Consider the following 47,244-nt stretch of genomic DNA (forward strand, 5'->3'; position numbering starts at 1 on the left):
CTCGATGTTCCCGACGAAGTTGATGTGCGAGGCCGCCAGCAGCTTGCGGGCCGAGAACACCAGGTCGTTCCCCTTACTCCGCTCCTCGCCGATCGAGATGAGGCCGACACGCGGGGCCTCAAGGTTGAACATGATGCTCGAGTAGATGCTGCCCATGACCGCGAACTGCGACAGGTGGGTCGGCTTGCAGTCGACATTCGCGCCGCAGTCGAGCAGCACGAGCGGCCGGCCGGTGGAGGTCGGAAACATGGTCGTGATGGCGGGGCGCATCACGCCCTCGATGCGGCCCAGCGTTAACAGTGCGGTCGCCATCACCGCCCCGGTGTTGCCCGGCGACACGAACGCATCGGCCCGTCGCTCGCGGACTTCCCGGAGGCCGACCGCCACCGAGCTGTCGCGCATGCGGGCGCCATCGGTGGCCGCGATGGTCATGGGAACTTCGGTCTCGGCGTGGAGAACCCCGACCGCGGGGGGGACGTTGACCGTGCCGGCGAGGACGCGATCGATGGTCGGGCGGTGGCCGACGAGCACGACGCGCGCGGCCGGACCGATCAGGCGGGCGGCCTCGATCCCGCCGGCAATGATCCCCTCGGGGCCATGGTCTGCTCCCATGACGTCCAGCAGAATCGTGTGTGCGCTATCGGTCGCCATCGACTCGACTCGTTGCCGGCGCGGCCGCGCGCCGGCGACATCCGCAGCGTATTACGCTTCTTTCGGCTGAATGATCGGGCGGCCGTTGTAGTATCCGCAGTGCGTGCACACGTGGTGCGGAAGCCGCGGCTGGTGGCAGTGCGGGCACTCGCTCACGTTCGGCGCGCTCAACTTCCAGTGCGTGCGGCGCTTGCGGCCGCGCGTGCGGGAGTGTCGTCTCTTGGGAAGTGGCATCTCGTTTCCTCTGTCAATCGCTCTCGCCGCGCAGGTCTCTGAGCTTGTTCCAGCGCGGGTCGACGTCATCGAACGCACAGTCGCAGGTCTGTTCGTTCCGGTTTATTTTGCACTTCGGGCAGAGCCCCTTGCAGTCCTCGCGGCACAGCGGCGTCATGGGCAAAGCCACAATGACCGCCTGCCGGACCGGCTCGCCGAGGTCCACCTCGAGCGACCGCCCTTCGTAGAACACATACTCCTCGTCGTCCTCGGCCTCGGCGTGGGCCTCGACCCAGGTATCGTACGAGCACACGATGAAATCGGTCTCTCCATGCAGTTGCTCCTCAAACCGGACCAGACAGCGGGAGCACTCGACCCCAACCTCGGCCGCGACCTGCCCCTGGCAGAAGAACTCCTCGCCGGACTTCTGAATATCCAGGTCAACCGTGACGCGGCCGACCTCAACAACACCCGGGTAGTCTACGGGCAAGGTCCCCGGCTCGGCCTCTAAACAGACATGGGCGGGAAAAGTTTCGAAATCCCGCAGTACCAATTTCATAGCCTTGTAGTGTACAGGACCGGAGCCCCCAAGTCAAGGGAGAAAACGTCGGCCTAACCGACCGCTGTACTTGGCCTTACCGCGTCGGTCGGGCCCCGCCCCCTGGCCTCCCGCCGCCGGCCGCTCAGCGCCGCGCCTCGTAGACGCGGATTCGGTTGCGCGCCCGCTCGATCGCGTCCGGCAGGCCGCCGAGGTCGGTCCCCGGCTTCGCCTGCGCCGCCGCCAGCGCCTGCTGGTTCCGCTCAAGAGCCGCCCGCGCCCGGGCGATGTCGATCTCCTCCGCCCATTCCACCGCGTCCGCCAGCAGCGTCGCCGTGTTGTGCGACACCTCGAGGAACCCCCCCGACACCGCCATCACCCGCACCTTGTCGGCGGCGTCCCGGAACTCGATCTTCCCCGGCTTGAGGGCGGTGATCAGCGGGGCGTGGTCGGAGAGGATGCCGAGGTACCCCTCGCTCCCCGGCACCACCAGCGACCGGATTTCGGCCTCGAAAAAGACTTTCTCGGGCGTGACTATCGAGAGTGTGAACATCGTCCCCGCCGCTTCACTTCCTGGACTTCTCGTACCGGTCGAGCACTTCGTCGATGCCGCCGGCCATGTAGAACTGCTGTTCGCCGACGTGATCCAGCTCGCCGTCGATGATCATCCTGAAGCCCCGGATGGTGTCCTCGATCTTCACGTACACCCCCTTGCGGCCGGTGAAGGCTTCCGCGACAAAGAACGGCTGGGACAGAAAGCGCTGGATTTTCCGCGCCCGGGACACCGTGATCTTGTCCTCTTCCGAGAGTTCGTCGATGCCCAGGATGGCGATGATGTCCTGGAGGTCTTTGTAGCGCTGGAGGATTTTCTGCACCGCCCGCGCGACGGCGTAGTGCTCCTCCCCCACGATCTGGGGGTCGAGGATGCGCGAGGTCGAATCGAGCGGATCCACCGCCGGGTAGAGGCCCAGTTCGGCGATCTGGCGCGAGAGCACGGTGGTCGCGTCGAGGTGGGCGAAGGTGGTCGCCGGCGCCGGGTCGGTCAGGTCGTCGGCCGGCACGTAAATGGCCTGGACCGACGTAATCGAACCGGCTTTGGTCGAGGTGATCCGCTCCTGCAGACCGCCCATTTCCGTGCCCAGGGTCGGCTGGTAGCCCACCGCCGAGGGCATGCGCCCGAGGAGCGCCGAGACCTCGCTGCCCGCCTGGACGAAGCGGAAGATGTTGTCGATGAAGATGAGCACATCCTGGCCCTCTTCGTCGCGGAAGTACTCGGCCATCGTCAGTCCCGACAGGCCGATCCGCAGGCGGGCGCCCGGCGGCTCGTTCATCTGTCCGAACACCATGGCCGTCCGGTTGATCACCCCCGACTCGGTCATTTCCAGCCAGAGGTCGTTCCCCTCGCGGGTCCGCTCGCCGACCCCGCAGAACACCGAGTAGCCGCCGTGCTCGGTGGCGATGTTGTGGATCAGTTCCTGGATGATGACGGTTTTGCCGACGCCCGCGCCGCCGAACATGCCCACCTTGCCCCCCTTCACGTACGGTTCGAGCAGGTCGATCACCTTGATCCCGGTCTCGAACATCTCCGCCTTGGTCGCCTGTTCCTCGAACGGCGGGGCGGGGCGGTGGATGGGCAGCCGTTTGCGCGGCTCTTTGACTTCTCCCTTGGAGTCGATCGGCCGTCCGAGCAGGTCGAACACGCGGCCGAGGACCTGGTCGCCGACCGGCACGGTGATCGGGCTGCCGCTGTCGATGGCCGGCATGCCGCGCACCAGGCCGTCGGTCGAGGCCAGCGCCACGCACCGGACGATTTTGTCGCCGACGTGCATGGAGGCTTCGACAGTCAGATCGATATTTCTCGCCTGATCGACAATTCGGATGGCGTTGAGGATGTTCGGGAGCGCGTCCGAGCGGAACTCGCAGTCCACCGTCGGCCCGATTACCTGCACCACCCTGCCAATGTTTTCAGCCATTGAGATAACTCCGCATCTATGTCACATCATTCTCTTCGCGTGAATCCGCCCCGGCCTCATCCTTTCAGCGCCTCCGCCCCCGAGACCACTTCGAGCAGTTCTTTGGTGATCTGGGCCTGCCGCGCCTTGTTGTAGTCGAGGGTGAGCCGGTCGATCATCTCCCCGGCGTTTTTCGTCGCCGCGTTCATGGCGATCATCCGGCTGCCCAGCTCGCTCGCGAACGACTCCACGAGGGCGGTGACGAACATCGTCGTCGCGTAGCTCGGCATGAGCGCCGCGTAGATGTGCTCGGCATCCGGCTCGAAGATGTAGTCGGCGCCGCCCGGCGCCGCCGCCCCGACCGCCGGCGGCCGGATGGGGAGATAGCTCTGCAGCGTGATCCGGTACTTGCTGAGCGAGAGAAACCGGGTGTAGAGCAGGTCAATGCGGTCGGTCTCGCCGCTCACAAAGCGGTGGGTGAGGAAGCCGACAATGTCGCGCGCCTTGCCGTAATCGAGCGTCGTGTTGAAACCGGGGTGCGCCCCGACCACCGCCTGCGGGCGGCGGCGGAAATAGTCGTACCCCTTCTTGCCGATGACGACCAGTTCGGTCGCGACCGCCGTGTGGTCGCGGAGCCAGGCGAGCGTGTCGCGGATGATGTTGGCGTTGTAGGAGCCGCAGAAGCCGCGGTCGCCCGTGAAAAGCACGAGCGTCCTCTTCCTGACCGGGCGCTCCTCGAAATACGGGTGGACAATCTCGTTACTCGATCCCGCCGCCAGGTGGGCCAGCATCTCTTCCAACTTGTCGGCGTACGGCCGGGTCTGTTCGACCTTCTGCTGGGCCCGCCGGAGCTTCGCCGCGGCCACCATCTCCATCGCCCCCGTGATGCGCCGGGTCGAGCGGACGGAGCGGATTCTCTTCTTGACGTCGCGCAGTGTGGGCATGCGTCGCTACACCTGTTTGTGCGGTCCCGGTCCGGCCGCCGCCGGGGCGGCGCCCGGCGCCGAGGCTGCAAACTGCGCCTTGAACTTCGCCACCGCCGCCTGCAGCTCTTTCTCCGTCGACTCCGAAATCTTCTTCTCTTTGCTCAGGTTGTGGGCGATGTCCGGGAATTCTTTCTCGCAGAAGGCGAGGAATTCGGCCTCGAACGTCTTGACCGCCTCGGCCGGCACGTCGTCGAGATACCCCTTGGTCCCCACCCAGATGATCATCACCTGGTGCTCGACCGACATCGGCACGTACTGCCCCTGTTTGAGGAGCTCGACCATTTTGCGCCCGCGGTTGAGCTGGCGGAGCGTCGCCTCGTCGAGGTCCGACCCGAACTGGGTGAAGGCCTCGAGCTCGCGGAACTGGGCGAGATCGAGCTTGAGCGACCCGGCCACCTGCTTCATCATCTTGGTCTGGGCGTTGCCGCCCACGCGGGACACCGAGATGCCCACGTTGATGGCGGGGCGGACGCCGGCAAAGAACAGCTCGCCCTCGAGGAAAATCTGGCCGTCGGTGATCGAAATCACGTTGGTCGGAATGTAGGCCGACACGTCGCCGGCCTGCGTCTCGATAATGGGCAGGGCCGTGAGCGACCCGCCGCCGTGTTTTTCGTTCAGCTTGGCGGCGCGCTCGAGCAGCCGCGAGTGGGTGTAGAAGATGTCGCCGGGGTAGGCTTCGCGGCCCGGCGGGCGGCGCAGCAAGAGCGACAGCTGGCGGTACGACTGGGCCTGCTTGGACAGGTCGTCGTACACCACCAGGGCGTGCTTGCCGTTGTACATGAACTCCTCGCCCATGGCGCAGCCGGCGTAGGGGGCGATGTACTGCAGCGGGGCCGGGTCGGTGGCGGTCGCCGCCACGACCGTCGTGTACTCCATCGCCCCGTACCTGCGCAGCGTCTCCACCACCTGCGCCACCGTCGAGGCCTTCTGGCCGATCGCGACGTAGATGCAGTAGACGTCGGAATGGCGCTGGTTGATGATCGTGTCGATCACGAGCGCCGTCTTGCCGGTCTGGCGGTCGCCGATCACGAGCTCGCGCTGGCCGCGCCCGATCGGGATCATCGAGTCGATCGCCTTCAACCCCGTCTGGAGCGGTTCTTTCACCGGCTGGCGGTCGACCACGCCCGGCGCGTGGCCCTCGATCACGCGGAACTTGTCGGTGACAATCGGCCCCTTGCCGTCGAGCGGCTGGCCGAGCGGGTTCACCACCCGCCCCAGCAGGGCCTCGCCGACCGGGACGCTGGCGACGCGGCCGGTCCGCCGCACCGTGTCCCCCTCGTGAATGTGCGTATCGGAGCCGAAGATGGCGGCGCCGACATTGTCTTCTTCGAGATTGAGCACGAGGCCCATGATGTCGCCGGGAAACTCGATCAGCTCGGACATCTGGACATCCTCGAGCCCCCAGATGCGCGCGATCCCGTCGCCCACCTGGAGTACGGTTCCGACGGATTCCATTTCGAGCCTGGTTTCGTACTTCTCCAGCTCTTTCTTGATGACCGATGTAACTTCTTCAGGGTTGAGACCCATCTTCGTACTCCTGTCTTAACCGCACCGCCATCGCCGCATCCGGGCGGGGCCGCGCCGCCGCCCCGCGCGCGTCGCATGGGGCGGCGCCTGCGGCGGTCAGTTCACTTTCACCTTCAAAAGCTGCTCCTCGATCAGCCCCAGCCCGTGCCGGATCGAGCCGTCGATAATCTCGTTGTGCAAAATGACGATCAGGCCGCCGAGGATGGCCGGATCGATCCGCACCTCCAGCCGGATCTGCAGGCCCGTCTTGGCCGACAGCCGGCCGACCAGGTTCTCCCGCTCCGGGCCGGACAGCGGCACGGCCGAGATCACCCGGGCCCGCCCGATCCCCTTGGCCTTCTCCACCCGCTCGACGAACTCGTCGATGATCTCGACCAGGTAGTTTATGCGGTGCTTGCCGACCAGCACGACGAGGAACTCGACAAACAGCCGTTGCAGCCGGCTGCCGAACACCGTCCTGAGCAGTTCGATCTTGTGCTCGTCGAGCACCTGCGGGGCGGTGAGGAAATTGAGCAGGGTCCGATCGGCGCGGACAACGGTCCGCAGGTCGGCCATCTGGCTGTACCCGGCGTCGAGCAGTCCCTTCTCGCGGGCCGCGTCAAAGAGCGCGTGGGCGTAGCGTTGAGCGACTTCCTGTGCCAGCATAGCCGCCTCAGGCCTTTTCGACGCTGTCGATGAAGCGGCCGATCAGCTGGCGGTGCCGGGCGTCATCGAGTTTTTCGCGGAGCAGTTTTTCGGCGGCGCCCATGGTGATGGCCACCATCTGCTCTTTGAGTTCGACCCGCGCCTTGGCCACCTCGCGCTCGAGATCGGTGCGGGCTTTCTGGGCAATCTCCCGGGCCTCGTCGCGGGCCTGGGCCTTGAGATCCTCGGCGATCCTCTTGCCCTCCGTCACCGCCTCGACCAGTTTCTGCCGCCGCTCCGATTCGATCTGCTTGAGCTTGGCCTCGTACTCGGCCGCCATCGCGGCCACCTTGCCCTTCTCCTTCTCGATCGTCTCGAATTCGCCGGCGATCCGGGACCGGCGCTCCTCCATGATGTTCATGAGCGGTCCCCAGGCGTACCGCTTGAGGATCCACACCGTGAGGAGGAACCCGAGCGCGTGTGTCAGTATTTGCTGCAGTTCGAAATTCATAGTATCACCAAGCTCCTAGGTTGAGACCGGAAGCCGGCGCCCCGACACACGTTTTCAACCGCCGATTTTGCCGCTGGCCAGGATGTAGACGATGAACACATAGATGGTGAGCGCCTCGATGAAGGCGGCACCGATGATCATCGCCGTCTGGATTTTGCCCGCCGCTTCCGGCTGCCGGCCGATCGCTTCCATCGCCGAACCCACGGCGCGCCCGATCCCCAGACCGGACCCGATCGCCGCCAGGCCCACCGCCAGGGGAGCCGCCAGACCCAACATCGCCTGATAATCCATCACATCCTCCTTTTACCGCTTGAAACCGTATGGTCCATCGTTCGTTCTGCCGCGTGTGCCTCAGTGCGCCGCCTCGTCGTGCGGCAGCATGAGGAGTATGTAAATCGTCGACAACAGCGTGAACACGAGCGCCTGGATCGTCGACAGCAAGAGCCCCAGGAAATAGAACGGGATCTGCAGCGGGACGCCCACCGGGGAGAAGCTGATCAGCATGATGCCCAGTGTCACGAAGACGGCGATGAGCGTGTCCTCGCCGGTGATGTTCCCGAACAGACGGAGCGACAGCGAGAACGGCTTGGCCAACTCGCCGATAATGTGCAGCGGGAACATGATGATCACCATCGACCACCCCACCGCCCCGACCGGGCTGCCCGCCAGGTGGTACAGGTAACCGCCGATCCCCAGCCTCCGTATCCCCGTCCACTGCGCATAGAGAAACACCAGCACCGCCATCGAGGCCGTGATGTTGATGCTCGTCGAAGGCGAGTGGCCCAGCGGAATCATCCCGATCCAGTTGAGCGCGAGAATATAGAAAAAGAGCGTCCCGAGAAACGGAAGGTACTTTCGGGTCTCATGGCCGAGGATCGAGTAGATGAAGTTGTACATCGACTCGACGCACCACTCCAGAAAATTCTGCAGCCGTCCGGGTATCATCTGCCGCCGGCGGTAGACGGACATGGCGACGATTGTGAAAAAGATCGCAACCACAAACGCGAAAAAGACATTGATCCAGTGTTCGAGGAACCGCACCCAGGCCACGTCCTCGATGCCGAAGGCCCAACCGATCAGCCAGATGAGGCTGGGCAGGTGCGGCGGTCCGGCATGCGCCCCGCCCGCGGCATGGCCGTCGGAGACGGCGGCGCCGTGGCCCCCCGCCTCCGCCGACACGCCCGCCGCCAGCGCGGGCGCGTACTTGGCCGCGGTCGTGGCGACGACTGTGAGATAGTAGGCGAGCATTTACACCGCCCTCTGCAGTTGCCCGCGTTTCCCGGCCGAGCGGTCGGCGCCCAAGAGCGCGCGGGCGGCCACCTTGAGCACCATCACCGCCAGGGGAACCGAGAACCCGGCCAGCAGCGCCAGGGGGCCGAAGAGCGGCGTCGTGGCGAGAAAGTAGCCGGACGCGTAGAGCAGCGGAAACTTCACCAGCGCCACGCCGGCCACCTCCATCTTGTTGGCCCCCCCGGGGCGAATCGCCGCGCGCACCAGGCGCGTCAACAGCATCAGGTTCACCATCCCCCACACGCCTCCTGACAGCACCGCCACCGTCGGGTAGATCCCGGCGTAGTAGATGCCGAAGGGGACGAAGATCAGGAGCACCAGCCCCGTCGTCTTCAGCGTCCGATTGATGAAACCGAGGTCGATCGTCTCATTCATGGCGTTTTTCCGAATCGTCCGCCGACGCCTTCCGCACCACCTGGACAATCTCCAGCGCTGCGGCGGCGACGCCCATCAGCACCCCCAGGGCGGCGAGGTACGGCTCCGTCCCCAGCTTCCGATCGGCCCAGTTGCCGATCAGATACCCGACAAGCACCCCGCCCAGCAAAAGGAACGGGACGGCTGTCAGCAGGCCTATCTGGCGGAGGTCCCGGCCAGGCTGATCGTCGGGACCCGACGACAACAATCCCATCTCAGCCTGCCTGCGAAAATTCAGGATGCCAATATATCCCGGTGCGCACTACTGTCAACTGATTTTTTTGGCGTTGTGCGGCCCGTTTCCGTATGAGAAAGGATCTTTCAGTCACAATTCCCCTCTGATAATCGGCTATTTCCAAACGACATACTATTGTTCAACCTGGGTCGCCTTACGCCACAATGAGACGACCGTGCGCCTGCCGGTATGTGACAAATGGCGCAAGCGGAGACCCGCGCGAAAGAACCGTCCTTGAGAATAATTTCACTAAATGCCATACAACATCAGGTAAATGGCCACCCCGCTCACCGAGACGAACAGCCAAACCGGCCACACCCACCGCGTGATCCGGACGTGCCGGTCGAACCGCCGCCGCCACGCGTGCCGGACCGCCAGCAGGATGAACGGGACCATCACGCCCGCCAGGATCACGTGCGGGATGAGGATGCCGAAATAGACCGGCCGCGTCCAGTCGTGCCGCGGATAGGGGACCGAGCCGACCCGGGCGTGGTAGACCAGGTAACTTGCGAGAAACAGCGCCGACGTCGCCAGCGCGGCGAGCATGAACCTCCTGTGGATGTCCGCCCGCCCCCGTTTGACCGCCGCGTACCCCGCCAGCAGCAGCAGCGTGCTCGTCCCGTTGAGGACGGCATTGAGGGAGGGGAGGTCGGCGGCGCTCATGGCAGGTCGTCCAGCAGTTCGCGGAGGTGCGTGCGCAGCACGTCCACGCTGGCCGCATCCGTCCCCGAGTAGTACGCCCGGATCCGGTGCCGGCCGTCGACCAGCGCGAACCGCGTGCTGTGATTGCCCGGAAGATCATCCGCCGCGAGCATGAAGTAGGTCTCCGAGATGCGCACGATCGAGTCGAGTGGACCGGTGAGAAACACCCAGCGCCGGTCGCTGACCCCGAACCGGGCGGCGTAGTCGGCCAGCCGGGCCGTCGAATCCGCCTCCGGGTCGACCGTGATCGACACGAACTGCACCCGGTCGGTCTCCGCAAAGGCCCGGTAGAGGTCGGCGAAGTGGCCGTTCATGATCGGGCAGGGTCCCCGGCAGCCGGTGAAGAAGAACTCGACCACGCTGAGCTTGTCGGTCAGGTCGGCATCGGTGAACGGCTCGCCGAACTGGTCGGTCAGCGTGAACGGTCCCACCGTGCCGAGAACGGGCAACTCGGACCGCGCTTTGTCGGCCTGGTAGAGGGTGACGAGGGCGACCCCGCCGAGCACCGCCGCCAGAATCACCCCGATCGTGATAATCTTGCTCATCCTCTCATCTCCCCGGCCGGCACCGGTCCGGGCTGCCGCGCGGCGGCCAGGGCCAGCAGGAGCGTGCCGATATAGAGCGAGGCGATCCACAGGTGGAAGACCTGGACGACCGGCGGGATGTCCCAGAAAATGAACGTCAGACCGCTGAGGATCTGCAATCCCACGAGCACCATGGCGGCGACCGCGGCCTGCCGCACCGCGGGCGCGCTCCCGCCGGGGGCGCGCAGCAACCCGCGCCCGGTCCACCAGGTCACGGCCGCGACCACGATTCCCAGCGCCATGTGGAGATGGCTCACCGCCCCGATCGCCATGATCGCTTTCGCCGCCGACCAGGCCGGATGGTCCTCGCGCATCGCCTCGAGCCCTTCCCGCACCCGCGTGCCGAGCATCACCTGAACGATGGCCAGCCCCCAGAGCAGAAGGAGCCGGCGCTGCGCCCAGGCGGCCAGGCCCTCCCCCGCCTCGCGCGGGTGGACTTGCCGATAGGCGCCCGCCGCCGCCCAGATGAGGAGGCTGACAATCACGAGCGCGAGGACCGTGTGCACCGTCACTACCAGCGGCGCGAGCTCCGAGGTGATGACCGCTCTCCCCTGCCACCCCTGGAGCGCCGTGAGCAGGCCGGCCGCGACCGCCGGCCACAGGATCCCGGGCGTCCGGCGCGCCCGCACAAGCGCCAGCACGGCGGTGGCCGCGATCAGCAGGCCGACTATCACGCCCGAAAGCCGGTTGGTGTACTCGATCCAGGCGAGCGTGAAATTGAACCGGCTCGGGTCGATGTCGGGGGGGAGCTGGCTGACGTCGGTCGGGGGCATCCAGCGGCCGAAACACTTCGGCCAGTCGGGGCAGCCCAGCCCGGCGCCGGACACGCGCACCAGGCCGCCGATGAAAATGAGCACGTAGGTTGCGATGGTGGATACCAGCGCCATGCGCCAGAGCGACTTCATAGACCCTTCCACTTCTAACGGCCGCCGGCTGCGCCGCGCCCCGGGCCGCAGCGCTTTCCCGATACTACCGCCGATTCAATCGGGGCGCAAGCTTTTCCTGCCCGGCCGGCGACTCAGCCCCCCGCGGCCGCCGTATCCGCCGATGGCGCCGCCTGCCGATAAATGACCGCCTCGGGGATGATCGGCGATTGCTTCTCGGGATCCACGTGCCCGCGGGTCATCGTGTCGGACATCGTCAGCACGATGAACACGGCCAGGAAGACCACGGCCGTGATGAACACCGCCGCGTACACTTTGCTGTCGTACTTCAGGTGCATGAAGAACAGCGCCACCAGGCCCGCTTTAACCGCCGCCACCGCCATCGCCACCACCAGGTTGAGGGCCCCGAAGTGGAACCGGGCGATGAAGACGGTGAGTGCGGTCAGCACCAGGAGCGCTGCGAAGACGCCGAAGTAGACGCGCAGCGGGAGAACGTGTTCCGTATGTACGTGTGTCGCGCTCGCCATAGCCGTTCACCCCACGAGATAGAACAAGGGAAAGAGGAAAATCCAGATCAAATCGACCAGGTGCCAGTACAGGCCGGTGAGCTCGACCGGCGTGTAGTACTCGGCCGAGAAATGGTTTCTCAGCGTGCGGGCGAGCACCCAGGTGATGACGCCCATGCCGACCAGAACGTGGATGCCGTGCAGCCCGGTCATGAGGAAGTACACGCTGAAGAACACGTGCGGGTTGGTCCCCTCCATGCCCTGGAACGTGTAGAACTTGCCCGGCAGCTGCCCCTCGTGAAACTTGTGCGCGTACTCGAAATACTTGATCACGAGGAAGGTCCCCGCCAGGGCGAGAGTCGCCGCGAGATTGGCCGCCGCCGCCCGCCGGTTGTCCATCTGGAGGAACCGGATCGCCAGCGCCACCGTGAGCGAACTCGTGATGAGCACGAGGGTGTTGACCGTGCCGCGCGTCGTGTTGAGGAAGGCGTGCCCGTTGTGGAATATCTCCGGGTTCCAGGCGCGGTAGACGGCGTAGGCGCAGAACAGCCCGCCGAAGAGGAGGACCTCGGTCAGCAGGAAGATCCACATTCCGAGCTTGGCCGAGTCTTTCTGCTGGGCCGGGTCGCTGAAGTGGTGGGCCAGGTGTTTCGGGTGCCCGTGGCCGGCCGCCCCCGGCGCTTCCATCCGTTCTTTCGCCATGCTCATGAGACGACCTCCGGCCGCACCGCCCGGCCGCCCGGTTCCACGTTCACCGGGATCACCCGGTCGTAGTCATACGGCCCGTGGGCGAGCGACGGCGTGAAGGGGAAATTCTCGGTCGGCGGCGGCGATGGCGTCTCCCACTCGAGCGTCAGGGCGCGCCACGGATTGCTTCCCGCCCGCCGGCCCCGCGCGAGCGAGTGGATGAGGTAGATTGCCATAATCACGAAACCCGCCCCGAGAATCCACGACCCGAAAGTCGAGAACGCGTGGAGCGGCTGGTACTGGTCGAGGTAGTTGTAGTAGCGCCGCGGCATTCCGTGGAGACCGAGGAGAAACTGGCTGCCGAAGGTGACGTTGAAACCGACAAAGATCAGCGCGCACGCGACTTTCGCCCATGGCTCGTTGTACATCCTCCCGAACATCTTCGGCCACCAGTGGTGCAGCCCGCCGAGGAACGCGATCACCGTCCCGCCCATCATCACGTAGTGGAAGTGGGCGACGATGAAGTAGGTGTCGTGGACGTGGACATCGACCGCCAGCGCCCCGAGCATGATCCCGGTGAACCCGCCGATGCTGAACAGGAACAAAAACGACAGCGCGTAGAGCATCGGCGTGGTCAGCTTGATCGACCCGCGGTAGAGCGTCGTCACCCAGTTGAAGACTTTGATCCCGGAGGGGATGCCGACGAAGAAGGTGAGGAACGAGAAGAGCATGGCCGCCAGCTCCGACTGCCCGCTCACGAACATGTGGTGGCCCCAGACGAGAAAACTCACGAACGCGATCCCGAGGCTCGAATAGGCCACTGCCTTGTAGCCGAAGATCTTCTTGTGCGCGTGGGCCGTGATCAGTTCGCTCACAATCCCCATGCCGGGGAGAATCATGATGTACACCGCCGGGTGCGAGTAGAACCAGAAGAAGTGCTGGTAGAGCACCGGGTCGCCCCCCATGGCCGGATCGAAAATCCCGATCCCCGCCACCCGCTCGATCACCAGCAGCAGAAGCGTGATCCCCAGCACCGGCGTCGCCAGCACCTGGATGATCGCGGTCGCATACATCGACCACACGAACAGCGGCATCCGGTACCACGTCATCCCCGGCAGACGGAGCTTGTGAATGGTGACGATGAAGTTCAGCCCCGTGAAGATCGAGGAGAAGCCGAGGATGAAGGCGCCCAGGGTCATCGAGATCACCGAGGTGTCGGTCTGCGTGCTGTAGGGCGTGTAGAACGTCCACCCGGTGTCGGCCGCGCCCGCGACGATCGAGTAGAGCGCGAAGAGCGACCCGAGCATGAAGATGTACCAGCTCGCGAGGTTCAACCGGGGAAACGCCACGTCCCGCGCGCCGAGCATGAGCGGCAGCAGGAAATTGCCGAGAATCGCCGGCACCCCGGGGATGATGAACAGGAAAATCATGATCGCGCCGTGCAGGGTGAACAGCTTGTTGTAGGTGTCGGCGCCCACCAGGTCCCGCCCGGGGTGGAGCAACTCGAGGCGTATGAGCATGGCCAGCACGCCGCCGACGAAGAAGAACACCGCGATCGCGGCCATGTAGAGGATCGCGATGCGCTTGTGGTCGAGCGTCAACAGCCACGATTTCCACCCCCGGGTGGCATTCAGATAATTAACCGCCGTCGCTTCCGCCATGTCGTTACTCACCGGCCGCCTCGCTGTTGGTGGTGTCCAGAGACTTTATGAAAGCAATGAGGGCGTCGATGTCCCGGTCCGTCAGGATTCCCTGGTAGGTGGGCATGACCGGCTGGAACCCGGCCGTGACTCTCGCCTGCGGCTCGAGTACCGACTCCCGGATATAGTTCTCGTCGACTGTGACAAAGTCGCCCGTCTGCAGCGCCTCCCGGCGGCCCCACAGCCCCTGCCAGGTCGGACCCACGCTCGGCTTGCCGTCCAGCGTGTGGCAGGTGTTGCAGGCGCGGCTCGTGTAGAGCCGGCGGCCGTAGTCGGCCGGTGACTCTCCGGCCCCGGGTCCCCCGGTCGAGGCGAGGAATTCCGCGAACTCCCGCTCCGACACCACCTTCACCTTCGCCAGCATCTCCGAATGCCCCGTGCCGCAGTACTCCGTGCAGAACAGGTTGAACGTCCCGGGCCGCGTCGCCTCAAACCACGTGACCGAGTAGCGGTTCGGCAGCACGTCCATTTTCATGCGGAAATCGGGCACGAAAAGGCTGTGGATGACGTCGCGCGAAGACATGAGCAGCTTGACCGGCCGGTCGACCGGGGCCACCAGTTCGTTGACGCTGTTGGCGCCGTTCGGGTAGTCGAACGTCCAGAACCACTTCTGCGCCGTCACCTTGACCTCCAGGGCGTCGCGCGGCACGATCGTCATGCGCATGTAGGCGCGGAAACCCCATACGAACACGATGAGGATGAGCACGGTCGGCACCGCCGTCCACGTGATCTCCAGCGCGAGATTGTGGTCCCGTCCGTAGGTTGTCCCCGTCGGCCGCCGCCGCCGGTAGCGGATGATGAAAAACACCGTCAGGCCGATGACGATGGCGAAGAGCACGGCCGACGCCCAGAAGATGAAGTAGAAAAGGGAATCGACTTCACCGGCCAAAGTCGAGCCGGCCGGCGGGAAAAACAATGTTCCGGTTGTATCCATCGCTCCTTCTCATCCCGCCGGCGCCGGCCGATGCCGCGTGCGGTACGACTCGCGCAGCCACAAAACCAAGAGGAATCCGCCCAGCCCGAGCACCGTCAGCAGGCCGCCGACCAGCATGACATTCTGCGCCAGGACGACATAGCCGCCGGCGCCCGGATCGTAGTGGTAGCAGTACAAAATGACGCGGTCGAGCGTGCTGCCGATCTTCCCGTCGGCGGCCTCCACAAGCGCCAGCTTCAGGTCGCGCGGGTTGTACTGGATGCCGTGGAGGTAGCGCGACACGACTCCCTCGGGGGAGAGCACGTGCACCACCGCCGGGTGGGCATACTCGTCGCGGCTCTCGTCGTAGTAGTAGCGGAACCCGACCGCGTCGGCAAGTTGCGCAATCGCGGCCGAATCGCCGGTGAGAAACGCCCAGCTCGCCGGCGGCGCCGCCGGCCCGAGCTGCGCGAGGTAGCTGGCCTTCTTGGCCGCCGCCAGGTCCGGGGTCTCGCCCGGGTCGATGCTCACCGTGACCACCCGGTACTGCCGCCCCAGGTCCAGCCCGACCCGCGGCAGCGCCTCGGTCAGGCCGTTGAACACGAGGTTGCACAGCATCGGGCACTCGTAGTACCCGAGCACGAGCAGGACCGGCCGGTCCCCGCCGAAATAATCGCCCAGCGCCACCTCCCGCCCCGCCTCGTCGACCAGCCCGAGCCCGCGGGGGATGGTGTCGCCGAGGCGCTCGTGGACATCGATGCCGCGCAGTTCGGGCGGGTCGGTGCGGACCGTCTGGCCGGCCGCCCCCCCGGCCGCCGCGAGGAGCGCGAGGAATCCTATATTTCGGAGGACACGTTGCATGGCCTGTCTTCGTAACCGCCGGCGGGCCGGAAAGGATCCGGAAAACTGTCTCCTTAAATGATCCATATAATCCATTTTACCGGCCGCCCGGAGCCGCCCCCCGGGGCCGTCCGGCATTACCGCGCTTTCGCGGTAAACGCCTCCTGCGCCTGAAGTTCCATGGCCCGTTCGATGGGAATCCGGTAGCTCCCCGCAGCCCCGTCCTGCACCCCGTACGATTCCAGTTGCTCGACCTCCCGCGCCCGCAGCTCCCGCAGCGCCTTCGACTCCGGCGCCCGCTGCTGCTCGTAGGAGATTTCCTCGGTCACGGCGATGAAGTACTCGTTGAGCACGACCGCGAACGCGATGACGAGCAGGGTGAGAAGCACCCCGACCACGAGCGCTTTGGTCACGTTGACGTCGCTCGTGTCGTACCCGGCCTTTTCCTCCCGGCCGGGCGCCGGTTTATTTTCGGTGTCCGTCATATTCCGTTCCTAATTCGTCAGCTGCATGGACCGCTGGAGCCCGGGGTCGCCCACCGGCACGAGCGGCCGCCTCAGGTGCCGCCGCCAGACGTACCAGATGAAGATGCCGCCGATCCCGGCCATGGTCGCCGCGTCGATCCACGAAAACACGGCTCCCGCGCCGGGGAAATTGGGCTGCACGATCCAATGCAGATCCACCCAGTGGATCGCCAGCAGCCACAGACTCACCGTCGTCAGCGCCGCCACGTTGCGCTTGGTGGCTCGGAACACGAGCGCCACAAACGGCAGGCCGAAGTGCCCGAACACGATCGCCAGGCTCACCGCTTTCCACGGCTCCTGCCAGCGCACGAGAAACCAGACTGTCTCCTCAGGGACGTTCGTGTACCAGATGAGGAAGTACTGCGAGAAGGCCATGTAGGCCCAGAATATCACGAACGCGAACATGAGCTTGCCGAGATCGTGGTAGTGCTCCACTGTGACCACCTCGCGGAGCAGACCGCGGCGGCGCTGGTACGACATCAGGACCACCAGCAGCCCGAGGGCGCCGAGGAACCCCCCGGAGTAGATGTACACGCCGAAAATGGTCGAGTACCAGTGCGGGTCGAGCGACATGAGCCAGTCGAAGGCCGCGAACGTCGAGGTCAGCGCAAACAGCAGCATCCCGGGCGCGCTCACCACCCGCAGGCGGCGCCGGACGTCCTCCGGTCCCCCCCGGTCCTGCAGATCCGAGATCCTGTTCAGGCGGTAGGCCAGGAGGCCCCACACGGCGAAGTAGAAGACCATCCGGACAATGAAGAACGGCACGTTGAGGTAGGCGGCCTTAGCCTGCAGGAGGGGATCCTCGGCCACCGCCTCGGCGTGGGTCCAGTGGTAGAGGTCGTGCATCCCGAACAAAAGCGGCACCGCGAACACGGCCAGGAGCGGTAGCCCGCTCATGATGTTCTCCGCCGCCCGGCGCAGCACGACGCTCCACTTCGCGTTGACGAGGTGGTGGAGCATGGTGAAGAAGAGCCCCCCCAGCCCGATCGTCACCCAGTACGTGAAAGCCGTGAGGTACGACGGGAAGAAGCGGTGAGGATCGACGGCGCAGGCGACGGCGCTGAGCGCGAGGCCGGCGACGCCGATCGCCAGCGGCGCCGCCGCCCGGCGCGAACCGCCGCTCACCCGGTAGGTCTGCGGATCGATCGTCATAACTGTCCCGCTAGGGCCGGAGCCCCCGGCGGATTTCCTCCGGTACATCGGCGGCCGAGGCGTTCTGGCTCCGCTGGAGGGCACGCAGGTAGGCTACGATCGCCCACCGGTCCTCGACCGAAATTTGGTGCTGGTAGGCCGGCATATTGCGCAGGCCGTGCGTGATCACGTCGAAAATGTGGCCGTCGGCCACGCTCCGCAGCCGCGCGTCGTGGAAGGTCGGCGGCGGCACGTACCCCCGCTGCACCATGATCCCCTTCCCGTCGCCGACCCGCCCGTGGCAGGGGGAGCAGTAGATGTCGAAGCGCTCGCGGCCGCGCTGCAAGAACGGCAACGTGACCGCTACCGGCAGCTGCCGGACGGTGTCCCCGGCCGGGGTCACACCCGTGAAGTACACCGCGTCGCCCCGCAATTGCCCGCGGGCCACCGTCCCGGCCGGCGGCGTCCGCATAATCGCCTCATTTCCAAAAAACTCCGTCCGCTCCATCGGCTGGTACTTGGGCTGGCTGTCCATGTCCCGGACCATGTGGATGGGCGTGCGCTGGGAGGGGCGGCCGCGGTAGCAGCCCGCCAAGAGCAGGCTCGCGGCCAGCAGAACGAGCATCGCCGCCCGGCCATATGTCAAACGCGCACGCATCATCGGCCTACCGTTCATCCTCCCCACCGTCGCCGACCACCTCGACTGCCGTCGCCCCGAGCGCCTCCAGCAGCCCGGTCCGCTCGATCTCGGCGAACTTCGGATCATCCGCCTCCACGCTGATGAAGAACCCGCCGCCGGTCACCTTCTCGAACTGCGGCGAACTGAACAGGGGATGGTGCAGCCGGGGCAGGCGGTTGAGGGCCAGCATGCCGAAGAGCGCCGCGAGCGCCGAGGACAGGATCGTGATCGCAAAGAGCGGCGGCACGAACGCCTGGTAGCTGAAATGGGGCTTGCCCGAGATCACCATCGGATAGTCGTACACGTTGATCCAGTAGAGGAAAGCCAGGAACACCAGCAGCCCGGTCGTACCGCACAGGCCGACGATGAATCCGACCGGCGAACGCCCCAGCCCCATCGCCCGGTCCATGCCGTGAATCGGAAACGGCGAGTGCACGTCCCACCGGCGGAAACCCGCGTCCCGCAGCTTCTCCGCCGCGCGGAGCAGGTCGCCCGTGCTCCGGAACTCGGCCAGCACGCCGTACGCTTTCCTGGCGCGCTCAGCCATGGCTGCGCTCCCCGTGGTAGTGCGGATCGGCCTGCGGCAGCACCGCCTTCACCTCCGCCATCGCCACCATCGGCAAAAACCGCAGGAACAACAGGAAGAGCGTGAAGAACAGGCCGAACGACCCGATCAACAGCCCCACGTCGTGCCAGGTCGGGCTGTAGTAGTCCCAGCTCGACGGCAGGAAGTCGCGCGAGAGCGACATGACGATCACGAAACGCTCGAACCACATGCCTATATTAATGAGGATCGACGCGACGAACATCACCGGGATCGCCGTCCGCAGCCTCTTGAACCAAAAGAGCTGCGGCGTAATGACGTTGCAGGTCACCATGATCCAGTAGGCCCAGGCGTAGGGGCCGAAGGCCCGGTTCACGAACGTGAATTTCTCGTAAATGTTGCCGCTGTACCAGGCGATGAAAAACTCCATGCCGTAGGCGTACCCCACCATCGACCCGGTCACCAGCATGATGATGTTCATGCGCTCGAGCACTTTCAGCGAGATGATGTGCTCGAGGCCGTAGACGCGCCGCGCGATCAGCGACAGCGTCATCACCATCGCAAACCCCGAGAAGATGGCGCCCGCCACGAAGTAGGGCGGGAATATCGTCGTGTGCCACCCCGGCACCAGCGAGGTCGCAAAATCGGTCGACACGATCGAGTGCACCGACAGCACCAGCGGCGTCGACACCCCCGCCAGCACCAGATAGGCCAGCTCATAGTGGCGCCACTGCCGGTTCCCCCCCCGCCAGCCGAGCGAGAAAACGCCGTACAGAATCTTCCGTATCTTCCCCTTCGCCCGGTCCCGGAGCGTCGCCAGATCGGGCACCAGCCCGACATACCAGAACATCAGCGAGCACAGGAAGTACGTGCCGACCGCGAAGGCGTCCCACACCAGGCCGCTGCGGAAGTTCGGCCACATCCCCATCTGGTTCGGAATCGGCATCGTCCAGTAGATGAACCAGACGCGCCCGACATGGATGGTCGGAAACATGAGGGCGCAGATCACGGCGAAAATGGTCATCGCCTCCGCGAACCGGTTGATCGAAGTCCGCCACCGCTGGCGCAGCAGGAACAGGATCGCCGAAATGAGCGTCCCCGCATGGCCGATACCCACCCAGAAGACGAAGTTGACGATCGCGAATCCCCATCCCACCGGGATATTGAGACCCCAGATCCCCGTCCCTTTCCAGAACAGGTAGCCGACGTGGGCGAAGAACATACCGGCCAGCGCGGCCGAGACCAGGAACAACACCCACCAGGCCTTCGGGGTCGCGCGCTGCTCGGGGATCCGGCTCACGGCCTCGGTGATTTCCTCGTAAGTAGGATTGCCGACGATGAAACGGTCCTCGTCGATCACCAGGGCGTTCCCTTTGGCGTCCTTCGTGCTCACGCCGGCATCTCCGGATTAAGGTTGCGGATGCGCGCGAGGTAGGTCGTGCGCGGCTGAGTGTTGTACTCGCCGAGCAGCGCGTAATCGCGGTTGCTCTTCTTGACCCGGACGACGTTCGACTCCGGGTTGTTGATGTCGCCGAACACGATGGCCTCGGCCGGACACGCCTGCTGGCAGGCGCTGACCACCTCGCCGTCGCGCAGCGTCCGGTTCTCCAGCCTGGCCTGCCGCTTGCCCCGGCTGATCCGCTGGATGCAGTACGTGCATTTTTCCATGACCCCGCGCGAGCGCACCGTCACCTCGGGGTTCTGCTGCATCCGGATCGTCTCCGGGTAGTTGGCCGTGTAGTGGTAGAAGTTGAAGCGGCGCACCTTGTAGGGGCAGTTGTTGGAGCAGTAGCGGGTGCCGATGCACCGGTTGTACACCATCTGGTTGAGTCCCTCGGCGCTGTGTACGGTGGCCGCCACCGGGCAGACCTGCTCGCAGGGGGCGTTCTCGCAGTGCTGGCAGGGCATCGGTTGGTGCACCACCCGGGGATCCTCGAGGTCCCCCTCGAAATACCGGTCGACCCGGATCCAGTGCATCTCCCGCCCGCGGCGGACCTGGTCTTTCCCGACCACCGGGATGTTGTTCTCCGCCTGGCAGGCGACCGTGCAGGCGTTGCAGCCGGTGCAGGCGCTGAGATCGATCGCCATCCCCCACTGGTGGCCGTCCTTGTACGACGGTTCCTGCCAGGACGAGGGGTACTCGCGCACCAGTTCCCGTTCCTGCGCCTTGGGGCTCTCGGCCATGAACGCCGGGACCACCGCCGCCCGGGCGGCGAAATCGGGATCCCGGCGGTACTCGTCGAGGGTCGCCTCGAGCACAATCGGCCGCCCTTCCATGGATCCGTGATCCTGTGTTGTGGCCAGCTCGTACGACCGGCCGGTGGGGGTGAGCGAGACGCCGGGGGCGGCGTGCATCGCGGCCGCGGTCCGCAGACGGTAGGTGTCGAACCCGACGCCGCTGGCGACCCGGCCGGCCGCCTCGCGGCCGTACCCGAGCGCCAGCCCGACGCAGTAGTCGGCCTGTCCGGGCACGATCCAAACCGGGAGCGTCAGCTCCCGCCCGTTCACCGCCACCCTGACCAAATCTTCGTTCTTGACCCCCAGTTCCTCGGCCGTCTTCGGGCTCAGGGTCGCGACGTTATCCCAGGCAAGTTTGGTGATCGGATCGGGGAGTTCCTGGAGCCAGCCGTTGTTGGCCTGGCGGCCGTCGCCGGTGGTGTAACAGGGATGAAAGATCCCTTCGAGGCCGCGGGCGTCGGCCGAAGCGACCTCCCACTGGTGCGCCTTGATCGCGGCCGCGATTTCACCCGGCCGCACCGTGGCCGCGACCGCCGCCGCCGTCTGCCCGGGCAGGATGCCGTCGTGGAGAGTCTGCCGCCAGCCGTTTTCAAAATCGCCGGCGATCAGCCCGCGCCAGGTCTCGCGCACGAGGTCGTACCCGCGGGCGTCATCTCCCCCGGCCAGAAGTGCGAGCACTTCGCTGTCGCTCTTTCCTCCGTACAGCGGCTCGATGAGCGGCTGGACGAGACTCAGCGTGCCGTCGACCGCCCGCGCGTCCCCCCAGGCCTCCAGGTAGTGCGCGCGCGGCAGATGCCACAGGGCCGCCTGCGAAGTTTCGTCGCGGTGCGTGCTCAGATGCACGGTGGTCGGCACCTTGGCGAGGGCTGCGCGGAATTCGAGGTCGGCCGGGGCGTTGTAGGCCGGGTTGCCGCCGAGCATCACGAGCGCCTGGATCTCGCCGGAAGCCATCCCCTTCACGAGCTCCGCCAGCCCGGGGCTGTCGGAGCGGGCAACGTCCGGATTGTCCACATACGTAATGGTGCGGCCCGTGTTGCCGAGGGCCTCGTTGAGCGCTGCCGCCAGCGCGTGCACCGCCGAAGGCTGCCTGCGCCCGACCACCACCAGGCTCTCCCCGCGCGCCCGCAAAAGATCACCGGCCAACGGGGCCAGCCACTGCGCCGCCGCACCGGAGAGCTGCGGGATTTTCGCCCCGCCGAGCATCTCGAGGGGCAGTCCCTGCCGGGCCAGTTCGGCCGCCAGGGCGAGCGCAAACGAGCCGACCTCGCGCGCACGCAGGCGCAGCCGGTGGTCGGCGTTGGCGCCCGTGACCGACAGCAACCCCTCCACCGCATACAGACGGTTCATCCGGTCTTTCTCGGAGGTCGTCCGCCGCCCGGCGGCAAACCCGTGCGTCGCCGCCACCATCTCATCTTCGGTCAGCAGGAAATCGCTGTCGAGGGAGAGGATCACCTTCGCCCGGTCGTAGTGGAAGACGGGCTGGAGGTCGCGCCCGAAGGCGATCCGGAGCGCCTCCTGCCGCCGCTCGTCGGCCACCGGCGCCCAGGCGATCCAGCGGGCGTTGGGGAACCGCTGCTGAAACGCCCGTCGCAACCGCGCGATCGTCGGCGATGACGACGGCTCCGCGAGCACCGCCAGCCCGCGCCCGCCGCCGGCCTGGAAAGCGAGGAACTGCTCGCGCCAGAACGTCACGAAAGCGCCCCAGTCGGTGTTGACCCCCTCGCGCACAAAGGCGGCGGAGCGATCGGGATCGTAGAAGTCGAGAATGGACGCCTGGATCGCGGCGTTGGCCGCCCCGCGCGTCGATGGATGCAGCGGGTTGCCCTCGATCTTGGTCGGCCGCCCCTCGTGCGACTCCACGAGGATCCCGTAGGCCGAGGTCCCCCACGGCATCGTGGTCGCGTAGGTGACCGGGATGCCGGGGACAAGGTCCTCGGGGGGCTGGACGTAGGGAACGATCTTCTCCTCGGGCCGGCGGCAGCCGGAGAGGCCGGCGAGCGCCAGCGAGGCTCCCATGAGGGTGAGGAAACTCCGCCGGCTCCAGGCATTGGCCCACTCGGAGGCTCCCTGGGGAAACTCGCGGTGCAGCCACTCCTCGAACTCCGGCGTCCCCGTCAACTGGTCGAGACTGCGCCAGTACTGCCTGCCCGTCAGGGACCGGTCGTCCTTCAGCGATGACATGTCCAGCAATCCTCCGACGGCCGAATGTGGTGTTCCTGCATGAAGCGCTCCGCCCAGTCGGCGTGGTCGGGCGCGGGCGCCCAGGTCATATTCGTAATCTGATCGAGCGGGCGAAGGTGCGGCGCCGGGTTCCGGTGGCAGCTCAGACACCAGCTCATGCTGAGCGGCTGGACCTGCTCGACAACTTCCATCTGCGCCACGTTGCCGTGGCAGCTGAAACACCCGACGCCGCTCTGCACGTGCCGGGCGTGGTCGAAATAGGCGTAGTCGGGCATCTTGTGGATCCGCACCCACTCGATCGGGCGGCCGGTCGCGAAACTCTCCCGCACCGGCAGCAGCTTCTGGCTCTCCGGCAGAATCAGCTTGTGGCAGTTCATGCACGTCTGCGTCGGCGGAACCGTCGCGTATCGCGACTGCTCCACCGCCGTGTGGCAGTAGCGGCAGTCGATTCCGAGATCCCCGGCGTGCAGCTTGTGGCTGTAGGCCACGGGCTGAACCGGCCGGTACCCGACGTCGGTGTAGCGGGGGGACCCGTAGTACCAGACGCCGAGGACCGCGGCCGCGCCGATCACGATCGCCGCCGCCGCCAGCAGCAGGGGCAAACGATTTGTCCAGACTGGAAAGATCTGAGCCAAAACCAATTATCTCTGCGCCGATCGAGGGATCCTCGCGCGCGCGGGCGCGGTTCGGGGCGCGCAACGAATCCGCCCGGTTCCATCCCAATCATGTACAGCCGACAGTCCGCAACGATACGCCTCCGTCGGCCCGCTGTCAACACAAAAAGACGCTATCGAAGAACAAAATAGTCCATTTATCGCAACCGCCGCCCCCGGCCGGCCGGAGTCTCTCCGGCGCGGCGGCCGCGCCGACTTTGTACCGACGAACCTCCCTGGCCCAACGAACCTTAGCCAACGCAAATGCGGACCGATCGGTCCGCATGCGGGAACCTCTGCCGCACCCGCGCCTACAGCCAGCGCTGCAGCACGCCGTCCGCCATCATCGCCCCGAAAAGGCTAAACAGGTACACGATCGAGTAGCCGAACAGCGACCGGTATCCGGCGACCGACTGCTCCCGGCGCACGCGGGCCGCCCGGCGGATGAACTGCCCGCCCAGAAGCGCGGCCACGGCGAAGTAGAACCACCCGGCCGTGAACGCGATCAGCACCAGGCTCGCCCCCACCACTGCCAGCGTGTACGCGAAAATCCGGTCGACCGTCGCCCGATCCCCCTTCACCAGGGGCAGCATCGGCAGATCGACCTTCTCGTAGTCGTCCTTGCAGTAGAGAGCCAGCGCCCAGAAGTGCGGCGGCGTCCAGAGGAAGACGATCGCGAACATGATCCACGGCGCAACCGCCATCGCTCCCGTCGCCGCCGTCCACGCCCCCACCGGCGCCATGGCCCCGGCGATTCCGCCGATCACGATGTTCTGCGGCGTCGTCGGCTTCAGGTACAGCGTGTAGAAGAGGCTGTAGAACAGGATGGTCGCCAGCGCCAGCGCGGCCGTGAGCAGGTTGAAGAAGAGTGCGAAGACGGCCACGCCGAGCACGCCGATCGCCACCGAGAAAACCAGCGCCCCGGCCGGGCTGATCTGCTTGCGCGGCAGCGGCCGCCGCCCGCTTGTCCGCTTCATCTGCGCATCGATGTTCCGCTCGAAATACTGGTTGAGGGCGTTGGCCGAGCCGCCCGCCAGGTACAGGCCGAGCAGCACGAGCAGGAACCGCCCCGGCCGGTCGAGCAGACTCCCCTCGATCACGAGCGAAGCCGTCCCCGTGAACACCACCAGCAGCATGATCGACGGTTTGGTCAATTGAAAGTAATGTGCGAGCGTCGCTTTCATCGGCCTGTTTCTCTCCGCCGGCGGGACCTTCCCCGCGGCTCGCGCTCTGCAACCGCGCACCCCCGCCGAAAGTTCCGCGCTTCGCGGCCGGGAACGCCGTTAAATCGAGCAAACTTGTCCACCTTATTACGGTATTCCGACTCCGTTGTCAATATCCGCGGCCGCGAAACTTGACTTTTTTCTCCCCGGTCGCTATTTTGGCCACCGTGTACGCGCCGCAACCGGTATATCGGGAGTGCACCACGCGCGCCGCCTGTCTTTTCCGGCGGGTCCGGTTCGCGCTGCTCCCCGCCGCGGTCGCGCTCGTCCTCGGCGCCCCTCGCACCGCCGCCGCGGCGATAATCGAGGGAACTATCTGCGACTCGGCCACCCACGAGCCTATCCCGCGGGTCACAATCCGCGTCGAGCATGAGGACCGGGTGATGTTCTCCAACGAGGACGGCTACTACCGTCTCCGGCTCGACCCCGGAACCCATCGCCTGCGCTTCACCCACATCGCCTATTTCCCGGCGGCCTGCGACGTCGCCCTGAGCGACTCGACCTCGTCCCGGGACATCCTCCTCGCCTCCTGCCTGATCGACGTCCCCGGCACGCGTGTCTACTCCCGGGCCTACGACCCCGCGCAGGAGATTATCGTCGAGGCGATCCGGCACAAAGAGGAGCTGCTCGCCCGGATCAGGGACTACCGATTCGAGGGCTACACGAAACTCGCGGTGCGCCGGCTCACTGACGACGGGCCTGCCGAGTATTTCGCGATCATCGAAAGCCAGCTCGAGGGTTGGTTCCGGCAACCCGACCGCTACAAGGAGATCATCACCGCCCGGCGCCAGTCCGCGAACATCCCCGCCGAAGTGAATATCATCACGATCGGCGAGATCTTCAACTTCAACGCCAACCGCATCGACCTCGGGCAGCCGGTCGTTTCCCCCACCGCCTCCGACGCTCTCGACTACTACAATTATTACCTGCTGGATACGGTGCTGGTCGACGGCGCGCCGGCGTTTCTCCTGGAGGTCGAACCCCGCACCGATGCCCACGCTCTCTTCGCCGGCCGGATTCTGATCGTCGATTCGGTCTACGCCGTCGCCGGCGTCGACCTCGGCCTGAACAAGGGCTTCGACTCGCCGTACCTGAAGGATCTTCGCTTCACCCAGCGCATGTCCCGCTTCGACAATGACATCTGGATGCCGGTTGAGATCCGGTTCGACGGCGATTTCCAGTCGCCGCTCCCGCTCATTCCCGACCTCCGCTTCGCCTACACCGGCCTGCTCAACCGCCTCGTGATCAACCAGGGCATCCCCGAGGAGCGCTTCGACCGCTACGTTCTCGAGGTGGCGCCGGAGGCCGACGACCTCGACTCGGCCGCCTGGGAGCAGGGCGCCCTCCTGCCCCTGACCGAGAGTGAGCAGACGGGCTACCGGTACCTCGACTCGCTGAAGCACCGTCCCCTCACGCCGCGGCGGGCCCTGGGGTACGGCGTCATGCTCGCGGCGGCGGGCACCATGGCGCAGTCCGCCCACAAGTTCTTCCACTTCAACCGGGTCGAGGGACCCTACCTCGGCGCGGGCGCCAATCTGACCAAACTCGTTCCCCGCTCCGAATTGTCCCTCAAAACCGGCCGCGCCTTCGACGCCGACTGCTGGCAGCACCATTACCGGCTGCAGGTGCTGCTCCACGAGCCGACGCAGTTGAAAGCGGCCATCGGCTACCGCGATGAAATCGTCGCCCGGCCCAACATCTACGGCGACCAGGCCCTCAACCCCACTTTCGCCAACCTGTTCTTCAAGTACGACCCCATCGACTATTACCTTGAGAAAGGTTTTGACCTCGGGCTGTCGCTGCGCATCCTCCCGCACACCTCCGCCACACTCGGCTACCGCGACTTCCGGCAGTCGACAGTCGGCAACACCACCGAATACAGCCTGACCGGCATCGACCGCGCTTACCGCTCCAACCCGGTGATCGCCGACGGCCGTCTGCGCGCCCTCTCCGCCGGCCTCGCTTACGACTCCCGGCCGCTGGTTCGTTTCAAGGGCCGGGAGCAACAGGTCATGGCGTACCCCTACACGTCGGTGCGGCTCGAGTTCGAAGCCGCCGATCCGGATCTGATCGCCACCGATTTTCACTTCCGCCGGTACGCGCTCTCGCTGGTGCGGGTGCAGTCGCTGGCCGGCTGGGGATTCACGTCGCTCCGCGCGTATGCCGGCGGCTCGGACTACGCCCTGCCGCCCCAGCGCTTTTTCACGGTCTCGCTGGAGAACCCGTACGAGCCGTTCCTCGAGTTCAAAACGCTCAGCGATTTCAACGTCACCGGCGACCGCGTCGCCGCATTCTACCTCGAGCATGATTTCGGAGGCACGCTCTTCCGGCGCCTCGGCCTGCCCCTGCTGGAGGAGTTGCCGTTCGGTCTGGCGGTTTACGGCGGATCGTTCTGGACCGATATCCGCGCCGCCACCCGCGCCAGCTTCCCCGCTGCCTTCGCCGGTGCGCCGGACCCGCCCAAAAGCGCGCCGGACTGGTATTCCGAAATCGGCTTCGGCATTTCCCGCCTGCCCCTCTTGGTGGAGCTGCTCTTCACCTGGCGGGTCTCGGCCCACGAGAGCGACCGCTTCAGCTTCAAATTCAACATGAGCTTCTGATTCGGGCCAAAAGAAACCGGGCGGCCCGCCCGGCCGCCCGGTCAAACTCCTGTCCCTGCCACTCTGTTAAAGGGTGAAAGCGATGAAGAAGTAACGGTCCTGGCGCTGGACGCGCAGCAGGACGTCGTCCCCCTTTCCAACCCCCGACAACAGGCTCCGGAGCTCATCGACCGATCGCACCTGCCGCCGATTGACCGCCCGAACCACGTCCCCTTCGCGCAGCCCCGCCTGGTACGCGGAGCTCTCGGAATCCACGGCGATCACGACGGCGCCGCCGGCCCCGCCTTCCACTCCGTACTCGCGCGCCAGATCTCGGGTCAACTCGGCCACCTGGAAACCGAGGGTCTCGTCCAGCGATGATCCGGGCCCCCCGGCCGCGGCCGCCTCGGCCGTCATCTCCACCAGCTTGACCCACACCTGGTTTTTCGCGCCCTCATGGAACACAGTCAGGCTGGCCCGGGTCCCCGGGCGAATTTCGGCGATCCGGTTGCGCAACTCCGTGGAATTCTGGACCGTCTGACCGTCGATCGCGAGGATCACATCCCCTTCCTTCAGACCCGCATCCTCGGCCGGACTTCCCTTCACCACCTCCTGCACGAGCGCCCCCTGGGTGCTCTCCAGGCCGAGGGTGCGGCTCATCGCCGGCGAGATGTCCGAGATCGACACCCCCAGCCAGCCGCGGACCACGTGCCCTTCCTGAATGAGCGACTCCATCACGTACTTCACCATGTTCACGGGCACCGCGAAACCGATCCCCTGGTACCCGCCGCTCTGAGAGGCGATCGCCGTGTTGATCCCAATCAACTCCCCGTCGAGATTCACCAGCGGCCCGCCCGAATTGCCCGGATTGATGGCTGCGTCGGTCTGGATGAAGTCCTCGTAGTCGGCCAGCCCGACGTTGGACCGCCCTTTGGCGCTGACAATCCCCTGCGTTACCGTCTGCGCCAGATTGGGCGAGAGCGGACTGCCGACCGCGACCACCCACTCGCCGACCCTGATATCGTCGCTGTTGCCGAGGCGGATGGCTCGAAGGCCGTTGGCGTCGATGCGCAGCACGGCAATGTCGGTGCGGGGATCGGTCCCGATCACTTTCGCCGTCTGCCGCTGCCCGTCCGATGTCTGCACATAGATGGTGTCGGCGTCCTGGACGACATGGTTATTAGTGACAATGTAGCCGTCCTCGCTGATGATCACTCCGGAGCCGAGCCCGGTCTGCCGGTACTCCTGTTCCGGCGCCTGCCGCCCCGGCGTGCCGAAGAACTGATCGAAAAAGCCTCCGAAGGGGCTGTTGTAGAAGGGGTTGCGCATCCGAAGGACGCGCTCAGAGAAGACGGTCACGACCGATGGCCGCACCTCGTCGGCGATCTCGACAAACGCGTTCCCGAGGTCGCGCAGCGATTGTATCGGCCGGTCGGCCGGGCCGGCCGCCTGCCGCTGGTTCTGCGCTTGGACGGAATTGGGGTAGTCGAAGTACTCCGTGATGATTCCGCCGGCAACAAGCAGCCCGATGACAACCAGCATCGGCGTCAAATACTTGCCCCGAATCATAACCTTGGCACTCCTTTACACTGGTGAGGCCGCCTTCCCGCCTCACGGTTCTTTCCAATATAGTACACCCTTCCGCCCGGCCGGTTTCCTGCCGATTCGCGCTCCCCGCCCGACCGCCCAGCGTCCGGTTTTTAGTTGCCAACGGCCCCCGGGGAATGTAGATACTCTGGTGCAATCTTTCATTCTACACAAGAGGCCGATATGAGAGCCATCCCCGCCCCCGCCCTTCGGGCCGCCTTCCTCATGGCGGCGGTCGCACTCGCCGTGGAATGCTCCGATGACTATAAAAGCACGGATAACCCGGAGCCCGGAAGCCCGGTCCTGGCCGCCATCGGCCCCCGGAGCACGACGACAGACGTCCCGCTCGCCTTCACCGTCACCGCCACCGACCCGGACGGCCAAATCCCCGCACTGTCGGCCGTCGACCTCCCTGAGGGCGCATCGTTCACCGACCACGCCACCGGCGCCGGCGACTTCGCCTGGACCCCCACGCTCGCGCAGGCCGGAACCCACCAGGTGACGTTCATCGCTTCCGACGGCGCCCTCACCGACCAGGAGATCGTGACGATCACGGTCAGCGAACCGGGCGAGCAGACAGCGATCATCGCCGACCACCGCGCGCCCGAGCGGGCGGCGCAGATTCCCGGCGCGATCCTCGACCGAATCCGCGACAGCCTCACCATTTACTTCGGCCACACCTCGCACGGCTCCCAGTTGCTCACCGGCATGGATCTGCTGGCAGGGATGAGTTCCGCCTACCTCCGGCCGGCCATCACCGAGTACGGCGATGACCTCGGGGTGGTCGGCGACACCACCTGGACCGCCGAAATCAGAAACTACCTCAACGGTCACCCGGAAACGAATGTGGTGATCTGGTCGTGGTGCGGCGGCGTGTCCGAAAATACGGAAGCCGGCATCAACGCCTACCTGACCGCCTGGTCCGACCTCGAAACCGATTACCCCGACGTGGACTTCATCTACATGACCGGCCATCTCGACGGCACCGGCCCCGCCGGGAACCTCTATGCGCGCAATAACCAGATCCGGGCCTACTGCGTCGAGCACGGAAAGACCCTCTTCGACTTTGCCGACATCGAAAGCTACGATCCCGATGGCGCTTACTACCCGGATGAAACCGACGCCTGCAACTGGTGCGCGGACTGGTGCGCCACGCATTCGTGCGAGAGCTGCAGTTGCGCCCACTCCCACTGCTTCAATTGTTACCGCAAGGGCCAGGCGTTTTGGTGGCTGTTGGCCCGCCTCGCCGGCTGGTCGGGATGAGCGCGGCCCCTGCCGGCTGCGCCTACCTGAACCGACGGCTGACATTCATGACGCGCAGGGCGCGGAGATCGGTCGCGCGGTAGGCGATCCGTACGGTGTCCCCCGGCGCCGGATCGGAGCCTTTCTCGGCCCCGGTCAGGTCGAGCGCCACCGTCCTCCCCGCCGCCCGTTCATCGGACAGGACCACGATCCCGGAAGAGGGATCATAGCTGACCACAGCCCCCTGCACGACGGACGGGGCGTCGCCGCACGATGGGGCGGCGGACGCGAGCAGCAGAGCCGCGGCTGCCCCCAGGATCAGGCGCCTCTTCATGGCGTCTTCCCCCCCGCCGCCCGCCGGGCCTCCGTCCGCTCCCGCAGCATCCCCTGCACGAGCAACGCCACGATCACGCCGCTGATCGCAATTCCCGCCGCGAGGATCAGAACCGACGACAGCAGTTGCAGGCGGACTTGTTTCAGGAGGACCGAGGCCCAGGCAATGAAGATGGTGACGGCGAACAACAGCCGGATCGAATAGCCCCGCACATACTTCACCGCCACCGCGCCGATCTGCGCGCCCACCGCCGCCCCCGCCAGCATCCACATCGCCGCCAGCAGATCGACCCGCCCCTTGAGACCGTACGTGAACCCGCCGTAGGCCCCGGTGACCATCACCTCAAACAGATCCGTCCCCACCGCCACCAGCGTCGGACAGCCGACCAGGTAGATGAGCGCGGGCATGCGGATGAATCCGCCGCCCACTCCCAGCACGCTGGCGACTGCGCCGGTGACGAGACCGACGAGGACCGGCAGCCAGAGCGAGCACCGGATGCGCGAGGTCGTGAAAGTGACCATCGGCGGAAGGTTGATCCGCTGGAGCCGCTGCGCCAGCGTCGCCCGCACCGGCGCCGCCCGATCACCCGGCGATGCCGCCTGCCGCCGAGCGTGTCTCCGGTAATCGTACAGCACGTAGCTCCCGATGAGGAATAGAAAGACGATGTAGATCGTCCGAATCATCGATTCCGCCAGGCCGTGCCGCTCCAGAGCCATCACCAGTTTCGCTCCCAGCTCGATGCCCGCCATCGTGCCCACCATCATCGCCACCGCCAGCCGCATGTCGACATTGCCGAATTTGCTGTGGCGGATCGTGGCGACGATCGATTTCCCCCCCATGTGCGCAAGGTCGGTGCCGATCGCGTAGGGCATGGGGAAACCGAAGATGTTCAGAGCGGGCGTGACAATCCACGCGCCGCCGATGCCGAAAAATCCCCCGCACACCCCCACCGTTGCCCCGATGAGCAGCAGGAGCAGAGCGTTCATTTCCGTCCCGGCGATCGGCAGGTAGATGGTCAGCATATCCATGCCCGTGTTCCCCCCCGCCGCTACTCGTGATGGTCGAGAGGACCGAGGTTGAGACGCAGCAGCCGGAGGAGGCGGTCGGTGCCGTAGCCCAGGAGGAGGCCCATGAGCGCCATGACCGCCACGACCAGGACGGCGTACTGCCAGGAGCTGGTGTTGTATACGTCGGCGATCCACTTGGACGGGCCCGCCTCCATTCCGCGCGAGTCGGCCACGTTGTAAACTCTCGCCGCCTCGGCGGTCCCCTCCGCCCAGAGCCGATCGGCTGCCAGGGACACCGTGGCCCACGCCGCGAGCGCGCCAGGCCAGGCTTTTCCGGCACCCGCCCGGTTCCGCCGTGAGCCGGCCGCACGGTTCATACGGCGCCTCGCGGTGCCGTGGTTCCGCGAAGCAGCGCATAGTCATGGGGCGCAATCCACCCGCGCCACCGCCCGTATGCATACGAGAGCGCCCACGAAGCGGGCAGCGCGAACGCTAACAGCAGCACGAATCCCTCGGCGCCGATCCGCCACCGCACCCCCAGCAACCCGGGCACGGAATGGGCGAAGACAAACTGCGTCACATAGGTGAACAGCGAGGTTCTCCCGAACACGGACAGCGCCCAGGCCGCCCGGCCATAACGCCCCCGGCCGTCGATCACGGTGACGTAGAAAGAGAATATCCACAGGAGCACGGCCAGGTAGATCGGCAGCAGGGAGGTGGTGCGCGACGGATAGACGGCGTCAAACACGCGCGGGTCCAGTGCGCCCCCGGCCAGCTGGAAAACCTTGTAAGCGCCGTTCAAGACCAGCCCGAGCGCCATCAGCCACAGCCCCGCCCGTCGCAGCCTCCCGGCCAACTCGTCGGCCGTCATCCCCCCCGTCCGCATTCGGGCAAGCATCTGCCCCACCAGCGACCCAAGGAGAAAGATCCCGACCCAGGGGGCCAGCGGCCAGGCAAACCCGATCCCCCCCGACCCCAGCTCCCCGCCAAACAGCACCGCCTTGAGCATATGGCCGAACGGTCCCGAGGGCTGGTACCAGATGAGCGCGACCGGCGCCGCCGCCAGCAGCCCGACCGCGATCGCCCCCCGCGCCGCCATCCCGGCCCAGCGGATCGCCGGCGGCGCCAACACCAGCGCGACCGCAATGGTGTCGGTGATCTGGAAATCGTATCGAAAATGGTGGAGGAAGGATGCGAAGTAGGGGGGGCCATAATAGAACAGCCGCGCCAGATGGATCGCCGGGTGTGCGGCCAGCACGAGCAGGAGCGCCCGGCGCGCGAACCGCTGCTGCACTCCCACCGGGTCCCCCTTCGTATTCAGGAAGAAGCTGATCATCATGCCGGAGACGGCCATGAACCCCACCGACGCCATCCGCGTCGGCAGATAGACCAGCGCATCCAGCACCGCCGACGCTTGGCGGGGATCCACGACCTGGTAGCAGTGCTGCACGATCACCAGCACCATGGCCGTCCCCCGCATCACATCCACCGAACGGATGCGGTTCTTGCCGACATGATGGCCGGAGGCTTGCCCTCGGCCGCTGTTGTCGCCCTCGGTCACGGCAGCACCCTCACTGCGCGACTTCGCATTATATGGGTCGGACTAATCCTCAATGTACAAGATGAGGGAGTTTCAGGGAAGCGCATTCCGCGGGCGCCGGGCCTCAGGGCCCGAAAATTACGCCGCCGGCCGGCCCCCCCGGCGGGCCAAGCGACCGGCCGCGAGGGCCCCTCCTAATCGCACACCGGCGGGGGCCCGCCGCGAAACAGGTAGTCCACCAGGACTGTCAGGTCGGCCACGTCAAGATTGCCGTCATTATCGACGTCGGCCGGCTCCGGCGCCGGGGCGGGACCGCCCCGAAACAGGTGCGCGATCAGGTACGTCAGATCCGGGGCCGCCGGCCCGGACCCGTCGCCGTTGACATCGCCGCAGAGGAATCCGCACCCGGACCCGAACGCCCCGATCAGAACCCCGCACGAGTTGTTCGCCGGCAAACAGGGCGACTGCAGGTTTACCGAGTAGGCTGTGTCCAGATCGCAGAACTGCGGGTCTTCGGAAATGTTGCCCAGCGTGTCGCCCGGCTGCGGCTGCGCGCCGTACACCGCGAAATCCTCCCCGCCGTTGCCGTACGCATTATTGCACCCAACCAGCACGCCGACAAGGCCCATGCCATCGGATTGGAGACCGTTGCCCGTGTTTGCGGCCAGCAGGTTCGCGGTTATCAGCGACGGGTTTATCTCCGCAAGCCCGGGTGCATCCAGCTTCGGCGGCTCGTAGTAGAAGCGAAACCCGGTGCCGTTGAGGACAATCGTGTTGTTCGCAATGGCGTAATTCCCCCAACGCCCGGTCTCCGTGAAAATCCCCTCCTGCCCGTTGCCGACAATCAGGCAGTTGGTGACGGTGATGGTGTCCATGGATACCAGGTGGATTCCAACGGAATCATTATAGAGAATCTGGCAATGCGAGATGGCGCCGTTGGCGATGCTCTCTATGCCGTGCCAATTGTTTTGAAGAGTGCAGCCCTCGACGAGCACGCGGTATCGGAAGTAGTTGGGCGACGTCGATGATGCCGCCACGCCGCGGCAGTCGTTGCCGATGATCAGGCAGTTCCGCACCGTTCCGCCCGCATTGTGGAAGGTTATCGCCCCCTCGAAATAGCCGGGTGTCGCGGCCCCGGTGATGATGAATCCTTCGATGATCGACGACGTGTCCTCATCACTCCCCAGGTACACCGCCCGGTGCGGCTCGCCCGGGCTGCCGCCGCAATCGATGGTCGCCTGCCCTATTCCGTCGGAACACAGCACGAGATTGACGCCGTGAAAATCAAGATCGCGGTTGCCCTCGCCCGCATAAATTCCGGGCGCCACCAGCACGGTGTCCCCTTCCTGCGCGGCATCGATCCCCGCCTGGATTGTCGGCTGGTCCCCCGGCACGTGGATTACCCCCGGTGCCCTGATCACAAAAGTCTCCATCGGCGACCATGGCGAATTCTCGAATCCGTCGAAGCACCGCGCCCGCCACCAGTACGGGGAACCGGTCGTCAGGCCCTCGAAGACTCCCGACGAGGTTAGCCCTGTCCCTTCGGCCACACCCGCGCGGCTGGCCACCGGCGTGATCTCCGGCGGATCAGCGAAGATCTCGAACTCATACACCCGCGCGTCGTTCTCCGCATCGGTCGCATTGACCACCGAGAGATAGACGCCCTCGCTGCTGACGGGTTCCATGTCGACCGGGAACTCCGGCGTCGGGGCCGCCGGCAACGAGTTCATCTGGAACGCCGCCTCTTTCCAGGCGCTCGACACTTCGCCGTTGTCGACCCGCAGACGCCAGAAATACAGCTCACCGTCGGCAAGCGGAGCGCCGCCATAGATGCACGATTGGTCTGCAGACACAACCGGTCCCGAATCCCACTGCTCTGCTGTCGTCCAGTCCATGTCCGTTCCCACCTGGACCTGGTACCCATTCTGCTCCGGGAGCGTCGTGTCGTAGTATCGCCAGGCAAAGATCGGGGCATCCACAAGCACGTGGGCCGCATCCGATCCGCTCAGGGCCATGCCGTTGGCCGTTGGACAGGTCTGGTCAAGAATAATCGCGCCGATGTCGTTCCGAGTTCCATCGGGATCGTTGTAGGCCTGAGCGCCGATACCCGCATCAACACACGGGGAACCGGGGAGAAGCGAGAAATCCGCGGCCGACGCCCCCGCGAAATGGGGATCGGCCGAGATGTCGGTAGGCAGCAGCGGGCCGTTGACGCCGTTGCCCCAGATATCGTTGTAGCCGCCGGCCGGCGCTCCGATCGAGACACCGATCTGGCAGGCCGTGATGATATTGTTCATCAGCACCGCACCGGGCCCATAGAGATACACGCCCAGCCGGCCCCCGGCAATGGTATTGTTGATGATCGTCGCGGGGTTGCCGTAACCCGCCCAGACGACGCAGTACGCGCTGTCGTTGCCGTGAAAGACATTCCGCTGTATGAGCGGCGCCGAGCCGTCCGTAGTATAGATCACCGAGTTGTTGCCCAGCCTTCCGCCTCCGTTATCGGTGAAGATATTGCCGCTGATGACCGGCGAGGTTGCGTCGACACGGATCGCCGCGTTCTGTGCCGCCTTGCGGATCGTGAATCCCGTCACCACCGTCTCCATGCTGTCGCCGGTGCTGATATCGATAATCGGCAACGCACCGCTGTCCGGCTCAAGAAAGCACAGCCGGGGTCCGCCGAAACCGGTCAGACAGACGTCGGCGTTGGCGATTCTGAGATTCACCGGATATCGGCCGGGCGCCACCAGCACGGTGTCCCCTTCCTGCGCGGCATCGATCCCCGCCTGGATGGTCGGCTGATCCCCCGGCACATGAATGGTCGCCGCCAAAAGCCCGGTGTTGCCCCACGGCAGCGTGAGCGAGGCGATTGTGAGAAACTGAAGATACCTGCACATGTTATTCCCTCGGTCAGGAGAGTCGGTCCGATCCGCCAACATATATGATACCTCCAAATCCGGATTTGTCAACGGCCTCGTTCGATCCCTGGGCGGGAGGGAGCCGCTTACACCACAAAAGAGTCTTCTCACGGTTGAGTCGTGCAGGGAAGGAATCGAAAACCTGCCGCCCGATCCGCGGAATGGGTCCGCAATTGAGCGTTGAATTCGCTCGGCCCCCGCCGTATCATGCGGCACGGTCCCGGCCCAACTCCGGGATCGAACCTAACCCTTGCCGGAGGAGTCGCCATGCTGAAGAAACTGGTTCTTACGGTCATCGTCCTCGTCGCCGTCGGGGCGGCCGTCGCATACTTTGTGCGCAATCTGCTGGTCGAGAAGGCGGTTGAAGCCGGTTCCGCATACGCCCTCGGCGTGGACACGGAGCTCGGCTCGGCTGCCCTCGAACTCGGCGGCGGCAGCCTGGAACTCAACGACTTCGCGGTCGACAATCCGGAGGGATTTGCCGAGGGACGCTTCCTGTCGCTGCGGCGTATGATGTTCGATGTCGATGCCGGGTCGGTTTTGGACAAGAACGTGGTCGTCGATTCTTTCATCATTGAAGGCGTGACCCTGAACCTCGAGCAAATCGACCGCTCGGGCAACTACCGGGTTCTCCTGGACAACATCAACCGGCTGGATCTTACGTCGTCCGAGGATTCGCGCACTTTCCGGATTGCCCTCATCGCCCTGCGCGACATCACCGTCAACGGCTCGCTCAGCCTGCTCGGTGCGCACTCGGAGAAATCTTTCACGCTTGATGACTTCTCCCTGCGCAACATCGGCGGCGACAATGGCGCCACTGTCGGCCGGCTGACGGCGACGATCGTGAAATCGCTCATCACCAAGGCGCTGGCCGCCGGAAGCGGCGTGCTCCCGGAGGGATTCGGGAAAAATCTCGAGGAGTTGAAAGACCAGGGAGTCGAGACGATCAAAACCGAGGCCGCCGACCGGCTGAAGGATCTGGGCAAGTCCCTCACTGGCGACCGCAAATGAGCGGGAGAGGGCGCACCGACGGGCGGCCGCGCCTCCCAAAGAAGAATGCGCCATCAGGGATTCGAACCCCGGACCCGCTGATGAAGAGTCAACTGCTCTACCAACTGAGCTAATAGCTGGGTGCACAATGCCTTACATTTCCCAGCCACGTTGGTTTCTCGTATGATCAGATGCCCTTTTTGCCACTCGCACGCTGCTTCTTCGATGCGATCAACTCCTCGGCACGGTCCAACGCAGCAAGCCGGACAAAGTCGGATGCCGTACGCCGATCAATCTTGGCGGCACGTTCGATGATCCGCTTGTCCTTGGGGTCGATCCGAATGAAGAACACTGTCGTCTTGGTCATAAGGGCCTCTGATTATTCTATCGACAATATAGCCTTTGCCTATACAGTGTCAACAGAAATCGCGCAAGAAAGTAGAATTGTGTCTATGCGCCCAACTTGTCGCATGTAGAGAGATCGTCGCCCTACGGGCCTCCCTGTGCGCCACAGGGGCATTCAGCGGGCTAACCGGACGGCATGCCAGGGCGACGGGGAGAAGAAACGAGGGTGGTTGTCGCTGCATATGGATTCCTTACACTCGTGAAAGCGCGCTGATCGTGTGCTTCCACGTCTTGAGAACACGGGTTCTATGTTCGGTGCAGTTCAAACAGTGACCGTCTCCCCGAGGGGAGGGCCCGTGGCTGAAACTGCAGCTTCCGGGGGGCGTCGTACGCAAGTCTTAACAGCCTCAGCAAGGCGCCGGTCGTCGGCCTGCACGGGAGGCGCAGCTAATCAAAGGTGTCAGTTCAGGAGCCCGCACCGGTCGATGGCCGCCGTATCTGTCGTGGACGAGACAACGACCCACGCCGGCATCTCTGGATCGCTCTTCTTCAGGGTCGCCCGACTGCTGCCGGTTCGGCCTTTTCTCTTTCCCGCTCCCGCCGGCTTTCGGCAAGCGCCTTGTGGGTCGCTACGTCCTCTTGGAGCGTCTGTTCGACCGCCTGATCTTCCGCGCGATCCGCCTCCTGCTGAGCCGCCGTCTCGCCGGGGTCGGCAGTGGTCATGCGGGCCAGGCGAACGTCCTCATAACCGCGGCGCTTGGCGACCACCCGATAGGTGAAGCTCGCATCGCCGGCCCCGTTCATCAGTTCCACCACATCAAACCCCGTGGTGCCGCAGATGACGGCCGTTCCCGCACAGCGAGGATCGTTCAGCTGCACGAAGACATTCATGGGATGATTCTCGTCGATGGTGACCGTCTGAAGGAACAGCGGATCTAGTTCAATATGCGTCCGGCCACCGCTCAGTTGACCCCGTCCAAAGTCCTCAAACCAGCACTCCGGTGACTCCTGGGAGTAGACCAGCCGATATTGCTCGGGAGCTACCTCCACCGCGGCGCTCTTGGTCCCGCTGACCGCGAAATTGCCGCTGACGTAGACGTTGCCGCTGAAATAACCGGCGTAGCCGCTCGTCGGAGCTGTGCTGTAGATTCCATATTTGGAGCCGGTACCGAAACTGCCGGCGCTGAAATAGCCTCCGTAAACGGCCCCGCTTGACTGGTTGGAGCCGACACCGGTTACGCCATAGGCGCTGGCGCTTCCCCGCGCGTTGGCGACACCCCGGCAGCCATACGAGGTCCCGGTACCGGTGGAATCGCTCTTGAAGTAACCGCCTGCGCTGGAGCCGGTCCCTGAAGGTTCGGTCAGACCGTCAACGCCAAAGCTGGAGGCGCTGCTGGCGAGATCATAGGCATACCCATAGAGGGCATAGGCATTGGTGCCGGAGGGCACATGGTTGTCGAAGTAACCGGCGTACGAGGATCCGCTGCGGGCCGCGTCGGCGTTGACCGTGCTTCGGATCCCGTAGGTCGGCTGTGAGCCGCTCTTGCAGTAACCACTGAAATCTCCGCCAACGACCGTTCCGCTCTCACCATAACCGCCACATCGCAGGCCGAATGTCATGCCGACCTTGCCTGATCCGAGGAAGCTGCCCCCCTCGGTCCATGTGCTGCCGGGACCACCGAAGGCACTTGCCGTTACTCCCGTATGGTCGCCATCACCCAGACTGTCGGCACAGAAGACGCCCGCATAAACGTATCCACCGCCGGGATTCGCCGCATATCCCTCGATTCCTCTCGCGCTGTACATCAAGGCATTGCTTCTTCCCTCGCCGTACACACCCCGAGCGGGCCCCTGACCGGCGCTCGTCGCCAGAAACGCTCCGCCGTAGGCCGTGCCGCTGCCCTGATTGATAATCGTGGCGCGAACTGACGAGACATCACCCGCAGATTGCGTCTCGAATCGCGTGAGTACACCTGTCCGAGCATGCAATCCGGTGCCGATAACGGACAGTCCGGTGTCCCTGGTGTCCTCCAATCGGATCGTTCCACCTGACGCCCCATCTACGGTATTCACGCGCAGGGCATAGCCGGCTGACGCGACGGGCATCCGGGGCGACAGAATGATGCCGTTGAAGATCACCTGCAAGTACAGGGAATCGTACCTGGCGAAAAGGCTGTCCGGAATCGGCGTGCTGCTGCCCAGAAGATAGGTGAACAATCCGCCGCTCGTACTGACCATGGGGTAGATTTCCGACCAGCGGGCGGTGCCTGCGGTCGGGTGGTCATAGAGGTGGAACTGCGCAGGGTAACTGCCGTCGGGTACCGGAGCGCCGGTCCCGTCGGTGGCCCTGCCCTGATAGCTGATTACTCGTGGCGTGCCCGCAGCGGTCATGGATGCGACCGCCGCCAGAGCAGCGAGAGTAAAACAAACGCCCCGGGCCAAGTTCATGTGACACACTCCTTCAGAAAGCCGGCATGACCGACTGGCGTACGAGCGTACGCAGGTAGTCCCTCTGCGGCCCTGCCGGAGTTGCTATCGTGCTCTTTGTTATGCGACTCCACCCCCTTCGGCTCACGGACAGGCCGCCGGCGGCGGGCCGCCGCGGAACAGGTAGTTGATCAGCAAGGTCAAGTCAGACACCTTGATCGACCCGTCCGCATTCGTGTCCCCGTGGTCAAGGCAGCCCGGTGAGGCCCCGCCCCGGAACAGGAAGTTGATCAGGGCCGTGAGATCGGAGACCTTCACGGAGCCGTCGTCGTTGAAGTCGCCACGAAGAGTGCAACAGCAAGCATCGCCGATGCCGTCGCCATTGCTGTCCGCCTGATCGGGATTCGCCACGGTCGGGCAGTTGTCCACGTCGGCGCAGAACCCGTCTGCATCGGCATCGTCGGCCGCATCATGAGGGCAGACATCGCAAGCGTCGCCAATGCCATCCGTGTCGGTATCCTCTTGGCTGGGATTCGCAATTGCCGGGCAATTATCCGGCGCGAGCAGGACATAATCCGTGGGTTGTTCGCATTGGATGAGTGAATCACTATGCACACCTCGGCCGTCACCATCGGCGTCGTAGTACCAAACGGTGAGTGGGTTAATGGCGGGGTCGGCATCGTTGCAGTCGTTGCCGCCGATAATCGCCGGATCCCCATCCCAGCCACCGGCGTCAACGGTGCAAGGGATGAAGTGGTCACCGTCGGCATCCTGTTCGCCAACTGGGAGGGTCGAAGTGCTGCAATCATTGATTTGTCCGTCACAAAGTTCGGTGGCGCCGGAGTAGACGGTGCTGTCATTGTCATTGCAGTCACAGGCGGCGCCATAGGCGTCACTGTCATTATTCGTTTGGTCAGCATTTGAAATAGAGGGGCAGTTGTCAGCGTAGTCGGGAACGCCGTCACCGTCAGTGTCCTGGCCCTTTGTCCACGCGGCGAGATACGCCGAAACCTTTCCGCCCGCGGTTGTGAACGAGCCGCCAGCGATCAGGCGACCATCGTAGACGGTCAGGGCATTGACCCAGCTACTCATCCCCGACCCCAGGGGGGACCAACTGCTCCCATCCCAGGAGGCTACTCTGTTCGCCGCCACGCCGCCGGCCGTGAAGAAATCGCCCCCCGCGATCAGCTTGCCGTCGTACACGGTCAGGGCCCAGACATAGTCATTCATGCCCGAACCGAAGGAGGACCACGCCGAACCGTCCCAGGAGGCAATGTAGTTGGCGGTGGTCCCGCCCGCCGTGGTGAAATATCCCCCCGCGATCAGCTTGCCGTCGTAGACGGTCAGGGCACAGACAGTGTTATTCATCCCCGACCCCAGGGGGGACCAACTGCTCCTATCCCAGGAGGCTATGTAGTTCGCCGCTACGCCACCGGCCGTGGTGAAATAGCCCCCCGCGATCAGCTTGCCGTCGTAGACGGTCAGGGCACGGACATCGCTACTCATCCCCGACCCCAGGGGGGACCAACTGCTCCCATCCCAGCAGGCTACTCTGTACGCCGCCACGCCGCTGGCCGTGGCGAAAGAGCCCCCCGCGATCAGCTTGCCGTCGTACACAGTCAGGGCACGGACATCGTCATTCATCCCCGACCCCAGGGACGACCAACTGCTCCCATCCCAGGAGGCAACGTAGTTCGCCGCCACGTCGCCGGCCGTGGTGAAAGCGCCCCCCGCGATCAGCTTGCCGTCGCAGACGGTCAGGGCCCAGACAAAGTCATTCATCCCCGACCCCAGGGGGGACCAACTGCTCCCATCCCAGGAGGCTATGTAGTTCGCCGCCACGCCGCCGGCCGTGGTGAACCAGCCCCCCGCTATCAGCTTGCCATCGTAGGCGGTCAGGGCATAGACATAGTTGTTCATCCCCGACCCCAGGGGGGACCAACCGCTCCCATCCCAGGAGGCTATGTTGTTCGCCGCCACGCCGCCAGCCGTGGTGAAAGAGCCCCCCGCTATCAGCTTGCCATCGTAGGCGGTCAGGGCATAGACATAGTTGTTCATCCCCGACCCCAGGGGGGACCAACTGCTCCCATCCCAGGAGGCTATGTTGTTCGCCGCCACGCCGCCAGCCGTGGTGAAATAGCCCCCCGCGATCAGCTTGCCATCGTACACGGTCAGGGCCCGGACTTCGGGATTCATCCCCGACCCCAGGGGGTACCAACTGCTCCCATCCCAGGAGGCTACTCTGTTCACCAGTACGCCGCCGGCCGTGGTGAATCGGCCCCCCGCGATCAGTTTGCCGTCGTAGACGGTCAGGGCATTGACATCGTCGTTCATCCCCGACCCCATGGGGGACCAACTGCTCCCATCCCAGGAGACTACTCTGCTCGCCGCCACGCCGCCGGCCGTGGTGAAATCGCCCCCCGCGATCAGCTTGCCGTCGTAAACGGTCAGGGCAAAGACCCAGTGATCCATCCCCGACCCCAGGGGGGACCAACTGCTCCCATCCCAGGAGGCTACTCTGTTCGCCGCCACGCCGCCGGCCGTCGTGAAAACGCCCCCCGCGATCAGCTTACCGTCGTAGACGGTCAGGGCATAGACAGAGCCATTCATCCCCGACCCCAGGGGGGACCAGTTGATCCCATCCCAGGAGGCTATGTAGTTCGCCGCCACGCCGCCGGCCGCGGAGAAATAGCCCCCCGCGATCAGCTTGCCGTCGTAGACGGTCAGGGCATTGACAATGTCATTCATCCCCGACCCCAGGGGGGACCAACTACTCCCGTCCCAGGAGGCTATGAAGTTGGCTATCTCACAACCAGCCGCCTGGAAACCACCCCCCGCGATCAGCTTGCCGTCGTAGACGGTGAGGGCACGGACACTCTCATCTACGCCGGGAACGCATGGTGATATGCTATTATCCCAGTAGATGTCATCGGGGTGGTCGGCGAAAGAAGCAGGAAAGGCAGCTTGGAAGTTCAGCTCACCGGTGGCGGGGTCGATCCGTGACTCAACGCCTTCGATGTCAAGCGGGCCTTCGTAGCCGGAGCGCCGAGCGGCGTCGAGGTCGAACCGGCCGTCGGGGGTGAGGAACTCGCCGATGCTGCGGGCGGAAGGAGCGGGTGTGGTTGGCGGTTGGCCGGCAAGAACATTGCCCGCAAGAAGCAGGCAGAGCATGAAGACGACGGAGAAGCACTTCATCACAGCCTCTTACCTTGGCGGCACTGTCGCCGCTGCTGTTGTGAAACCCTACGCTAACTGTCTTATGATAAACAACGTGAACGAATTAGTCAAGGCTAACGCTCACGGTTTGTGCGCCGAGCCGGCAGCACAGGCGGGGTGCTCACGCGTGACCGCCGCGGGGAGGAGCGGCGTGGGTGGTAGTTCGCAGGCTATGGATTCGTTGTTGTCGGGCGCTTGACGAGACGCACGAACCCTTGATCGTGACTAACGCACGGCACCGGTCCTGTGCAGCTTGCACCTCGGTTAGCGGCCGCGGTCCACAAAGAGAAGGCCCGTGACCGAGGCCACGAGCCTATATATCTGCATCTCACTGCCAACTCACGGGCATGCCGCCGGGACGGGGCCGCCGCGGAACACGTAGGCAATCAGAAACGTGACGTCAGCGACGTTCACGTACGTTGGGTCATCACCTGTGACGTCAGCATGAAGGCTGCAATTCGGAGGTGGGGGGAATCGAACCCCCAACCAACGTTGTGAGTCAAGGACTTACGGGTCATTGTGACCAAATTGTGACGTTTTTTTGCAGCATTCTTGTAGCCACAACAGACGGAAGTATCCACGGATGTAAGGGCTGTGATGCGTTGTCCGGTAATCACGTGCACTGCCAATAAGCGTGCTGACCGTCAACCGCAGCCGTGCTGGCATACATTCATTTCTTGGCAATACCCAGACTTGCATCAGCCGAACATATGGTGAGCAAGTTAAGGGCTTTCGCAGCGCGGTCATCGGCGAGCGGCTTTGAAACATACCGTACATCGTGATACTTCCAAACATGGCCGCACAGACGAGTACGGCCAGTTCGTCAGGCTTTACTCGCCTGTTCAGTTGCTCCACCGCCTGCGCCTCCTGGAATGCAGCCGTAAGTTTATCGGCGACGATACCAACCACTGTCTCGATCTGCCTATGGACTGCCCGCTGGTTTTTCGGCACTTCGTTCGAAAGCCTCATGGGAATCAAAGCTGTGTCCACCCACCGCCGAGAACTTGGCCCTTGCCATTTTGGAAAGACACGGCCGCAAGTTACGGTCGGATCATTGGGAGTGCCGCTAACGGAGGCTGAAGTAATCTTCGCTTCAATGGCGCCCAACACTCCGGCGACAAGATCGCTTTTCGACCTGAAGCAATAGAATAACCCCCTTTTGGTCACCCCCGCTTTCTGAGCAATCGCCACCAAGTTCGCGTGTTTGTATCCTACAGCCAGAATTTCTCCAAACGCTTCCTCCAGAATTCTCGTTTTCGTGTTCGTACGGTCCTCCAAAATCTGATCCGCTGGATCGCAAGTACGTACGGCAACGTGTCGGTCACTTCCTAGCAAGAGGGGCGCGAGGGTGGCTCAGGCCACCCTCGCTGGTTGAGAAGCGCCAGGCAGTGAATGAGGGGTTACCTTGTCTTACTTGGCGCCGATTGGGAAGTAGAATGTCAGTCCGCCCGTCACACTGATTGCGCTGGGATTGGAGAAGTCTTCGCCAAACTTCTCTTCGTCTTTGGCGAAAATCAGGTGGTATTTGCCTTCGGCAAACACGGAGATGTTCGGAGCAACGAAGAACTCTGAGCCAGCGCCGAACTGCAGGCCAAAGCTGGTCTTCTTGAACTCTTCGCCGTTGCCAAGTATGACTGCATCGCCCCCGGCGCCGTCATCGGTGACCTTCCAGAAATACACCCCGCCACCAGCCAACAAGTAGGGATTGACGATGTTCTTTTCCGACTTGATGAGCGCACCCAGGTTCCACTTACCGTCGAGGTACACGTACGGTGTCGTGAAATAGGGTTCACGGCCCGCGTTAGGACGAACCTCGTCCTTCATCTTCAAGGAAGCATAGTCAAAGCCTGCTTCCAGAGTGAAGTACCGGATCGGGACAAAGGACACGTGCGCCCCGAGGTCCGGGGCGACCTTAAAATAGTCGTTGAAGCTGCTGTCTCTTGTAACGTCACCGGACACAGGAAGCAGTATGCCTCCGTTTAATCCGACGCCGAAATTCCCAACCTTCGGTATCTGACCGAAGCTTATTCCCGGCAGGGCGATTGTCACGATTAGCCCCAGCAGTACCAATGTCCGTTTCATGTTTTTCTTCCTTTCCTGTTGTTGAATACACATCACTTGACTTGATAGCATGTCGTACAAACGGAATCTTGTGTCATGCCGCCTCCTTCACCTTGCCAGACCCGAGATAGGGATCTTGCTTTCTTATATACGTGTATGTACACGCATTTACCTAAAAACACGGGCAAGTGTCTATCCTTGCTCCGCAGCTCCGAACATTCTCACGAATTCGGCCCACTGGGCCAGCATGGCCTCACGCTCCGCACTTGACATGCGACCGAGCAGTACCAATGCCGGGACGAGCTCCGACCCAAGTGGGTCTCTGCCTACAGCGGCTCGGGCAGCCTCGGTAACCCGAGCCACGCTCTCGGGAGTCAGTACCTCTTTGAGGTCGCGCACCGTCTCGGTGCCACAGCCCGCTGCCATTCTTAAGATTCCTTCGATATCGTACTGAGAACAGGACAGGCCGCAGGCGGCAAGCACTTGCGGTAAGTTAACGGCCGTCAACGGCGCCGTGTCATTGATGGGTTCAAATGATCGCCGGCGCGCCATTTCTCCAGCCATGAGGTCAAAATACTCGTCAATCGTGCCGAGCATACGCCCGATCACCTGCAGCTGCCCCTGGGCCATGGGCGACGCCGCGTGATACTTGTATCCCAGCACGTGTTCGATTTCGGCCCAGAGGTCCTGCGTGAGCGTGCGCACCTGCAATTCGAACCACGGCGGTACCTCTCCCTTATTCGCGCGGTCCCGCAAGCGAAGGACGTAATGAATGGAATTGTACCCATTGGCTTTCGTTTGGCTCGCCATCTCCAGCCCCAGCGTAATCCGCGTGCGCTCGCTCATATAGGCGTGCGGAGGATGGTCTGGCGCAATATCAAACCAGCCGCACTCCCGGACTTCGCGATCGATGAGCGGCAGCGAGAACAGAAAGTACACGACGACTCGGGCGCCAACGGTATCGGTCATCGACCGAAAGCTGTCGCTGCAAAAACCGCTTGAGTAATACTTCGGTTTTGCCAGAACCTTTCTGACCACGGCGCTCGGCTGCTTTACCCGGACGCGTAGCCGTTGCACTGGCGTCGGCGCCGGTTGTCCTGTCTCTCCGGTCGCCTTGTGCCAGTATTCCGGTCTACTCCACTCGCCAAACAAACCGCCCAGCCGTCGTCGCAGTGGCACAAGTACCTTGGTCGAATAGTCCTGGTAGGCGGACACAAACGACCGCAGGTCTCGCAGATCCGGCTTGATCCGCCGGTCAGCCTCTTCATGGTCGAAGTCCGGTTCTGCCGGCTGTCTATCCGTGTCAGAGCTGTCCATAGGCACCCTCTTAGTGCTGCAACCTTCCCGTCGCTTGCAGATAGTGGGAGCGCTGCGTCAGATAGTGCGCCCTCGCTTCCACTGCCTGATCCTGTGCCTGTTGCAGCAGCGCTCGCGCCTCGAGTAAGTCGGATACCGGTGTCAGTCCGTTGTCGTAACTATCTTGGTTGACCTTCATGTTTTCTGCCGCCTGCCGCTGAGCTTCTTCGCCGAGCAGTACTTGCGTGTACGCATCCGTAAGGTCTTGCCAGGACTTCTCCATTTGGAGCAGGAGTTGCTCGGCATTATCGCGAAAGTTGTTCTCGGCGATGCGCTGCTGTTGCTTGCGCTTGCTGAGTTCGTGCGACCCTCTCCACCAGTCGGAAATCGGCACAGAGATCGTGCCGTAGACCATGCCGAACGATCGGCTGTCACCGTCATCAAACTTCAATCGCTGGTAGTTGGCGCCGACGGCCACTTGTGGCAGGTACTCGCCCCTGACTAGGTTCGTCTGCAACTTTTCTGCCTCAACCGATAACTCGATCAGCTTGTACTCGCTTCGTGCCGTCAGGGCTCGCGAATGATCTACTCTGAGCGGCTGTGGCGGGCCATCAATTGCGAGCGAATCACGCAGCACCAAATCTGAATTGAGCGGCAGGCCGAGATACTGGCAAAAGGCCATGCTGGCCAGCGTCAATCTATTACTGAGTTGCGACTTATTCAGCATTACTTCGCTGCGCTGCAGCCGCACCTTGAGAAGGTCATTCTGCAT

The 47,244-nt window shown here is 64.3% G+C and carries 45 protein-coding genes and 1 tRNA gene (1 of these 46 cut by a window edge); 3 read left to right on the plus strand and 43 right to left on the minus strand.

Going from position 1 to position 47,244, the window contains the following annotated elements:
• The 29 genes from plsX to KA261_14330 form a co-directional block, all read right to left on the minus strand.
• Nucleotides 1-651: the 5' portion of a phosphate acyltransferase PlsX gene (gene plsX / locus KA261_14190; GenBank protein MBP7698952.1), read on the minus strand. 447 nt of this gene lie to the left of the window's left edge; the window shows 651 of its 1,098 coding nt (coding positions 1-651); the start codon lies at nt 649-651; the stop codon falls past the left edge of the window.
• Between the two features lie 51 nt (nt 652-702).
• A complete protein-coding gene (gene rpmF, locus KA261_14195; protein MBP7698953.1) occupies nt 703-885 on the minus strand; it encodes a 50S ribosomal protein L32 in 183 nt (60 codons plus the stop codon).
• A gap of 13 nt (nt 886-898) precedes the next feature.
• Nucleotides 899-1,423, minus strand: a complete 525-nt coding sequence (locus tag KA261_14200) for a DUF177 domain-containing protein (GenBank protein MBP7698954.1) — start codon at nt 1,421-1,423, stop codon at nt 899-901.
• Nucleotides 1,424-1,547: 124 nt separating this feature from the next.
• On the minus strand, nt 1,548-1,955 hold the full coding sequence (gene atpC / locus KA261_14205) for an ATP synthase F1 subunit epsilon (protein MBP7698955.1): 408 nt from the start codon (nt 1,953-1,955) through the stop codon (nt 1,548-1,550).
• A 13-nt stretch (nt 1,956-1,968) separates the two neighbouring features.
• The gene (gene atpD / locus KA261_14210; protein MBP7698956.1) at nt 1,969-3,375 is read right to left on the minus strand and encodes a F0F1 ATP synthase subunit beta; all 1,407 of its coding nucleotides are present in this window, start codon (nt 3,373-3,375) and stop codon (nt 1,969-1,971) included.
• A 56-nt stretch (nt 3,376-3,431) separates the two neighbouring features.
• Nucleotides 3,432-4,298, minus strand: a complete 867-nt coding sequence (gene atpG, locus KA261_14215; GenBank protein ID MBP7698957.1) for an ATP synthase F1 subunit gamma — start codon at nt 4,296-4,298, stop codon at nt 3,432-3,434.
• Between the two features lie 6 nt (nt 4,299-4,304).
• Nucleotides 4,305-5,867, minus strand: a complete 1,563-nt coding sequence (atpA, locus tag KA261_14220) for a F0F1 ATP synthase subunit alpha (protein ID MBP7698958.1) — start codon at nt 5,865-5,867, stop codon at nt 4,305-4,307.
• Between the two features lie 96 nt (nt 5,868-5,963).
• Entirely contained in the window at nt 5,964-6,512 is a 549-nt protein-coding gene (locus KA261_14225; protein MBP7698959.1) for a F0F1 ATP synthase subunit delta, read from the minus strand.
• A gap of 7 nt (nt 6,513-6,519) precedes the next feature.
• Entirely contained in the window at nt 6,520-7,002 is a 483-nt protein-coding gene (atpF, locus tag KA261_14230; protein MBP7698960.1) for a F0F1 ATP synthase subunit B, read from the minus strand.
• A 54-nt stretch (nt 7,003-7,056) separates the two neighbouring features.
• Nucleotides 7,057-7,278, minus strand: a complete 222-nt coding sequence (gene atpE / locus KA261_14235) for an ATP synthase F0 subunit C (protein ID MBP7698961.1) — start codon at nt 7,276-7,278, stop codon at nt 7,057-7,059.
• Nucleotides 7,279-7,353: 75 nt separating this feature from the next.
• Nucleotides 7,354-8,250: a F0F1 ATP synthase subunit A gene (atpB, locus tag KA261_14240; protein ID MBP7698962.1), complete on the minus strand. Its 897-nt coding sequence runs from the start codon at nt 8,248-8,250 to the stop codon at nt 7,354-7,356.
• Entirely contained in the window at nt 8,251-8,667 is a 417-nt protein-coding gene (locus KA261_14245; GenBank protein MBP7698963.1) for a hypothetical protein, read from the minus strand.
• Nucleotides 8,660-8,920, minus strand: a complete 261-nt coding sequence (locus KA261_14250; protein MBP7698964.1) for an AtpZ/AtpI family protein — start codon at nt 8,918-8,920, stop codon at nt 8,660-8,662. The genes KA261_14245 and KA261_14250 overlap by 8 nt, the downstream gene beginning before the upstream one ends.
• A gap of 270 nt (nt 8,921-9,190) precedes the next feature.
• Nucleotides 9,191-9,604, minus strand: a complete 414-nt coding sequence (locus KA261_14255) for a DUF420 domain-containing protein (protein ID MBP7698965.1) — start codon at nt 9,602-9,604, stop codon at nt 9,191-9,193.
• Nucleotides 9,601-10,188, minus strand: coding sequence for an SCO family protein (locus KA261_14260; protein MBP7698966.1), 588 nt, complete (start codon nt 10,186-10,188; stop codon nt 9,601-9,603). The genes KA261_14255 and KA261_14260 overlap by 4 nt, the downstream gene beginning before the upstream one ends.
• Nucleotides 10,185-11,132, minus strand: a complete 948-nt coding sequence (locus tag KA261_14265) for a COX15/CtaA family protein (GenBank protein ID MBP7698967.1) — start codon at nt 11,130-11,132, stop codon at nt 10,185-10,187. The genes KA261_14260 and KA261_14265 overlap by 4 nt, the downstream gene beginning before the upstream one ends.
• A 113-nt stretch (nt 11,133-11,245) precedes the next feature.
• The gene (locus KA261_14270; protein MBP7698968.1) at nt 11,246-11,638 is read right to left on the minus strand and encodes a cytochrome C oxidase subunit IV family protein; all 393 of its coding nucleotides are present in this window, start codon (nt 11,636-11,638) and stop codon (nt 11,246-11,248) included.
• 6 nt (nt 11,639-11,644) lie between these two features.
• On the minus strand, nt 11,645-12,304 hold the full coding sequence (locus tag KA261_14275; GenBank protein ID MBP7698969.1) for a cytochrome c oxidase subunit 3 family protein: 660 nt from the start codon (nt 12,302-12,304) through the stop codon (nt 11,645-11,647).
• A gap of 17 nt (nt 12,305-12,321) precedes the next feature.
• The gene (ctaD, locus tag KA261_14280; protein ID MBP7698970.1) at nt 12,322-13,965 is read right to left on the minus strand and encodes a cytochrome c oxidase subunit I; all 1,644 of its coding nucleotides are present in this window, start codon (nt 13,963-13,965) and stop codon (nt 12,322-12,324) included.
• Between the two features lie 4 nt (nt 13,966-13,969).
• Complete coding sequence (gene coxB / locus KA261_14285) at nt 13,970-14,938, minus strand: cytochrome c oxidase subunit II (protein ID MBP7698971.1); 969 nt, start codon at nt 14,936-14,938, stop codon at nt 13,970-13,972.
• A 9-nt stretch (nt 14,939-14,947) separates the two neighbouring features.
• Nucleotides 14,948-15,778, minus strand: a complete 831-nt coding sequence (locus KA261_14290; protein ID MBP7698972.1) for an SCO family protein — start codon at nt 15,776-15,778, stop codon at nt 14,948-14,950.
• 116 nt (nt 15,779-15,894) lie between these two features.
• Nucleotides 15,895-16,242: a hypothetical protein gene (locus KA261_14295; protein ID MBP7698973.1), complete on the minus strand. Its 348-nt coding sequence runs from the start codon at nt 16,240-16,242 to the stop codon at nt 15,895-15,897.
• A gap of 9 nt (nt 16,243-16,251) precedes the next feature.
• Nucleotides 16,252-17,433 (minus strand): hypothetical protein, encoded by a 1,182-nt coding sequence (locus KA261_14300; protein ID MBP7698974.1) that lies wholly within the window; start codon nt 17,431-17,433, stop codon nt 16,252-16,254.
• Between the two features lie 10 nt (nt 17,434-17,443).
• Nucleotides 17,444-18,037 (minus strand): cytochrome c, encoded by a 594-nt coding sequence (locus KA261_14305; GenBank protein MBP7698975.1) that lies wholly within the window; start codon nt 18,035-18,037, stop codon nt 17,444-17,446.
• 40 nt (nt 18,038-18,077) lie between these two features.
• Nucleotides 18,078-18,638 carry a DUF3341 domain-containing protein gene (locus KA261_14310; GenBank protein ID MBP7698976.1) on the minus strand — a complete coding sequence of 187 codons (561 nt, stop codon included), beginning with the start codon at nt 18,636-18,638 and terminating at the stop codon, nt 18,078-18,080.
• The gene (nrfD, locus tag KA261_14315) at nt 18,631-19,857 is read right to left on the minus strand and encodes a polysulfide reductase NrfD (GenBank protein MBP7698977.1); all 1,227 of its coding nucleotides are present in this window, start codon (nt 19,855-19,857) and stop codon (nt 18,631-18,633) included. The genes KA261_14310 and nrfD overlap by 8 nt, the downstream gene beginning before the upstream one ends.
• 167 nt (nt 19,858-20,024) lie before the next feature.
• Nucleotides 20,025-23,054, minus strand: coding sequence for a TAT-variant-translocated molybdopterin oxidoreductase (locus tag KA261_14320; protein MBP7698978.1), 3,030 nt, complete (start codon nt 23,052-23,054; stop codon nt 20,025-20,027).
• Nucleotides 23,042-23,689 carry a cytochrome c3 family protein gene (locus tag KA261_14325; GenBank protein MBP7698979.1) on the minus strand — a complete coding sequence of 216 codons (648 nt, stop codon included), beginning with the start codon at nt 23,687-23,689 and terminating at the stop codon, nt 23,042-23,044. The genes KA261_14320 and KA261_14325 overlap by 13 nt, the downstream gene beginning before the upstream one ends.
• A 329-nt stretch (nt 23,690-24,018) precedes the next feature.
• On the minus strand, nt 24,019-24,891 hold the full coding sequence (locus tag KA261_14330) for a heme o synthase (GenBank protein ID MBP7698980.1): 873 nt from the start codon (nt 24,889-24,891) through the stop codon (nt 24,019-24,021).
• Between the two features lie 197 nt (nt 24,892-25,088).
• On the opposite strand from KA261_14330, the gene KA261_14335 reads away from it, so the two are divergent.
• A complete protein-coding gene (locus KA261_14335) occupies nt 25,089-27,530 on the plus strand; it encodes a carboxypeptidase-like regulatory domain-containing protein (GenBank protein ID MBP7698981.1) in 2,442 nt (813 codons plus the stop codon).
• A 66-nt stretch (nt 27,531-27,596) separates the two neighbouring features.
• Here KA261_14335 and KA261_14340 read toward each other — a convergent pair whose 3' ends face one another.
• A complete protein-coding gene (locus KA261_14340; GenBank protein MBP7698982.1) occupies nt 27,597-29,078 on the minus strand; it encodes a DegQ family serine endoprotease in 1,482 nt (493 codons plus the stop codon).
• Nucleotides 29,079-29,279: 201 nt separating this feature from the next.
• On the opposite strand from KA261_14340, the gene KA261_14345 reads away from it, so the two are divergent.
• Nucleotides 29,280-30,359: a hypothetical protein gene (locus tag KA261_14345; protein MBP7698983.1), complete on the plus strand. Its 1,080-nt coding sequence runs from the start codon at nt 29,280-29,282 to the stop codon at nt 30,357-30,359.
• A gap of 22 nt (nt 30,360-30,381) precedes the next feature.
• Here KA261_14345 and KA261_14350 read toward each other — a convergent pair whose 3' ends face one another.
• The 5 genes from KA261_14350 to KA261_14370 all read right to left on the minus strand — a co-directional run bounded on the left by KA261_14350 (nt 30,382) and on the right by KA261_14370 (nt 36,116).
• Nucleotides 30,382-30,672 (minus strand): hypothetical protein, encoded by a 291-nt coding sequence (locus KA261_14350; protein ID MBP7698984.1) that lies wholly within the window; start codon nt 30,670-30,672, stop codon nt 30,382-30,384.
• Nucleotides 30,669-31,700 (minus strand): sulfite exporter TauE/SafE family protein, encoded by a 1,032-nt coding sequence (locus tag KA261_14355; protein MBP7698985.1) that lies wholly within the window; start codon nt 31,698-31,700, stop codon nt 30,669-30,671. The genes KA261_14350 and KA261_14355 overlap by 4 nt, the downstream gene beginning before the upstream one ends.
• Nucleotides 31,701-31,720: 20 nt before the next feature.
• Nucleotides 31,721-32,056, minus strand: coding sequence for a hypothetical protein (locus tag KA261_14360; GenBank protein ID MBP7698986.1), 336 nt, complete (start codon nt 32,054-32,056; stop codon nt 31,721-31,723).
• Nucleotides 32,053-33,240 carry a DUF1624 domain-containing protein gene (locus tag KA261_14365; GenBank protein MBP7698987.1) on the minus strand — a complete coding sequence of 396 codons (1,188 nt, stop codon included), beginning with the start codon at nt 33,238-33,240 and terminating at the stop codon, nt 32,053-32,055. The genes KA261_14360 and KA261_14365 overlap by 4 nt, the downstream gene beginning before the upstream one ends.
• A 173-nt stretch (nt 33,241-33,413) precedes the next feature.
• A complete protein-coding gene (locus KA261_14370) occupies nt 33,414-36,116 on the minus strand; it encodes a right-handed parallel beta-helix repeat-containing protein (GenBank protein ID MBP7698988.1) in 2,703 nt (900 codons plus the stop codon).
• A 288-nt stretch (nt 36,117-36,404) separates the two neighbouring features.
• Here KA261_14370 and KA261_14375 point away from each other — a divergent pair, with 288 nt between their 5' ends.
• On the plus strand, nt 36,405-37,148 hold the full coding sequence (locus KA261_14375; protein ID MBP7698989.1) for a hypothetical protein: 744 nt from the start codon (nt 36,405-36,407) through the stop codon (nt 37,146-37,148).
• Between the two features lie 46 nt (nt 37,149-37,194).
• On the opposite strand, the gene KA261_14380 is transcribed toward KA261_14375, so the two are convergent.
• The 8 genes from KA261_14380 to KA261_14415 form a co-directional block, all read right to left on the minus strand.
• Nucleotides 37,195-37,265 (minus strand) — tRNA-Lys (locus tag KA261_14380).
• A gap of 49 nt (nt 37,266-37,314) precedes the next feature.
• Nucleotides 37,315-37,494: a DUF1778 domain-containing protein gene (locus KA261_14385; GenBank protein ID MBP7698990.1), complete on the minus strand. Its 180-nt coding sequence runs from the start codon at nt 37,492-37,494 to the stop codon at nt 37,315-37,317.
• A gap of 527 nt (nt 37,495-38,021) precedes the next feature.
• Nucleotides 38,022-39,710: a hypothetical protein gene (locus tag KA261_14390; protein MBP7698991.1), complete on the minus strand. Its 1,689-nt coding sequence runs from the start codon at nt 39,708-39,710 to the stop codon at nt 38,022-38,024.
• Between the two features lie 333 nt (nt 39,711-40,043).
• Nucleotides 40,044-43,094: a thrombospondin type 3 repeat-containing protein gene (locus KA261_14395; protein ID MBP7698992.1), complete on the minus strand. Its 3,051-nt coding sequence runs from the start codon at nt 43,092-43,094 to the stop codon at nt 40,044-40,046.
• A gap of 528 nt (nt 43,095-43,622) precedes the next feature.
• Nucleotides 43,623-44,393 carry a TetR/AcrR family transcriptional regulator gene (locus KA261_14400; GenBank protein MBP7698993.1) on the minus strand — a complete coding sequence of 257 codons (771 nt, stop codon included), beginning with the start codon at nt 44,391-44,393 and terminating at the stop codon, nt 43,623-43,625.
• A gap of 132 nt (nt 44,394-44,525) precedes the next feature.
• Complete coding sequence (locus KA261_14405; GenBank protein MBP7698994.1) at nt 44,526-45,197, minus strand: outer membrane beta-barrel protein; 672 nt, start codon at nt 45,195-45,197, stop codon at nt 44,526-44,528.
• A gap of 171 nt (nt 45,198-45,368) precedes the next feature.
• Nucleotides 45,369-46,493, minus strand: coding sequence for a hypothetical protein (locus KA261_14410; protein MBP7698995.1), 1,125 nt, complete (start codon nt 46,491-46,493; stop codon nt 45,369-45,371).
• Nucleotides 46,494-46,503: 10 nt separating this feature from the next.
• A partial coding sequence (locus KA261_14415) for a TolC family protein (GenBank protein MBP7698996.1) occupies nt 46,504-47,244 on the minus strand: 741 nt, incomplete at its 5' end.

It is taken from the genome of Candidatus Zixiibacteriota bacterium, from assembly GCA_017999435.1.
Lineage (GTDB): Bacteria > Zixibacteria > MSB-5A5 > GN15 > FEB-12 > JAGNLV01.

What these genes read in the sequence shown, in the direction of transcription:
- atpG (MBP7698957.1), bottom strand. Translation starts at nt 4,298, where the DNA reads ATGCCCACACTGCGCGACGTCAAGAAGAGAATCCGCTCCGTCCGCTCG.
- KA261_14385 (MBP7698990.1), bottom strand. Translation starts at nt 37,494, where the DNA reads ATGACCAAGACGACAGTGTTCTTCATTCGGATCGACCCCAAGGACAAG.
- KA261_14405 (MBP7698994.1), bottom strand. Translation starts at nt 45,197, where the DNA reads ATGAAACGGACATTGGTACTGCTGGGGCTAATCGTGACAATCGCCCTG.
- KA261_14320 (MBP7698978.1), bottom strand. Translation starts at nt 23,054, where the DNA reads ATGTCATCGCTGAAGGACGACCGGTCCCTGACGGGCAGGCAGTACTGG.
- KA261_14360 (MBP7698986.1), bottom strand. Translation starts at nt 32,056, where the DNA reads ATGAACCGTGCGGCCGGCTCACGGCGGAACCGGGCGGGTGCCGGAAAA.
- KA261_14250 (MBP7698964.1), bottom strand. Translation starts at nt 8,920, where the DNA reads ATGGGATTGTTGTCGTCGGGTCCCGACGATCAGCCTGGCCGGGACCTC.
- KA261_14225 (MBP7698959.1), bottom strand. Translation starts at nt 6,512, where the DNA reads ATGCTGGCACAGGAAGTCGCTCAACGCTACGCCCACGCGCTCTTTGAC.
- KA261_14260 (MBP7698966.1), bottom strand. Translation starts at nt 10,188, where the DNA reads ATGAGCAAGATTATCACGATCGGGGTGATTCTGGCGGCGGTGCTCGGC.
- KA261_14390 (MBP7698991.1), bottom strand. Translation starts at nt 39,710, where the DNA reads ATGGTCAGTACGAGCGGCGGATTGTTCACCTATCTTCTGGGCAGCAGC.
- KA261_14245 (MBP7698963.1), bottom strand. Translation starts at nt 8,667, where the DNA reads ATGAATGAGACGATCGACCTCGGTTTCATCAATCGGACGCTGAAGACG.
- atpF (MBP7698960.1), bottom strand. Translation starts at nt 7,002, where the DNA reads ATGAATTTCGAACTGCAGCAAATACTGACACACGCGCTCGGGTTCCTC.
- ctaD (MBP7698970.1), bottom strand. Translation starts at nt 13,965, where the DNA reads ATGGCGGAAGCGACGGCGGTTAATTATCTGAATGCCACCCGGGGGTGG.
- KA261_14265 (MBP7698967.1), bottom strand. Translation starts at nt 11,132, where the DNA reads ATGAAGTCGCTCTGGCGCATGGCGCTGGTATCCACCATCGCAACCTAC.
- KA261_14290 (MBP7698972.1), bottom strand. Translation starts at nt 15,778, where the DNA reads ATGCAACGTGTCCTCCGAAATATAGGATTCCTCGCGCTCCTCGCGGCG.
- KA261_14355 (MBP7698985.1), bottom strand. Translation starts at nt 31,700, where the DNA reads ATGGATATGCTGACCATCTACCTGCCGATCGCCGGGACGGAAATGAAC.
- KA261_14395 (MBP7698992.1), bottom strand. Translation starts at nt 43,094, where the DNA reads ATGAAGTGCTTCTCCGTCGTCTTCATGCTCTGCCTGCTTCTTGCGGGC.
- KA261_14345 (MBP7698983.1), top strand. Translation starts at nt 29,280, where the DNA reads ATGAGAGCCATCCCCGCCCCCGCCCTTCGGGCCGCCTTCCTCATGGCG.
- KA261_14350 (MBP7698984.1), bottom strand. Translation starts at nt 30,672, where the DNA reads ATGAAGAGGCGCCTGATCCTGGGGGCAGCCGCGGCTCTGCTGCTCGCG.
- KA261_14200 (MBP7698954.1), bottom strand. Translation starts at nt 1,423, where the DNA reads ATGAAATTGGTACTGCGGGATTTCGAAACTTTTCCCGCCCATGTCTGT.
- rpmF (MBP7698953.1), bottom strand. Translation starts at nt 885, where the DNA reads ATGCCACTTCCCAAGAGACGACACTCCCGCACGCGCGGCCGCAAGCGC.
- KA261_14300 (MBP7698974.1), bottom strand. Translation starts at nt 17,433, where the DNA reads ATGACGATCGATCCGCAGACCTACCGGGTGAGCGGCGGTTCGCGCCGG.
- atpB (MBP7698962.1), bottom strand. Translation starts at nt 8,250, where the DNA reads ATGCTCGCCTACTATCTCACAGTCGTCGCCACGACCGCGGCCAAGTAC.
- KA261_14305 (MBP7698975.1), bottom strand. Translation starts at nt 18,037, where the DNA reads ATGCTCGTTCTGCTGGCCGCGAGCCTGCTCTTGGCGGGCTGCTACCGC.
- KA261_14330 (MBP7698980.1), bottom strand. Translation starts at nt 24,891, where the DNA reads ATGAAAGCGACGCTCGCACATTACTTTCAATTGACCAAACCGTCGATC.
- atpE (MBP7698961.1), bottom strand. Translation starts at nt 7,278, where the DNA reads ATGTTGGGTCTGGCGGCTCCCCTGGCGGTGGGCCTGGCGGCGATCGGG.
- KA261_14270 (MBP7698968.1), bottom strand. Translation starts at nt 11,638, where the DNA reads ATGGCGAGCGCGACACACGTACATACGGAACACGTTCTCCCGCTGCGC.
- KA261_14255 (MBP7698965.1), bottom strand. Translation starts at nt 9,604, where the DNA reads ATGAGCGCCGCCGACCTCCCCTCCCTCAATGCCGTCCTCAACGGGACG.
- KA261_14370 (MBP7698988.1), bottom strand. Translation starts at nt 36,116, where the DNA reads ATGTGCAGGTATCTTCAGTTTCTCACAATCGCCTCGCTCACGCTGCCG.
- KA261_14295 (MBP7698973.1), bottom strand. Translation starts at nt 16,242, where the DNA reads ATGACGGACACCGAAAATAAACCGGCGCCCGGCCGGGAGGAAAAGGCC.
- nrfD (MBP7698977.1), bottom strand. Translation starts at nt 19,857, where the DNA reads ATGTTCTTCGCCCACGTCGGCTACCTGTTCTGGAAAGGGACGGGGATC.
- coxB (MBP7698971.1), bottom strand. Translation starts at nt 14,938, where the DNA reads ATGGATACAACCGGAACATTGTTTTTCCCGCCGGCCGGCTCGACTTTG.
- KA261_14375 (MBP7698989.1), top strand. Translation starts at nt 36,405, where the DNA reads ATGCTGAAGAAACTGGTTCTTACGGTCATCGTCCTCGTCGCCGTCGGG.
- KA261_14410 (MBP7698995.1), bottom strand. Translation starts at nt 46,493, where the DNA reads ATGGACAGCTCTGACACGGATAGACAGCCGGCAGAACCGGACTTCGAC.
- KA261_14310 (MBP7698976.1), bottom strand. Translation starts at nt 18,638, where the DNA reads ATGGCTGAGCGCGCCAGGAAAGCGTACGGCGTGCTGGCCGAGTTCCGG.
- KA261_14340 (MBP7698982.1), bottom strand. Translation starts at nt 29,078, where the DNA reads ATGATTCGGGGCAAGTATTTGACGCCGATGCTGGTTGTCATCGGGCTG.
- KA261_14275 (MBP7698969.1), bottom strand. Translation starts at nt 12,304, where the DNA reads ATGGAAGCGCCGGGGGCGGCCGGCCACGGGCACCCGAAACACCTGGCC.
- atpA (MBP7698958.1), bottom strand. Translation starts at nt 5,867, where the DNA reads ATGGGTCTCAACCCTGAAGAAGTTACATCGGTCATCAAGAAAGAGCTG.
- atpC (MBP7698955.1), bottom strand. Translation starts at nt 1,955, where the DNA reads ATGTTCACACTCTCGATAGTCACGCCCGAGAAAGTCTTTTTCGAGGCC.
- atpD (MBP7698956.1), bottom strand. Translation starts at nt 3,375, where the DNA reads ATGGCTGAAAACATTGGCAGGGTGGTGCAGGTAATCGGGCCGACGGTG.